Source organism: Streptomyces sp. BE303 (genome assembly GCF_036290945.1).
In the GTDB taxonomy this organism is placed as follows: Bacteria; Actinomycetota; Actinomycetes; order Streptomycetales; family Streptomycetaceae; genus Kitasatospora.
The window spans coordinates 227871-284875 of sequence record NZ_JAQYWZ010000880.1; the positions used below are offsets into that span (position 1 = coordinate 227871).

The 57005-nt window shown below is 74.0% G+C and carries 49 protein-coding genes and 1 tRNA gene (1 of these 50 only partly in view); 31 read left to right on the top strand and 19 right to left on the bottom strand.

What is annotated here, in order from left to right; all coding sequences use genetic code 11:
* Positions 1-67: 67 nt before the first annotated feature.
* The 4 genes from PUR56_RS32295 to PUR56_RS32310 all read left to right on the top strand — a co-directional run bounded on the left by PUR56_RS32295 (position 68) and on the right by PUR56_RS32310 (position 3499).
* Complete coding sequence (locus tag PUR56_RS32295; protein WP_329878964.1) at positions 68-526, top strand: peroxiredoxin; 459 nt, start codon at positions 68-70, stop codon at positions 524-526.
* Positions 527-840: 314 nt separating this feature from the next.
* Positions 841-1416: a TerD family protein gene (locus PUR56_RS32300; protein WP_329878963.1), complete on the top strand. Its 576-nt coding sequence runs from the start codon at positions 841-843 to the stop codon at positions 1414-1416.
* 297 nt (positions 1417-1713) lie between these two features.
* A complete protein-coding gene (locus tag PUR56_RS32305; protein ID WP_329878962.1) occupies positions 1714-2289 on the top strand; it encodes a TerD family protein in 576 nt (191 codons plus the stop codon).
* Between the two features lie 88 nt (positions 2290-2377).
* Complete coding sequence (locus tag PUR56_RS32310; RefSeq protein ID WP_329951549.1) at positions 2378-3499, top strand: DUF475 domain-containing protein; 1122 nt, start codon at positions 2378-2380, stop codon at positions 3497-3499.
* 114 nt (positions 3500-3613) lie between these two features.
* Here PUR56_RS32310 and PUR56_RS32315 read toward each other — a convergent pair whose 3' ends face one another.
* A complete protein-coding gene (locus PUR56_RS32315) occupies positions 3614-4753 on the bottom strand; it encodes a DUF2637 domain-containing protein (protein WP_329951550.1) in 1140 nt (379 codons plus the stop codon).
* 729 nt (positions 4754-5482) lie between these two features.
* Between PUR56_RS32315 and PUR56_RS32320 the strand changes: the two genes are divergently transcribed.
* Positions 5483-6223 carry a Tellurium resistance gene (locus PUR56_RS32320; RefSeq protein WP_329878959.1) on the top strand — a complete coding sequence of 247 codons (741 nt, stop codon included), beginning with the start codon at positions 5483-5485 and terminating at the stop codon, positions 6221-6223.
* 122 nt (positions 6224-6345) lie between these two features.
* On the opposite strand, the gene PUR56_RS32325 is transcribed toward PUR56_RS32320, so the two are convergent.
* The gene (locus PUR56_RS32325) at positions 6346-7482 is read right to left on the bottom strand and encodes a TerD family protein (RefSeq protein WP_329951551.1); all 1137 of its coding nucleotides are present in this window, start codon (positions 7480-7482) and stop codon (positions 6346-6348) included.
* A 343-nt stretch (positions 7483-7825) separates the two neighbouring features.
* Between PUR56_RS32325 and PUR56_RS32330 the strand changes: the two genes are divergently transcribed.
* The 3 genes from PUR56_RS32330 (at position 7826) to PUR56_RS32340 (ending at position 12781) form a co-directional block, all read left to right on the top strand.
* Entirely contained in the window at positions 7826-9037 is a 1212-nt protein-coding gene (locus tag PUR56_RS32330) for an HpcH/HpaI aldolase/citrate lyase family protein (protein WP_329951552.1), read from the top strand.
* Positions 9038-9270: 233 nt separating this feature from the next.
* A complete protein-coding gene (locus tag PUR56_RS32335) occupies positions 9271-11829 on the top strand; it encodes a phosphoribosyltransferase (protein WP_329951553.1) in 2559 nt (852 codons plus the stop codon).
* 4 nt (positions 11830-11833) lie between these two features.
* On the top strand, positions 11834-12781 hold the full coding sequence (locus tag PUR56_RS32340; protein WP_329951554.1) for an HAD family hydrolase: 948 nt from the start codon (positions 11834-11836) through the stop codon (positions 12779-12781).
* Between the two features lie 87 nt (positions 12782-12868).
* Here the strand turns inward: PUR56_RS32340 and PUR56_RS32345 are convergent, their stop codons facing one another.
* Both PUR56_RS32345 and PUR56_RS32350 read right to left on the bottom strand, forming a co-directional pair.
* Positions 12869-13087: an FmdB family zinc ribbon protein gene (locus tag PUR56_RS32345; RefSeq protein ID WP_329951555.1), complete on the bottom strand. Its 219-nt coding sequence runs from the start codon at positions 13085-13087 to the stop codon at positions 12869-12871.
* 118 nt (positions 13088-13205) lie between these two features.
* Complete coding sequence (locus PUR56_RS32350) at positions 13206-14525, bottom strand: hypothetical protein (protein ID WP_329878953.1); 1320 nt, start codon at positions 14523-14525, stop codon at positions 13206-13208.
* A gap of 214 nt (positions 14526-14739) precedes the next feature.
* Here PUR56_RS32350 and PUR56_RS32355 point away from each other — a divergent pair.
* Positions 14740-14811 (top strand) — tRNA-Val (locus tag PUR56_RS32355).
* Between the two features lie 370 nt (positions 14812-15181).
* Here PUR56_RS32355 and PUR56_RS32360 read toward each other — a convergent pair.
* The 7 genes from PUR56_RS32360 to PUR56_RS32390 all read right to left on the bottom strand — a co-directional run bounded on the left by PUR56_RS32360 (position 15182) and on the right by PUR56_RS32390 (position 24170).
* Positions 15182-16207: a methyltransferase gene (locus PUR56_RS32360; RefSeq protein WP_329878952.1), complete on the bottom strand. Its 1026-nt coding sequence runs from the start codon at positions 16205-16207 to the stop codon at positions 15182-15184.
* Positions 16208-16283: 76 nt separating this feature from the next.
* Positions 16284-17723, bottom strand: coding sequence for an FAD-binding oxidoreductase (locus PUR56_RS32365; protein WP_329878951.1), 1440 nt, complete (start codon positions 17721-17723; stop codon positions 16284-16286).
* Between the two features lie 118 nt (positions 17724-17841).
* Positions 17842-19173, bottom strand: a complete 1332-nt coding sequence (locus tag PUR56_RS32370; protein WP_329951556.1) for a sulfate adenylyltransferase subunit 1 — start codon at positions 19171-19173, stop codon at positions 17842-17844.
* 2 nt (positions 19174-19175) lie between these two features.
* The gene (cysD, locus tag PUR56_RS32375; RefSeq protein WP_329878949.1) at positions 19176-20063 is read right to left on the bottom strand and encodes a sulfate adenylyltransferase subunit CysD; all 888 of its coding nucleotides are present in this window, start codon (positions 20061-20063) and stop codon (positions 19176-19178) included.
* Positions 20060-20623 (bottom strand): adenylyl-sulfate kinase, encoded by a 564-nt coding sequence (gene cysC / locus PUR56_RS32380; RefSeq protein WP_329878948.1) that lies wholly within the window; start codon positions 20621-20623, stop codon positions 20060-20062. The genes cysD and cysC overlap by 4 nt, the downstream gene beginning before the upstream one ends.
* Entirely contained in the window at positions 20620-22452 is a 1833-nt protein-coding gene (locus tag PUR56_RS32385; RefSeq protein ID WP_329951557.1) for an FAD-dependent oxidoreductase, read from the bottom strand. The genes cysC and PUR56_RS32385 overlap by 4 nt, the downstream gene beginning before the upstream one ends.
* Before the next feature lie 77 nt (positions 22453-22529).
* Positions 22530-24170: a carbamoyltransferase family protein gene (locus PUR56_RS32390; protein ID WP_329878946.1), complete on the bottom strand. Its 1641-nt coding sequence runs from the start codon at positions 24168-24170 to the stop codon at positions 22530-22532.
* A 654-nt stretch (positions 24171-24824) separates the two neighbouring features.
* On the opposite strand from PUR56_RS32390, the gene PUR56_RS32395 reads away from it, so the two are divergent.
* The 8 genes from PUR56_RS32395 (at position 24825) to PUR56_RS32430 (ending at position 33265) form a co-directional block, all read left to right on the top strand.
* Positions 24825-26168 carry an alkaline phosphatase family protein gene (locus PUR56_RS32395; protein WP_329951558.1) on the top strand — a complete coding sequence of 448 codons (1344 nt, stop codon included), beginning with the start codon at positions 24825-24827 and terminating at the stop codon, positions 26166-26168.
* A gap of 165 nt (positions 26169-26333) precedes the next feature.
* Entirely contained in the window at positions 26334-26639 is a 306-nt protein-coding gene (locus tag PUR56_RS32400) for a hypothetical protein (RefSeq protein ID WP_329878944.1), read from the top strand.
* A complete protein-coding gene (locus tag PUR56_RS32405; protein WP_329951559.1) occupies positions 26636-28066 on the top strand; it encodes a hypothetical protein in 1431 nt (476 codons plus the stop codon). The genes PUR56_RS32400 and PUR56_RS32405 overlap by 4 nt, the downstream gene beginning before the upstream one ends.
* Positions 28063-29304: a cytochrome P450 gene (locus PUR56_RS32410; RefSeq protein WP_329951560.1), complete on the top strand. Its 1242-nt coding sequence runs from the start codon at positions 28063-28065 to the stop codon at positions 29302-29304. Before PUR56_RS32405 ends, PUR56_RS32410 begins: the two co-directional genes overlap by 4 nt.
* Before the next feature lie 76 nt (positions 29305-29380).
* Complete coding sequence (locus tag PUR56_RS32415; protein WP_329951561.1) at positions 29381-30898, top strand: aldehyde dehydrogenase family protein; 1518 nt, start codon at positions 29381-29383, stop codon at positions 30896-30898.
* Between the two features lie 33 nt (positions 30899-30931).
* A complete protein-coding gene (locus tag PUR56_RS32420) occupies positions 30932-31771 on the top strand; it encodes an LLM class flavin-dependent oxidoreductase (RefSeq protein WP_329951562.1) in 840 nt (279 codons plus the stop codon).
* Between the two features lie 112 nt (positions 31772-31883).
* The gene (locus PUR56_RS32425) at positions 31884-32648 is read left to right on the top strand and encodes a phytanoyl-CoA dioxygenase family protein (RefSeq protein ID WP_329878939.1); all 765 of its coding nucleotides are present in this window, start codon (positions 31884-31886) and stop codon (positions 32646-32648) included.
* Complete coding sequence (locus tag PUR56_RS32430; protein ID WP_329951563.1) at positions 32645-33265, top strand: hypothetical protein; 621 nt, start codon at positions 32645-32647, stop codon at positions 33263-33265. The genes PUR56_RS32425 and PUR56_RS32430 overlap by 4 nt, the downstream gene beginning before the upstream one ends.
* Positions 33266-33447: 182 nt before the next feature.
* Here the strand turns inward: PUR56_RS32430 and PUR56_RS32435 are convergent, their stop codons facing one another.
* Genes PUR56_RS32435 through PUR56_RS32450 form a run of 4 tightly spaced genes read right to left on the bottom strand, consistent with a single transcriptional unit; the run spans position 33448 to position 38285 of the window.
* Positions 33448-34569, bottom strand: a complete 1122-nt coding sequence (locus tag PUR56_RS32435) for a DUF4346 domain-containing protein (protein ID WP_329951564.1) — start codon at positions 34567-34569, stop codon at positions 33448-33450.
* Positions 34556-36403, bottom strand: a complete 1848-nt coding sequence (locus tag PUR56_RS32440; protein ID WP_329951565.1) for a B12-binding domain-containing radical SAM protein — start codon at positions 36401-36403, stop codon at positions 34556-34558. The genes PUR56_RS32435 and PUR56_RS32440 overlap by 14 nt, the downstream gene beginning before the upstream one ends.
* 13 nt (positions 36404-36416) lie before the next feature.
* Entirely contained in the window at positions 36417-36710 is a 294-nt protein-coding gene (locus tag PUR56_RS32445) for an acyl carrier protein (protein ID WP_329878935.1), read from the bottom strand.
* 33 nt (positions 36711-36743) lie between these two features.
* Complete coding sequence (locus PUR56_RS32450; protein WP_329951566.1) at positions 36744-38285, bottom strand: alkaline phosphatase family protein; 1542 nt, start codon at positions 38283-38285, stop codon at positions 36744-36746.
* 621 nt (positions 38286-38906) lie between these two features.
* On the opposite strand from PUR56_RS32450, the gene PUR56_RS32455 reads away from it, so the two are divergent.
* From PUR56_RS32455 to PUR56_RS32505, 11 genes are all read left to right on the top strand, one after another.
* A complete protein-coding gene (locus tag PUR56_RS32455; RefSeq protein ID WP_329951567.1) occupies positions 38907-39836 on the top strand; it encodes a glycosyltransferase family 2 protein in 930 nt (309 codons plus the stop codon).
* A complete protein-coding gene (locus PUR56_RS32460; RefSeq protein WP_329951568.1) occupies positions 39833-40663 on the top strand; it encodes a PIG-L deacetylase family protein in 831 nt (276 codons plus the stop codon). The genes PUR56_RS32455 and PUR56_RS32460 overlap by 4 nt, the downstream gene beginning before the upstream one ends.
* A 60-nt stretch (positions 40664-40723) precedes the next feature.
* Positions 40724-41836, top strand: coding sequence for a radical SAM protein (locus tag PUR56_RS32465; RefSeq protein WP_329951569.1), 1113 nt, complete (start codon positions 40724-40726; stop codon positions 41834-41836).
* The gene (locus PUR56_RS32470) at positions 41829-44195 is read left to right on the top strand and encodes an AMP-binding protein (RefSeq protein ID WP_329951570.1); all 2367 of its coding nucleotides are present in this window, start codon (positions 41829-41831) and stop codon (positions 44193-44195) included. The genes PUR56_RS32465 and PUR56_RS32470 overlap by 8 nt, the downstream gene beginning before the upstream one ends.
* The gene (locus tag PUR56_RS32475) at positions 44195-44968 is read left to right on the top strand and encodes an SDR family NAD(P)-dependent oxidoreductase (protein ID WP_329878929.1); all 774 of its coding nucleotides are present in this window, start codon (positions 44195-44197) and stop codon (positions 44966-44968) included. Before PUR56_RS32470 ends, PUR56_RS32475 begins: the two co-directional genes overlap by 1 nt.
* Complete coding sequence (locus PUR56_RS32480) at positions 44965-46230, top strand: Gfo/Idh/MocA family protein (protein WP_329951571.1); 1266 nt, start codon at positions 44965-44967, stop codon at positions 46228-46230. The genes PUR56_RS32475 and PUR56_RS32480 overlap by 4 nt, the downstream gene beginning before the upstream one ends.
* Entirely contained in the window at positions 46230-47465 is a 1236-nt protein-coding gene (locus tag PUR56_RS32485; RefSeq protein ID WP_329878927.1) for an LLM class flavin-dependent oxidoreductase, read from the top strand. Before PUR56_RS32480 ends, PUR56_RS32485 begins: the two co-directional genes overlap by 1 nt.
* A 43-nt stretch (positions 47466-47508) precedes the next feature.
* Positions 47509-48462, top strand: coding sequence for a transglutaminase domain-containing protein (locus PUR56_RS32490; RefSeq protein WP_329951572.1), 954 nt, complete (start codon positions 47509-47511; stop codon positions 48460-48462).
* A gap of 159 nt (positions 48463-48621) precedes the next feature.
* Positions 48622-48990 (top strand): MmcQ/YjbR family DNA-binding protein, encoded by a 369-nt coding sequence (locus PUR56_RS32495; RefSeq protein ID WP_329951573.1) that lies wholly within the window; start codon positions 48622-48624, stop codon positions 48988-48990.
* 68 nt (positions 48991-49058) lie between these two features.
* A complete protein-coding gene (locus PUR56_RS32500; RefSeq protein WP_329878924.1) occupies positions 49059-49454 on the top strand; it encodes a VOC family protein in 396 nt (131 codons plus the stop codon).
* A gap of 28 nt (positions 49455-49482) precedes the next feature.
* Positions 49483-50391: an ROK family protein gene (locus PUR56_RS32505; protein WP_329951574.1), complete on the top strand. Its 909-nt coding sequence runs from the start codon at positions 49483-49485 to the stop codon at positions 50389-50391.
* A 134-nt stretch (positions 50392-50525) separates the two neighbouring features.
* On the opposite strand, the gene PUR56_RS32510 is transcribed toward PUR56_RS32505, so the two are convergent.
* The 4 genes from PUR56_RS32510 to PUR56_RS32525 are packed head-to-tail and all read right to left on the bottom strand — an operon-like array spanning position 50526 to position 54176.
* Positions 50526-51896 (bottom strand): alkaline phosphatase family protein, encoded by a 1371-nt coding sequence (locus PUR56_RS32510; RefSeq protein ID WP_329878922.1) that lies wholly within the window; start codon positions 51894-51896, stop codon positions 50526-50528.
* Positions 51897-51907: 11 nt separating this feature from the next.
* Complete coding sequence (locus PUR56_RS32515) at positions 51908-52447, bottom strand: type II 3-dehydroquinate dehydratase (RefSeq protein WP_329951575.1); 540 nt, start codon at positions 52445-52447, stop codon at positions 51908-51910.
* A 40-nt stretch (positions 52448-52487) separates the two neighbouring features.
* Positions 52488-53873 carry an alkaline phosphatase family protein gene (locus PUR56_RS32520; protein WP_329878920.1) on the bottom strand — a complete coding sequence of 462 codons (1386 nt, stop codon included), beginning with the start codon at positions 53871-53873 and terminating at the stop codon, positions 52488-52490.
* 18 nt (positions 53874-53891) lie between these two features.
* On the bottom strand, positions 53892-54176 hold the full coding sequence (locus PUR56_RS32525; protein WP_329951576.1) for a phosphopantetheine-binding protein: 285 nt from the start codon (positions 54174-54176) through the stop codon (positions 53892-53894).
* Between the two features lie 685 nt (positions 54177-54861).
* On the opposite strand from PUR56_RS32525, the gene PUR56_RS32530 reads away from it, so the two are divergent.
* The 3 genes in view from PUR56_RS32530 to PUR56_RS32540 are tightly spaced (at most 60 nt apart) and all read left to right on the top strand, a layout consistent with a single transcriptional unit that may run on beyond the window.
* Positions 54862-56028: an aminotransferase class I/II-fold pyridoxal phosphate-dependent enzyme gene (locus PUR56_RS32530; RefSeq protein ID WP_329951577.1), complete on the top strand. Its 1167-nt coding sequence runs from the start codon at positions 54862-54864 to the stop codon at positions 56026-56028.
* Between the two features lie 60 nt (positions 56029-56088).
* The gene (locus tag PUR56_RS32535) at positions 56089-56742 is read left to right on the top strand and encodes an HAD-IA family hydrolase (protein ID WP_329951578.1); all 654 of its coding nucleotides are present in this window, start codon (positions 56089-56091) and stop codon (positions 56740-56742) included.
* Positions 56739-57005: the 5' end (the start) of an LLM class flavin-dependent oxidoreductase gene (locus PUR56_RS32540; protein ID WP_329951579.1), read on the top strand. The gene runs 840 nt beyond the window's last position; the window shows 267 of its 1107 coding nt (coding positions 1-267); it begins with the start codon at positions 56739-56741; its stop codon lies off the right edge, out of view. The genes PUR56_RS32535 and PUR56_RS32540 overlap by 4 nt, the downstream gene beginning before the upstream one ends.

Sequence of the window (57005 nt, forward strand, 5' to 3'; positions counted from 1 at the left end):
ACGAATGCGAGGATGGCGCTCGTCGCGCCCGCGGGGCGCGGCCCCTTCGCGTCAGAAAGGTCCCACCATGGCCATCGAGATCGGCACCGAGGCTCCGGACTTCGAGCTGAAGAACCAGCACGGCGAGCTGGTCCGGCTCTCCGACTTCCGGGGCGAGAAGAACGTCGTCCTGGTGTTCTACCCGTTCGCCTTCACCGGCGTCTGCACCGGCGAGGTCTGCGCGATCCAGAAGGAGCTGCCGCGCCTGCAGAACGACGAGGTGCAGGTCCTCGGCCTCTCCAACGACTCGCCGTTCAGCCAGCGGATCTTCGCCGACCAGGAGGGCCTGGACTTCCCGCTGCTCTCCGACTTCTGGCCGCACGGCGAGGTCTCGCGCGCCTACGGCGTCTTCGACGAGGAGAAGGGCTGCGCCGTCCGGGGCACCTTCGTGATCGACACGGCCGGCGTCGTCCGCTGGAGCGTCGTGAACGGCCTGCCGGACGCCCGTGACGAGCAGGAGTACCTGAAGGTCCTCGGCGCGCTCTGAGCCCCTCGGGCGGGGCCGGACGGGGCCACGGCGCGGGTGCGGTGCAGGTGCGGCGCGGTTCGGGGACGCGGTTCGGGCGGGGCCGGGGCGGTTCCGGTCCGGTTCGGGGCGCGGTTGCGGTCCGCTTCGCGTGCGATGCGGACAGGACTCGGATGCGGTTCGGTGGCCATGTCGGACCCGTTCGCTCACGCGGACGGGAACCCGGCACTACGATCGGTCCGTTGGCTGGTCAGAGGCCCGGCGGTGAATCGCCCCGGAGCCTTGAACCGCACCACGGGGGCACCAGGGCGTGCCTCCCGACTCTTGGAGGACAAGTGGGTGTCAGCCTGAGCAAGGGCGGCAATGTCTCGCTCACCAAGGAGGCCCCGGGCCTGACCGCCGTGATCGTCGGCCTTGGCTGGGACGTCCGCACCACCACGGGCACGGATTTCGACCTGGACGCCAGTGCGCTGCTCTGCAACGACCAGGGCAGGGTCGGCCTGGACGGCAACTTCGTCTTCTTCAACAACCTGAAGAGCCCCGACGGCTCCGTCGAGCACACCGGTGACAACCTCACCGGTGAGGGCGAGGGCGACGACGAGCAGATCAAGGTTAACCTGGCCACCGTGCCGGCCGACGTGGAGAAGATCGTCTTCCCGGTCTCGATCTACGACGCCGAGAACCGTACGCAGAACTTCGGCCAGGTCCGCAACGCCTTCATCCGCGTGGTGAACCAGGCGGACAACAAGGAGCTGGCCCGGTACGACCTCTCCGAGGACGCCTCCACCGAGACGGCGATGGTCTTCGGCGAGCTCTACCGCAACGGCGTCGAGTGGAAGTTCCGCGCCATCGGCCAGGGCTACGCCTCCGGCCTGCGCGGGATCGCCCAGGACTTCGGCGTCAACGTCTGAGCCGGGGCGGGGCCGGTGACGGCCCCCACGGGACAGCGCAGGCCGGGGCGGCCGCGGGTGCGAGGGCACCGGCGGCCGCCCCGGCCGTTCGCGTTCGGGGCGCCGTTCCGTGTCCGGAGCCGCGCGTTCCGTGTCCGGAGCCGCGCGGACTGCTTCGTGCGCCCCGGCTTCGAACCGGTCCGCCGCACTGGAAGGATGGGAGTTCAGGAAAGTTCAGCCGGCCGGAAGGGGCCGGCCGGGGTCGCGGGGGAATAGACCTGAGATGCGCCCCGGGAGGCAAGGGAGGAACGACAAGTCATGAGTGTCACGCTCGCCAAGGGTGGGAATGTCTCGCTCACGAAGGCCGCGCCGAATCTGACACAGGTGCAGATCGGTCTCGGCTGGGACGCCCGGTCCACGACCGGCGCGCCGTTCGACCTCGACGCGAGCGCGCTGCTCTGCTCGGGCGGTCGGGTGGTCGGTGACGAGTACTTCGTCTTCTACAACAACCTGAAGAGCCCCGAGGGCTCGGTCGAGCACACCGGTGACAACCTCACCGGTGACGGCGACGGCGACGACGAGGTCGTGCTGGTCAATCTGGACCTCGTGCCGCCGCAGATCGACAAGGTGGTCTTCCCGGTCTCGATCTACGACGCCGACTCGCGCCTGCAGAACTTCGGCCAGGTGCGCAACGCCTACATCCGGGTGGTCAACTCCCTGGACGGGCAGGAGATCGCCCGCTACGACCTCTCCGAGGACGCGTCCAGCGAGACCGCGATGATCTTCGGTGAGCTGTACCGGTACGCCGGCGAGTGGAAGTTCCGCGCGGTGGGTCAGGGCTACGCCTCGGGCCTGCGGGGCATTGCCCTCGATTTCGGCGTAAACGTACAGTAAAGGCCGCGATCGTCGCGTTCGACGCATTCGCCGTGTCGGACGTACCCGACGTCCTTGACGCCATGAACCCGAAAGGTAACCAAGTCCCGTGTTCCTCCGCACATTCGGCTGGTCATTCGCGATCACCATCGCAGGCCTGATCGCCGCCGGCCTGCTCTGGGGAGCCGAGGGATTCGGCATCGTGCTGATCCTCTCCATCCTGGAGATCTCCCTCTCGTTCGACAACGCGGTGGTCAACGCCACGGTGTTGAAGCGGATGAACCCGTACTGGCAGAAGATCTTCCTCACCATCGGCGTGCTGATCGCCGTCTTCGGTATGCGGCTGATCTTCCCGCTGCTGGTCGTCGGTCTCACCGCGCACCTCAACCCGGCGACGGTCATCGACCTCGCGCTGCACAGTGACAAGACCTACGAGGGCCACACCTACGCCCAGTACCTGGAAATGGCCAACCCGGCCATCGCGGCCTTCGGTGGCGTCTTCCTGCTGATGATCTTCCTCGACTTCATCTTCGAGGAGAAGGACTACAACTGGCTGGCCTGGATCGAGCGTCCGCTGGAGAAGGTCGGCAAGCTGGAGGCCTTCTCCACCGTCGTCGCCCTGGTCACCCTGCTGCTGGCGTCCAACTTCTTCGCCGGGGAGCACGCCGAGACGGTGCTGCTCGCCGGGGTGCTCGGCCTGGTCACCTACCTCTCCGTCAACGGGCTCTCCTCGGTCTTCGAGTCGGGGCTGGAGGAGGACGTCGAGAAGGAGGAGGCCGCCGAGAAGGGCGGCAAGTCCATCGTCCAGGTGGGCGGCAGGGCCGCGTTCTTCCTCTTCATGTACCTGGAGGTGCTCGACGCGTCGTTCTCCTTCGACGGCGTGGTCGGTGCGTTCGCCATCTCCAGCGACATCTTCCAGATCACCCTGGGCCTCGGTATCGGCGCGATGTACATCCGCTCGCTGACCGTCTTCCTGGTCCGCAAGGGCACCCTGGACGACTACGTCTACCTGGAGCACGGCGCGCACTACGCGATCGGCGCGCTGGCCGTGATCCTGATGGTCGGCATCGAGTACCACATCCCGGAGATCGTCACCGGCCTGATCGGTGTCGCCTTCATCGGCCTCGCCCTGGGGTCGTCCATCCTGCGCAACCGCCGCGAGTCCGCCGGAGGCGGGAGCGACGGGGGCGGGAGCGACGGAGAACGGGAACTCGTGAGTACGGGCAAGTAGCCCGCGAAACGCCGGAACGGCCGCCCCCCTGGAGTGGGGGGGCGGCCGTTCCGGCGTTTCGGGCTTCAGGCCCCGGGCCGGGGCTCGGGCCCTCAGGCCTTCGGGTGCGGTGTCTCAGCCGAGCTGCTGCTCGATGGCGCGCAGCTTGCGCTCCAGCGAGTCCAGCTTGGGCATCGACAGGGTGTCGTCGTCCGCCGTCAGGTCGATGGTCGAGCTGCGGTAGGAGGACGAGGAGGACGAGGAGGACAGCGAGGCGGAGGACGACGTCGACGTCGAGGCCGAGGAGCCGACGGCGGCGCGCGTCCGGCGGCCGGTGTCGAAGGAGCTCAGCGAGGCGGGCTCCAGCGCGGAGGAGGTGGACTTGGAGAGAGCGTCTGCCTCGGCGGCTAGGGCAGGCTCCGTAGTGCTCGGGCCGTCTCCGGCAGCGGCGAGCGCGGGAACCTGGCGGCCACTGCGGCCCCGGGAGAGCATCCCGCCCTGGCGGGAGATGGCCTTCAGCTCGGCGCGCTCGCGACGGTCGGCGCTGCGGGCACGCACCTTGGCGTCCAGCTTCGCCTGGCGCTCCTCGCGCACCTCCTCGACGGCCTCGTCCAGGCTGCGGACGTTCTCCAGCAGCATCAGCGACCAGGCGGCGTAGGTCTCGCGGGGCGCGCGCAGCCAGCGGACGATCCGGATCTGCGGCAGCGGGCGCGGCACCAGTCCCTGCTCGCGCAGCGCGGCCTTGCGGGTCTGCTTCAGCGCGCGGTCGAAGAGGATCGCGGCCGAGATCGACATGCCGGAGAAGAACTCCGGGGCGCCGTCGTGGGAGATGCCGCGCGGGGCGTGCACCCAGTTGAACCAGGCCGAGGCGATCGCGAACACCCAGACCAGCAGACGCGAGCCGAGCGCCGCGTCACCGTGGCTGGCCTCGCGGACGGCGAGCACCGAGCAGAACATCGCGGCACCGTCGAGGCCGAACGGGACGAGGTACTCCCACCCGTTCGACAGGCCGAGGTTCTCCTTGCCGAAGCCGACCAGGCCGTGGAAGGAGAGCGCGGCCGCGACGCCGGCGCAGCAGAACAGCAGGACGTAGGAGGAGATCCCGTAGATCATCTCCTTGCGCCGGCGGCGCTCCTCGCTGCGCTCCCAGGAGTCGCCCGAGTCCTGCTTCTTGGTGTTGTTCTTGAAGCGCAGCGTCGCCACCAGGATGGCTGTGAAGAGCAGGGCTGCGCCGCCGATGACGGTCCAGACCAGCTGTATGGAGGTCAGGTTCATTGCGGGTCGGGCCTCAGGTTTCCGCAGGGGACAGGTCACGGTGCGACACAGGCGGTCAGGGCTCGTCCCCGGGACCGGGCCTGACGGTGCGTCGTTGTCGACGGGCGTCCGCCGTGCCCGGGCAGGGACGGGCGGGACACCTGTGCGGCTAGACGATATCGCGTCCGAAGTGGCCGCATGGTACGGGAGGGTGGCTTCGCCCCGCCAATCGACCCGCCGGTGCCCGTCGGGTGGCCCTCCGGCGGCCGTCGGACGCCGTTCCGGCGGTGCCTCGGCGTGCCGTGGAGGGCCGGGTGACGGCCGGTCGTGCGCCCCGGTGGAGGCTACGGAGGTGGTTCGGAAGGCGTTGCGGAAGCTGGTCGGGGTGCGTCGGGAGGCGCCTCGGAAAGTGCGGCGGAACGTGCGTCGGAGGATGTTTCGGGAGGTGGCCCGGAAGTCGGTCGGGGGCCGGACCGGGGCCGGACCGGGGGCTGTCTCGATGGTGCACGAAGGGGCTTCGGGGTGGCCGTGGGGGCGGCTATAGGGGCGGCTGCGGGCCGCGGGAGGTGATGCGGCGGTGGTGGGCTGCCGGGTGCCGGGCCGGCGGGGTCCGGGTGGCGTCCGGCCGCTGTCCGGACGGTGTCCGGTAACCGGCGGTGGGTAGGGAGTTCAGGTACCCGGGGGCGGGCTGATGCCCGATCATGGAGCGGCGGCCCGTCAGATCGACTGACGGGGCTGGGGGAGGACGGCATGGCCTCGATTTGGGAGTACCTGCGCGGGGAGCGGAACAGCCTCGACACGAGCGGGCAGTACAAGATCACCCTCACCAAGTCGCAGCCGCACCACGCGATCACCGGTGCGGCTGCCACCACCGGCTACCTCTACGTCAACCTGCACTGGACCACCCGGATAGGAGCTTCGCGGGCGTCCGGCCGGGACGCCCTCCGGAGGCTCCTGAACCCGCGCATCCTCCGCCCGATGGAGCCGGACACGGCGCAGAACACGCAGGTCAACGTGGACCTCGACCTGGCCTGCATGTACGAGCTGACCGACGGCAGCCGGGGTGTGGTGCAGCCGCTGGGCGGCTACTTCGGGGACCTCCAGCACCCGCCGTTCGTCAAGCTCAGCGGCGACGACCAGTACGGGGCGCCGTCCGGCGAGACGATGTACGTCAACCTGGAGAAGAAGGACCAGTTCAAGCGGCTGCTGATCTTCGTCTACATCTACGACGGCACGCCGGCGTTCGAACAGGCCAACGCGGTGGTGACGATCGTGCCGCAGTCCGGGCCGCGGATCGAGATCCATTTGGAGGAGCGGGCCTCGGCGGCGCGGTCGTGCGCGGTGGTGCTGATCGAGAACACCGGGGACAACACGCTGACGGTCCGCCGCGAGGTGCGGTACGTCAACGGGTTCCAGGCCGACATCGACCGGCTGTACGGCTTCGGGATGCAGTGGCAGCGCGGGTACAAGGGGTCGGCGACGGCGGACTGAGGGGCGCGGGGGTCGGTAGGGCGGCGCCTGGCGAGCCCGTGCGCTCCCGGACGCCGCAGCCGGTGTGCTGCGGCGGTCGGGCGGGGTAGTGGCGCGGCGGGGTGCTCGTGCGGGGGAATGGGTCAGCGGGGCTGGAACTGCGGGCCCTGCGGCGGCAGCGCGAACTCCTCGGGGGCGGCCTGCGGCTGCACCGGCTGCTGGGCAGGCTGTTGCTGGGCCGGCTGCTGCTGGGACTGCGGAGCACCGGTGTTGGGCTGCGGGTAGCCGTAGCCGCCCTGCTGCGGGGGCTGGGCCTGCTGCGGGTAGCCGTACCCGGCGGCGGCCTGCTGCTGCGGGTAGGGCTGCTGCTGTGGATAGCCGTACCCCGGGCGCTGGGCGGGCTGGGGGTAGCCGTAGCCGCCCGCCTGCTGCGGATAGCCGTAACCGCCCGGCTGCTGCGCCGGGGGCGCCGTCGGGGCGGGCGGGGCCGTCGGCGGCACCGTGGGCGGGGCGACCGGCGGAGGGGGCGTGTTCGCCGGGACGCCGGTGGGCGCCGAAGCGGCTGCGGCCGACGGCTGCGGCACGGCGGGAGCCAGCGTGAACGTGCCCGGTTCGGGGCGCGGGGCAGGGCGGGGGTCGGGCAGCGCGGCGCGCGGGTCGACGGCGGGGGCGACCGGGGAGGGCGGCTGGGAGGCGGCGGCCGGCGCGCCGGCCGGGGCCTGGGTGTCGCCCTCGTCCTCGACGGTGATGCCGAAGTCGGTGGCCAGACCGATCAGCCCGGTGGAGTAGCCCTGCCCGACGGCGCGGAACTTCCAGACGCCGCCCCGGCGGTACAGCTCGCCCGCGACGAGTGCCGTGACCTCGTCGCCGTCGGCCATGGCGAACTCGGCGATGGCGGTCGCGCCCTCGCCGGCGCCCGCGTCGAAGAGCAGCAGGCGCAGCCCGCTCACCGAGCGGAACGACCCGCCCTCGGAGGAGCCGGCGAGCACCACCCGCTCGACCTCGGCGGGCAGTTTGCCGAGGTCGGCCTCGACGGTGTCCGCGATCTCGGTGCCGCCCGAGGTCTGCTGCTTGGGCAGGTGGCGCACCAGGCCGGACGGGTGGCGCGGCTGGTTGTAGAAGACGAAGTCGGCGTCCGAACGGACCTTGCCGTCGGTACCGAGCAGGAGTGCGGAGGCGTCCACGTCCGGCGCACCGGGCGTGGCGCTCCAGCGCAGCACGGCGCGGACCGCCGCCACCGGCAGTGCGATGTTGGCGCCCTTGGCCATCACGTGCGTCATAGCCGACCATCCTGCCTGTTCGCCACCCCTTCGGACAACGTGACCGGAGGTGGCGGATCGGTGGGACTTTGCCAACGCTTGCGCTTTGTGAAGCGGAAGGTAACCTTCCGAGAATTCGATGTTTCGGAAGTGCATTCGACCGGGCGGCGTCCGTACGATGGACGATCGAGGGGTCCGGAGGTCCGGTCAAGGGGGATCGGGCCGGTTCCCGTCCGGGAACCATCGCGGCTGCCGGGCCGGTTCATCCGGGTGTCGGCACCGCCTCGCCCACTGCTCCCGTGTCCCGTCCCGCGTTCTGTTCTCGCATCCGCCGGACCGGCGGCCGAACCCTGAGGAGAGCACCTTGCGCCACTTCGGCCACCTCGCGGACGACGTACGCGACCGGCTCTTTCTCGAATCGCCGCGGGTGTTCACCCCGGACAGTGACGCGGCCGTCCTGGCGACCGCACTCGGCGCCACGCTCTACAGTCCGGCGACCCGGCCGACGCTGCGGACCGACATCCGCAAGCAGGCCGCGCAGGGCGTCGTCTCGATGGTCCTCTGCCTGGAGGACGCGATCGCCGACCACGAGGTGCCGGCCGCCGAGGCGAACCTGGTGGCCCGGTTCGGGGAGCTCTTCGAGGAGGTGTCCGCGGCCGCTTCGGGCCGTGAAATCTCCACGGATTGCGCACATGATCTGCCCCTCCTCTTCATCAGGGTGCGGACACCCGCCCAGATCACCGACCTCGTCGGCCGACTCGGCCCGGCCGTCGGCCTGCTCACCGGATTCGTCCTGCCGAAGTTCACCGAGGAGAACGGCGGGGACTTCCTGGAGGCGCTCGCCGCCGCCGAGGCGACCACCGGCCGGCGGCTGTTCGCCATGCCGGTCCTGGAGTCGCCCGAACTGGCCCACCTGGAGACCCGCCGGGAGCAGCTGTTCGGCATAGCCCGGCTGCTCGACAAGTACCGCGAGCGCGTCCTCGCCGTCCGGCTCGGAGTCACCGACCTCTGCTCCGCGTACGGCCTGCGCCGCTCGCCCGACCTGACCGCGTACGACGTGGCCCTGGTCGCCGCCGTGATCGGGGACGTGGTCAACGTGCTCGGCCGGGCCGACGGCACCGGGTTCACCGTCACCGGCCCGGTCTGGGAGTACTTCCCCGTCCAGGAACGGATGTTCAAGCCGCAGTTGCGCCGCACCCCGTTCGTCGAGGCCGAGCCCTCCGGGGTGGCGGTGCGGCAGCGGATCATCGAGCACGACCTCGACGGGCTGATCCGCGAGATCGAGCTCGACCGCGCCAACGGCCTGCTCGGCAAGACCTGCATCCACCCCAGCCACGTGCCCGCCGTGCACGCCCTCTCGGTGGTCACGCACGAGGAGTACAGCGACGCCCGGGACATCCTCGACCAGGAGCGCGGCGGGGGCGGGGTGATGCGCTCGGCGTACACCAACAAGATGAACGAGGCCAAGCCCCACCGGGCCTGGGCCGAGCGGGTGCTGCTTCGGGCGGAGGTGTTCGGCGTGGCCCGGGAGGACGTCAGCTTCGCGGAGCTGCTCTCGGCCTGCCTCTGCCGGTGAGGACCGCCGCCCGGGGCCGGGGCCGTCTTCGGGCGGCCCGTCCGTCGTGCGCGCCCGTTCCGGCGGCGGGTCGCCCCCGGGGCGCGTCCCGGGTGTCCGTCGTTGCTCGTTCATGGAGCGTCGTAGAACGTCGTAGAACGTCTTAGATCGCTGTAGTCCGTCGTAGTCCGTCGCCGTTCGTCCAGATGTGAACCGCACCACCGAAAGCAGGACCCGTAGTGACAGGACGTCTCGTGGCAGCACCGCAGGAGTGGACCGGCCGATGGGTGGCCGAGCGGGCCGGTGTCGGCCTGACCGGCTCCGAGCGGCTCCCCGAACTGGTCGGCCTCGCCCTGCGGGAGAACCGCAAGCGGGCCCATCTGCTGGTCTCCACCGTGCTCGGCAAGCACGTCCCGCAGCTTCCCGCCGTGGTCCACGGCGCCGGGCTCGACCTCGGCCGCCGGGTCCGCGAGCTGCTCGGCGACGAGGCCGCGGCGCGCGCCGTCGTGCTCGGCTACGCCGAGACCGCCACGGGCCTCGGCCACAGCGTCGCCGACGGCCTGGACGCCCCCTACCTGCACTCCACCCGCCGCCCGGTGCCCGGCGTCGATCCGGTCGGCGGCTTCGAGGAGGAGCACTCGCACGCCACCTCCCACCTGCTGCTGCCCACCGACCCCCGGCTGCTCGCCGGGGACGGGCCGCTGGTGCTGGTGGACGACGAGTTCTCCACCGGCACCACCGCGCTCAACACCATCCGCGCGCTCCACGCCCACCACCAGCGGGACCACTACGTGGTGGTCGCGCTGGTCGACCTGCGGGGTGCCGCCGACCGGCAGCGGCTCGCCTCCGTCGCCGCCGAACTCGGTGCCCGGCTCGACCTGGTGGCCCTGGCCGGCGGCGGCGTCGAGCTCCCCGAGGACATCCTGGACCGCGCCGAGCGGCTGATCGCCGACGCCGGACCGGCGCCCGAGCCGCCGCCCGCCCCCGCGGCCCCGCTGGTCCGCGCCGAGCTCGCCTGGCCGGCCGGCCTGCCGGAGGGCGGCCGGCACGGCTTCACCCGCGAGCACCGGGCCCGTTTCGACGCCGCGCTCCCGGAGCTGGGCCGGCAGCTGGCGGCCGTCGTGGCCGGTGACGGCGGCGGCGCCTCCGACGGCGGTGCGTCCGGTGACGGTGACAGCGCCGGTGCGTCCGGTGACGGCGGCGGGCGGGTGCTGGTGCTCGGCTTCGAGGAGCTGATGTACACGCCGCTGCGGCTGGCCGGCGCCCTCGCCGAACGGCTCCCCGGCGGCGCCGAGCGGGTCCACTTCTCCACCACCACCCGCTCGCCCGTCCTCGCGGTCGACGACCCCGGCTACGCCATCCGCACCCGGCTCGCCTTCCCCGCCCACGACGACCCCGCCGACGACGCCTCGCGCGAGCGGTACGCCTACAACGTCGCCCCCGGCGCCGACCCGGCCCGCCGCTTCGCCACCGTCGTCCTGGTGGTCGACGACGTCGCCGACACCCCCGCACTGCACGAGGGCGAGCGCGCCCTGATCGGCCAGCTGCGACGGGTCACCGACCGGGTGGTGCTCGCCGTCCTGCCCACGCACCGGCCGGGCGGCACGGCGGCGGGCGGCGCGGCGGAGGGTGCTCTGGCGGGCGCCCCGGAGTCCCGGCTGCCGCGCCCGCTGTACGGTCCGGCGTTCTCCTCCTACCGCGCCGACGAGGTGGCCTGGCTGCTCAAGGACCTCTCCGGCGTCGCGCTGGAGGCGCCCACCGAGGAGCGGGAGGAGGCCGTGCAGAGCGGCGGCGCCCACTACGCGGAGTCACTGCCGGTCGAGTACCAGCCGAGCCCCGAGTACCAGGAGCTGTTCCACCAGGCGCTGCGGGTCTCCGCCCGGCGGATCGCCCTCGCCGTCGGCACCGTCGCCGAGACGCTGGTCGCCGAACGCGGCCGGGGTCTGGTGCTCGCCTCCCTGGCCCGCGCCGGGACGCCCGTCGGCGTCCTGATCCGCCGCTGGCTGGCCGCCGGACACGGCGTCGAAGCCCCCCACTACGCCGTCTCCATCGTCCGGGGCCGCGGCATCGACCCGGTCGCCCTGCGGTACCTGGCCGCCCACCACCGGGCCTCCGACGTGGTCTTCGTCGACGGCTGGACCGGCAAGGGCGCGATCACCCGCGAACTCGACGAGGCCTTGGCGGGCAGCGGCTTCGACTCCGGGCTGGCCGTCCTCGCCGACCCCGGCCGCTGCGTGCGCACCTTCGGCACCCGGGACGACTTCCTGATCCCCTCCGCCTGCCTCAACTCGACCGTCTCCGGCCTCGTCTCGCGCACCGTGCTGCGCACCGACCTGATCGGCCCGGACGACTTCCACGGCGCCAAGCACTACACCGACCTGGCCGGCGCCGACGTCTCCGGTGCCTTCCTGGACACCGTCGCCGACCACTTCGACGCCGTCCGGGCCGAGGCCGTCGCCGCGGCCGGCCGGTTCCTCGACACCGACCGCGCCGCGGACCGCACGCCCGACTGGGCCGGCTGGGCCGCCGTCGAACGGATCAGCGCCGAGTACGGCATCGACGACATCAACCTGGTCAAGCCCGGCGTCGGCGAGACCACCCGGGTCATGCTGCGCCGCGTCCCCTGGCGGGTCCTGGCCCGCCGCGGCGCAGGCGCGGACCTCGACCACGTCCGCCTGCTCGCCGCCCAGCGCGGCGTCCCCGTCGAGGAGGTCGACGATCTGCCGTACTCGTGCGTCGGCCTGATCCACCCCCGCTACAGCCGGGGAGCGACCGGCGCCTCCGGCACGGCCGTCCTGGTGAAGGAGTCCTGAACCGATGAGCAGCCCCCGTGGTTCGCTGCCCCGCGGCTTCCTGGTCGCGAGCGACCTCGACCGCACCCTGATCTACTCCAACCGCGCCCTCGCCCTGGACGTGCCCGACCGGCTCGCGCCACGCCTGCTCTCCGTCGAGGTGCACGACGGCAAGGCGCTCTCCTTCATGACCGAGCAGGCCGCCGCACTGCTGGTGGAGCTGACCCAGGAGGCCCTGTTCGTCCCCGCCACCACCCGCACCCGGGCCCAGTACGAGCGGGTCAACCTGCCCGGCCCGACGCCCGGTTGGGTCCCGTCGTACGCGATCTGCAGCAACGGCGGACGGCTGCTCGTCGACGGCGTGCCGGACGAGGACTGGGAGGCCGAGATGGCCGGCCGACTGGCCGCCGGGGCGGCGCCGCTGGCCGAGGTGGTCGAGCACCTGGCCCTCTGCGCAGACCCGGAGTGGACGCACAAGCGCCGGGTCGCCGACGAGCTCTTCGCGTACCTGGTGGTCGAGCGGGCCGAGCTGCCGGTCGGCTGGCTGGAGGAGCTCACCGGCTGGTGTGCCGAACGCGGCTGGAGCGTCTCGCTCCAGGGCCGCAAGGTGTACGCGGTGCCGGGGCCGCTGAGCAAGAGCGCCGCCCTGGCCGAGGTCCGGCGCCGGGCCGGTGTCGAGGCCGGTGACGAGGCCGGTGTCGACGGCGTGGACGGTGTTGACGGCGTGGACGGTGTTGACGGCGGGCCCGCCGTGCTCGCCGCCGGTGACTCCCTGCTGGACGCCGACCTGCTGCTCGCCGCCGACGCCGCCTGGCGCCCCGGGCACGGCGAGCTGGCCGACAGCGGTTGGACGGCCCCCGGTGTCACCGCCCTCGACGAGGTCGGGGTGGCCGCCGGCGAGGAGATCGTCCGACGGTTCCTGGCCCGCGTCCGAGGCGAGGCGGACGACCTCGTCCCGGTCGCCGTCCGCTAGCGGAAGCGCACCGGTGGCCCGGTGGCCCGGTGGCCCCTACGACCGTAGGGGCCACCGGGCCGCCGGGCGCGTCAGAAGCGGTGTTCCTCAGCTGCAGCATCCGCCGCCGCAGCAGCCGCCCCCGCCGGAGGCCTGCTGCGGCGCGCCACCGGACGACCCCGCGCCGGTCACGGCGACGGCCGACAGCAGCTTGACGGTGTCCTCGTGGCCCTGCGGGCAGACCGCGGGGTCGTTGGCCTGGGCCATCGTGCGGCGGAGTTCGAACGTGGCCCCGCAGGAGCGGCAGCGGAAGTCGTAGCGTGGCATACCCCGCAGCGTAGCCGGGGTCCGCGTCCGGGCGCCCGTGTCCGCGCATTCCGGCCTTCGGCTCCCGGCTTCCGGCGCTCGGCCCGGAGCTCCAGACTTCCGGCCTTCCCCCCGGCTACTACCGCTGTCCGCCCAGGTCGCCGCGGATCAGCTCCACCACGTTCGCCGCCTTCTCCCGCACCGCGGCCAGCTCGGTCAGGAACCGCCAGTAGTCCGGATGCCGCCCGGCCTCCTCCAACTCGACCGCCGCCCGGTCCAGCCGCGCCACCGCGGCATCCAGCGGAGCCGCGTGCCGCGGGTCAGGCGCCTGGCGCCCGGCCATCGCGAGCCGCTGCGCGTCCCGCAGCGCGAACCGGGTGCGCTCGATCTCCCGGCTCGGGTCGTGCTGCACCTCGTTCAGCTGCCGCAGCCGCTCGTTCACCGCGACCACCGAGCCGTCCGCCGTCTCCAGCAGGGCCCGCACCGTGCCGAGCGCGGCCGTCGCGTCCGGCCACCGCTGCTCGTCGCGCGCCCGTGCGGCCTCGGCCAGCTTCCCCTCGGCCGCCCGCCGGGCCTCCACCACCTGGTCCGGCACCCGCTGGAGGTCCTGCCAGCACGCGATGGTGAACCGCCGGCGCAACTCGCTCAGCGCAGGCTCCACCGTCTCCGCCTTGGTCTCCAGCGCCTGGATCCTGGTCCGCAGACTGGCCACCCGGCGGTCGATCTCCCGAGCCCGCTCCGGCAGCTGCTCCGCGTCCGCCGCGATCGACTCCGCGCGCTCCTTCACCCGCTCCGCGCGCTGCAGGGTCGCCTCCACGCCGTGCCGGCCCGCGCCCTCGTTCAGCCGCCCCAGCTCCGGCGCCAGCTCGGCCAGCCGCGCCGCCAGGTCGTCCGCCCGCAGCCCCGCGCCGCGCACCGCCTCCAGCGCGTTGCTCGCCGCCAGCAGCGCGTGCTTGGCCTGCTCCACCGCCGGCGCCACCCGCATCAACTGCGACTCGGCCCGGTCCAGCGACGGCTGCAGCTTCCGCAGGAAGTCGTTCAGCTCCGCCAGCGCCGAGCCGAGCTGCCCCTTCACGTCGTTCAACTGGTTCCTGGCCCGCGCCGCCGCGCCGGACTCCAGCTCCTCCGCGTCCAGGTCGTGCGCGTCCAGAGCCGCCAGGTAGTTGACGGTCACCTGGTCCACCCGGCCGGAGATCGCCTCGAAGTCCGACACCGCCCGCCGGGCCGTCGCACTGTCCCCGACCGCGCGCACCGTCTCCACCGCCAGCCGCACCTCGCGCTGGGCCGAGTCCACCTCGTAGAACGCCTGCTGCGCCGCGTCCCGGGCCGCCCGGGCGTCCGACCGCGCCCCGTCACCGCCGCGCCGCCCCCACCAGCCCCCGCCGGTCCCGAACGACGCCGCCCCGGCCGCCCCCAGCACGCCCGCGACCACCAGCGGCAGCACCAGCGCCTCGGCCATCACACCCCCCGGCCACCGCCGCCCCCGCCCGCCTCCGCCGGCCACCCTCACTGTGCGCTCCCTGCTCCGACAGCTGATCCACCGCCCATTGTTCCCGATCACCCCACCCGACCGGCACCCCACCCGTCCCACCCACCGAGCACCTGCACCACACCACCCCGCGGACCAGGTACTCTGGGCACTCGTCGTGCGCCCTCCACAGGCCCACGACCAGGGGCGCGTAGCTCAGTGGTAGAGCGCTGCTCTTACAAAGCAGATGTCGGCGGTTCGAAACCGTCCGCGCCCACAGCGGAGAAGGGCCAGTTCGGAGGAGTGAATCCTCACGAACTGGCCCTTGATCGTTTCCTCGCTCCCAGAGATCCCCCAGTGTCTCCGCGTGTTCGAAAGCCGCTCGCGCCCATCAGTGCAGATGCCCCGGACCGCGGGCGGTTCGGGGCATCCGGCATCTCGGACCGACATCGGTGACGAACCCGTACTGCGCCCCGTCCGGTCGAATCACCGGGGCACTCCCGGCCGGGTCGTGCAGTGGCGACGCGCGTTCGCAACCGGCCGCTTCTGAGTCCGGGACAGCCGGTGACGTTGAAGGCCGTGAAGTTCGGTGAGAGCTGCCCGTAGCGGTGTTCACCCGCGTGCGGGTGGGGGTGGGGTTCCGGGGGTCAGGGGAGGCGGGTTTCGAGGATGCGGAGGGTGTCGGTGATGCGGATGGTGCGGGTGACGAGGAGGCCGGCGCGGGTGGCGAGGGTGCGGTAGTCGGACTCCGGGCGGTCCTGGCCGCCGACCAGGACGGTGAGGAGGAGGCCGCGGAAGAGGGCCTCCTGGTCGGACTCCTCGTCGACCATGCCCTCGATGACGAGGAGGGTGGAGTCGGGGCGCATGGCCTCGCGGATGCGTTCCAGGATGCGGACGATGGTGTCGTCGTCCCAGTCGTGCAGGGCGCGCTTGATGGTGTAGACGTCCGCGCCGGGCGGGACGGAGTCGAAGAAGTCGCCGGCCACCACCTCGTAGCGGCCGTCGACGCCGGAGGCGGCGAGGAGGTCCTCGGCGAGGGGGACGGTCTCGGGGCGTTCGAGGATGGTGCCGCGGAGGGCGGGGTTCTCGGTGAGGATCGCGGCGAGGAGGCTGCCGAGGCCGCCGGCGACGTCGACGACGTGGTGGGCGGCGGTGAAGTCGTAGGCGCGCGCGGCGGCGGTGCTCTCGGCGACGGAGACGGCGCTCATGGCGGCGTTGAAGCGCTGCTTGGCGTCCGGGTCGGTCTTGGTGAGCTCCCAGAAGGAGACGCCGCCGTTGGCGACCTCGAAGGAGGACTCGCCGGTGCGCACCGAGTGCAGCAGGTCGCCCCAGGCGGCCCAGTGCCAGTTGGCGGCCATGAAGCGGGCGTCGGTGGACTCGGGGTTGCCGGGTTCGCTCACCAGGACGGCGGAGAGCGGGGACTGGGCGTACGTCCGGCCGTCCGGGAGGCGGTGGAACACCCCGTAGGTGGTGAGGGCGCGCAGCAGGCGGCCCAGGGTGGGGGCGTGGGTGCCGGTGAGTTCGGCGAGTTCGGTGACGGTGCGCTCGCCCGAGACCAGCAGGTCGGGTATGCCGAGTTCGGCGGCGACGTGGATGGCGCGGGCCCGCCACGCCCCTTGGAGCAGGGCGACCATGTCCTGGTGGGCGTCGAAGGTCTCGGGCTGCTGGGGCATCTGGGTCTCCGTGGGTCGCGAGGACGGGGGAGGTGCGAGGGGGCCGGCCCGCAGCTCGGGCCGGCCCCCTGCGGTGCTAGGCGGTGTGCGCCGGCGGGATGTTGTGGTTGTAGCGGAACGCGTTGGCCGGGTCCCAGGCCGTCTTGAGGGCGACCAGCCGCTCGTAGGCGTCGGCGGTGTAGGCCTCGCGGACGTACGCGGGGTCGGTGTGGGCGATGCCGGCCATGAAGTTGAGCATGCGGGTGCCGCTGTACCAGGGCTCGAAGGTCGCCACGACCTTGGCCTGGGCGGCGAGGACCTCGTCGTCGGCGCCGGTGCCGAGCACGCCGGCCGCGTACACCTGGAACGGTGCGGGTACGTGGGCGACGGCGTTGGGCGTCTTCGGCGGGCGGGCCAGGGCGCCGCCGAGCTGGCGCAGTTCCAGGCCGACCACGCTGTGGGTGCCCGGCCCGACGAGGGACAGCACGGCCTCCACGACGTCCTCGTCGAAGGTGCGGAGCTGGAACGTGTTGATGTGGTACGAGCCGGGCGTGGGCGGGTCGTTGTGGATGGTGCCGACCTCGGTGTACGGCATGTCGGTGACCGTGTCGAGCAGGGTGGGGGCGACCTCGCGCAGCGGCCGGATCAGCCGCTCGCCCTCCTCCGGCGTGCCCAGGTAGCAGAGCCGCAGGTGCAGGGCGAAGCGCCCGCGCAGTTCGGCGGGCACGCCGTCGACGTCCGGCCAGTCGAGCATGAAGAAGGAGGAGCTCATCTCGTCGGGCATCTCGGCCGCCCACGTGCGGTAGCGGTGCAGGGCCGCGCGGGTGGACTCGGCCGGGAACCAGAGGCCGCCGCCGTACACCCGGGTCAGTTCGACCAGGCCGACCTCGATCGCGGTCACCGCACCGAAGTTGCCCTTGCCGCCGCGCAGCGCCCAGTACAGGTCGGGGTTCTCGTCCTCGGTGGCCACCCGGGGCTCGCCGTCGGCGGTGACGACCTCGATCCGGTGGACGTGGTCGGCGGCGAAGCCGTGCTGCCGGGAGAGGACGCCGACGCCGCCGCCGAGCGTGTAGGAGACGGCGCCCACGAACGGGGCCGAACCGTTGAGCGGGGCGAGGCCGTGTTCGGCGGCGGCCGGGATGACGTCCTCCCACAGGACCCCGGCCTCCAGCCGTGCGGTGCGCTGCTCCGGGTCGATCCGCACGCCCGTCATCCGGCCGGTGGCGAGGTAGAGGGCGTCGCCGTCGGCGGGCACCGAGGCTCCGTGGCCGGTGTTCTGGACGGCGACGCCGAGCCCGAGCCCGGCGGCGAAGCGGACGGCGGTGGCGACGTCGTCGGCGTTCTCCGGGACGACGACGAGGGCGGGCCGGTGCACGACCGAGCGGTCGAAGCCCGCGGTGTGCTCGGCGTAGCCGGGTTCCCCGGGCAGGAAGACGTCGCCGGCGAGGCGCAGGGAGAGGGCCGCGGTCTCCTCGGGGGTGACGGTCGTGCCGCCGCTGGAGGGGGTGCCGTGGGTGGCGGTGTTCTTCTCGTTCACTTGGTGCCTTCTTCTCCATCGTTCCGTGGTCCGCGGCCGGCTGTCTGGTGCGGGCCGCGCGGGTGGTTCGGTCCGGGTGGTTCCGCGGGGCGGGTGCGGTGTCGAACGGGCATGCGTGTCAACGGGATTGGCCGTTCGCTTCGTGCGATTCGCCGGCGGTGCCGGGTGCCTGGCCCACCATTCCGGCCGTGAGCGTACTGCCGTCCGCCGGGTCGATGAGCAGGAACGAGCCGTTCCGGCGCGAGCGCGCGTACGGGTCCAGGGGGAGCGGTTCGGCGGTGCGCAGCGTGACCCGGCCGAGGTCGTTGACGGAGAGGCTGCCGTGTGCCGGGGAGGGGCGCAGGCCGTCCGGGTCGAGCCGGACGGGAATGGCGGTGACCAGTGCGGGGACGGTCCGGGTGGCGTGTTTGACGAGGACCCGGGCGCCCTCGCGCAGGGGCCGGTCGTGCAGGTGGCAGACGGTGGCCTCGACGGTGCGGGTCGGGCGCGGCGCGGCGTCGACGGGGGCGATGAGGTCGCCGCGCGCCACGTCGAGGTCGTCGGCGAGCCGGAGGCTGACGGACTGCGGGGCGCGGGCGGAGTCCACCGGGGTGCCGAGCGCGTCGATGGCGGTGACGGTGCTGGTCAGGCCGGCCGGCAGTACGGTGACGCGGTCGCCGACGCGCAGGGTGCCGGCGGTGATCCGGCCCGCGTAGCCGCGCTGTCCGGTGGCGCCGGGGCGGATGACGTACTGCACGGGGAAGCGGGCCGGCGTGTCGTCCGGTTCGGCGGTGGCGGGCACCGTCTCCAGGTGGTCGAGCAGGGTCGGCCCGCCGTACCAGTCCATCCGGGTGGAGGCGGTGACGACGTTGTCGCCGTCGCGGGCCGAGATGGGGATCGCGGTGACCTCGGACACGCCCAACGACCTTGCCAGGGCGGTGAATTCGTTGACCACGGCGGTGAACGGGGCGGCGCGGAAGTCGACCAGGTCCAGCTTGTTCACGGCGAGCAGCAGGTGCGGCACCCGTAAGAGGGCGGCGACGGCGGTGTGCCGCCGGGTCTGTTCGACGACGCCGTGCCGGACGTCGGTCAGGATCACCATGAGCTCGGCGGTCGAGGCGCCGGTCACCATGTTGCGAGTGTACTGGACGTGTCCGGGGGTGTCGGCGAGCACGAACCGCCTTCTGGGCGTGGCGAAGTAGCGGTAGGCGACGTCGATGGTGATGCCCTGTTCGCGTTCGGCGCGCAGCCCGTCGGTGAGCAGGGCGAGGTCCGGTACGGACAGGCCGCGGGCGCGCGAGGCGTGCTCGACGGCGGCCAGCTGGTCTGACAGGACGGACCGGGAGTCGTGCAGCAGTCGCCCGGCGAGAGTGGACTTGCCGTCGTCGACGGAGCCGGCGGTGGCGAAGCGCAGCAGCGAGGTCGCGGTGGTGGTGAGGGCCTCGGCGGGTTGCCCGGTGGCGGCGGTCATGGCTAGAAGTACCCCTCGCGCTTGCGGTCCTCCATGGCGGTGTCGGAGAGCCGGTCGTCGGCGCGGGTGGCGCCGCGTTCGGTCAGCCGGGACGCGGCGATCTCCGTGATGACCGCGCGCACCGTCATCGCGCTCGACTCGACGGCGCCGGTGCAGGCCATGTCGCCGACGGTGCGGTAGCGGACCGTCCGCTTCTCGGCGTGCTCGTCGGCGCGGGGGCCGCCCCAGTCGCCGGCGGTGAGCCACATGCCGTCGCGGCGGAAGACCTCCCGGTCGTGGGCGAAGTAGATGCCGGGCAGCTCGATGTGCTCGCGTTCGACGTACTGCCAGACGTCGAGCTCGGTCCAGTTGGAGAGCGGGAAGACCCGGAAGTGCTCGCCGGGGCCGTGCCGGCCGTTGTACAGCTGCCACAGTTCGGGGCGCTGGCGGCGAGGGTCCCAGCCGCCGAACTCGTCCCTCAGGCTGAACACCCGTTCCTTGGCCCGGGCCTTCTCCTCGTCGCGGCGCGCACCGCCGAACACGGCGTCGAAGCGGTGGAGTTCGACGGCCCGGCGCAGGCAGTGGGTCTGCAGCGGGTTGCGGCTGCCGTCCGGGCGCTCGGTCAGTTCGCCCCGGTCGATGGACTCCTGGACGAGGGCGACGTGCAGCCGCAGCCCGTACGCGGCGACGACGCGGTCCCGGTAGGCGAGGACCTCCGGGAAGTTGTGGCCGGTGTCGACGTGCAGCAGCGGGAAGGGCAGCGGCGCGGGGGCGAAGGCCTTCCGGGCCAGGTGCAGCATCACCACGGAGTCCTTGCCGCCGGAGAACAGCAGCACCGGGCGCTCGGCCTCGCCGACCGCCTCGCGGATGATGTGCACGGCCTCCGACTCGATCTCGGTCAGGTGGTTCACAGCAGCCCCCGTCCGGCGAGCAGGCCGAGCAGGGCGGTGACCGACTCCTCGACGCTCTGCCGGTCGGTGGGCAGGACGAGGTCGGGCCGGGCGGGTGGCTCGTACGGGTCGTCGACGCCGGTGAGCCCGGTGAGGTCGCCGGCCGCCTGCCGCGCGTACAGGCCCTTGACGTCGCGCCGCGCGCACTCCTCGACCGGGGTGGCGACGTGCACCTCCAGGTAGGTGGTCGCGGAGTGCTCGTGGCGCTTCCGGACGGCCTCCCGGGCGTCCGCGTACGGCGCGATCACCGGGGCGAGGACGAGGACCCCGTTGCGGGCCAGCACCTCGGCGACCAGGCCGATCCGCTGGACGTTGGCGAAGCGGTCCTCCCGGCTGAAGCCGAGGTCGGCGGTGAGCAGGGTGCGGCTGCGGTCGCCGTCCAGGATCTCGACCCGGCGGAAGCCGGGTTCGAGACGGCGGGCGGTCTCGGCCGCGATGGTCGACTTGCCGGAACTCGGCAGCCCGGTGAGCCAGACGGTGGCACCGGGCCAGCAGGTGCAGTACGGGCGGTGGGGGGTCATCGGCCACTCCGTAGCCTGGGTCGGTGGGTTTCGGCCCGGTCCGCGGGCAGGGCCAGCAGGGCGCGGACGGCCGCGGTCAGCCGGCGGCGGCGCTGCTCCGCGGACGGCGCGGTGTGGGTGGCGGAGCGCCAGGCGACGAAGCCGTCGGGGCGGACCAGCACGGCGCCGCCGCGGCCGGTGCCGCAGGACCGGGTGAAGGACAGGGCCGGGGGCAGGGACTCGCCGGCCGGCAGGACGTGCGCGCGCAGTGGGACGCCGAGGTCGCGGGCGACCTCGGCGGCGGTGGTGCGCCACCGTTCGTCGGCGGTGAGCAGGGTGAGCACGGGGCCGGTCCGGGTGGTGGGTGCGCAGAGGTCGAGGGTGGAGGCGGTGACGGTGCGGTCGCCGCGCCGCAGCCGGACGGGGACGTGCGGCAGGCGGGTGCCGGGGGCGCCGGTCAGGGCGAACGCGGCGGGGAAGGCGTCGGCGGCCGGGTCGGCGGGTCGGTCGCGGTCGGCGGGCCGGGCGGGCGGCCCGGCCGGGTCCGGGAGATCCGGGAGGTCGGCGAGGCCCGCGAGGTCGGCCGGGTCGGACAGGCCGTCGGGGACGGAGGCCGAGCGGTAGCGGTAGCCCATGATGATGGTGCGCGGGTCGGCGGGGAGCGTCCCGCCGAGGCGGTCGGAGGGGACGCCGTCGAGCAGCAGGGTCTGCCGGGCGGTGGCGATGCCGACCGGGCGCCGTTCGGCGTCGTAGCTGTCGAGCAGGGCGGGGCCGGCCCAGCCGCGCAGGACGGCGGCGAGCTTCCAGGCGAGGTTGTGCGCGTCCTGGATGCCCATGTTGGATCCGTAGCCGCCGGCCGGCGGGTGCAGGTGGGCGGCGTCCCCGACCAGCAGGACGGGGCCCTGCCGGTACCGGTCGGCCATCCGGTGCCGGGCCTGCCAGTGGAAGGTGGCGGCCAGGTCGATCCGGATGCCGGGCACGCCGATCGCGGCCCGCAGCAGTTCCAGGCACCGTTCGGGCGCGGGCGCGGGCGCGGCCTGCGGAGCGTCCGGGAGGTTCGGGGTGCCGGGGCCGGGGCCGGGGCCGGGGCCGAGGGCGGTGGCCTCCACGGCCGCCGCCCAGCCGTGCGCGTCGTTGAGCTGCATCAGCGCGCCGGAGAAACCGGGGTTGTCGATCATGCTCATGAAGAAGCGGCGGTGCCCGATCAGCCCGGCCAGATCGGCCCGGAACAGGATGCTGGTGCGGCGGGCCACCGTACCGAGGCCGGTCCGGACGACGCCGACGTGCTCGGGGATCCAGCCGTGCGCGCCGTCGGCGGCGACCAGGTAGCGGGCGGAGAGCCGTTCGAGGCCGCCGTCCGGGCGCCGGACCCGGGCGAGCACGCCGTCCTCCCCGACGTCCAGCCCGACCAGCTCGTGGCCGAACCGGACGTCCGCCCCGGCCCGGACGGCGCCCTCGCGGAGCAGTGGCTCCATGCGGTCCTGACCGCACCAGAACGGCGGGCACGGTCCTGGGACGGCGAGCTCCTCCTCGCCGGTCTCCAGGACCTCGGCGTCGTCCAGCCGGGCGAGCGAGGGGATGCCGATCACCGTGCGGGGGAGCACCCGGTCCGGCTCGGTGCGGGCCCGCGGATCGTCGCCGGGCACCACCTCGAAGCCGACCGCCGCGACCGCCGGCTCCAGACCGGCCTCGCGCAGCAGCTCCATGGTGCGGCGGGTGACATGGGTGGCCCGGGGCAGCGGCGAGGTGGCGGCCCGGCGTTCCAGCAGCCGGACCGCGACCCCGGCGCGGGCCAGGAACAGCGCCGTCGCCAGGCCCGTCGGTCCTCCTCCGACGACCAGTACGGTCATGGGCGCAGCTTCTCCTTGTCCGCTCTCTCCGCCGACTCCGCCGTCCGCGCGGCTCCCGTCGTGCCGGCCGTCCCCGCTCAGGACTTGCTGACCAGGTGGCCGCCGACGACGAGGTGGTCGAGGTTCATCGAGACGAAGGCGGCGACCGCCTCCTCCGGGGTCTCGACGATGGGCTCCCCGGCCGTGTTGAACGAGGTGTTGAGCAGCACCGGGCAGCCGGTCAGCCGTTCGAACTCGCCCAACAGCGCGTAGACGGTGGGGTTCTGGTGCTCGAACAGCGTCTGGTGCCGGGCCGTGCCGTCGACGTGCGCGGCGGCCGGGATGACGTCCGGCCTGGTCACCCGGGTGACGATCAGCATGTACGGCGAGGGCTGGCCGAGGTCGAAGAACTCGTCGCTGCGCTCGGCGCGGACGATCGGCGCGTACGGACGGAACCACTCGCGGAACTTGACCTGCTCGTTGAGGTGGTCCCGCACCGACGCCGGGTAGGGCGCCGCGAGGATGCTGCGGTGCCCGAGCGCCCGCGGCCCGAACTCGCTGCGGCCGTCCCACCAGCCGACGATCCGCCCGTCGGCCAGCAGCGCGGCCACCTCCCCGGGCAGGTCGTCGGGCCGCCGGGACGGCAGTCCGGAGGCGGCGACGGCCGCGTCCACCCGCGCCTGTGGGTACTCGGGCCCGAGGTAGGCGTCGGTGAGCGCGGGCAGCTCGTCCATCGGTACGCCCGCCAGCCGGTGCAGTCCGTAGTAGGCGCAGCCGAGGCTGATGCCGTTGTCGCCGGCGGCGGGCACCACGAAGATCCGCTCGAAGCCGGTCTCCCGGAGGATCCGGCCGTTGGCGACGCTGTTCAGGCCGACCCCGCCGGCCACGCAGAGGTCGGTCAGCCCGGTGCGCGCGTGCAGGGCGGCGGCGCAGTGCACCAGGGCGCGCTCCAGCACCTCCTGGGCGGCCCGGGCGATCGCCGCGCGGACGTCGAAGTCGGCGTCCCGGGCGAGGCGTTCGAGGACGTGCGAGACCTTGCTCGCGGAGATGCTGACCCCGCCGCCGGGCAGCAGGGCGACCAGCTCGGCGAGCTCGTCGACGAACCGCTCGTCCCCGTACGGGGCGAGGCCCATGGTCTTGCCGTCCTCGCTGACCGGGAAGCGGGTCTTCGGCCCGGTGTACGCGAGCCCGATCGCGATGCTGGCGCTGCGGTAGAAGTGGCCGAGCGAGTTGTCGGTCTCGCCGGGCTGGTAGTAGGCGCTCTCGGAGGCGGCGTCCACGACGTGCGCGCCGCTGACCCGGTCGAGCAGGCGGATGCCGTTCCGGTCCGCGGTGTACGAGCTGACGGTCTCCGCCTCGCGGCCGCCGGGCCCGGTCCGGTCGCCGGCCACCAGGCTGCCGGAGTTGTCGCAGACGAGCACGGCGGCGCGGTCCAGCCCGGAGGCCGCGAACGCGCTGTAGGCGTGCGCCAGATGGTGGTTGATCACCTGAACGCGGTTGCGGAACGAGTGGTAGAACGGGCGCGGCACCAGCTCGCAGGCGACGACGTGCTCCACCTCCGCCGCGCCGGTGCCGAGCTGTGCCAGGACGGCCTGCCGGCTGGCGCCCGCCAACAGGTCGGTGCCCAGGCCGTACTTGCTGCGCACCAGCCGTTCCTCGTCGACGGCGACGAGGCGGCTGCCGTCGGTCGCGCACGACGACCAGTCGTGCCCGGAGCCACCGAGGCCCAACACGGTCATAGGAGGTCCTTTCCAACGCGAGGGCACCGGTCGACGCGTACGGGGCTCCCCGCCGCAGGCCGGAGCGGCCGGGCGGGCGGAGGAAGAGGCGCACACCGGAGGGGGCTTGGGGGAACGCACACCGCAGAAGGGCTGGAGGAACGCGCACCGGAGGAGGACGGCCGGAAGCCGTCCTGGTGTCGGCGGAGCACAGGCACCCGGGAATCGGGGCGACATCGGCACTCTAGTCAGGCGGCGTCACAGACTGTCAAGAACGGGTGCCGGTCCGTGCCCCGAGTTGGCTCAAATCGCCTTTCGCGCCCGTACGTCCCCGGTGCGTCCAGTGGACACAAGGGATCTTCGGGTACGGAGCGGGAGCGGCGCGGACACGAACCCCAAGCGGAACGGCGTCGATCGTTCCGGACGCCGCCTTACCACCCGGCGGCCCCGTCGGCGGGCGCCTTTTCGGCCAACGTCAATCCGAGCGGGACACGACAAGCAGCGGAGCCGTTACCGTGATGCGGTGGCTGTCGGCCGCCGGCCGCCGCCCGTGTCTCCTTCGGGTGGCCCGCCTGTCCGTGGTGCCCCGACGCCCGTGACGCCCCGAGCTCGAACCCCGCCGGTGCCCCCATCCGGCAACCCGATCCCCTGTACGGCTGGACGAGGGAGTACTGGGTGACTGAGCAGCAACGCACCATCGTCATCATCACCGAGGGCGCCGCCCCCGCCCTGCTCGACCGCTGGTGTGCCCAGGGCCTCCTGCCGGGATTCGCCCGGCTCCGCTCCGAAGGGGCGAGCGGTCCGCTCGCGGCGGAGGGCACGCCCTACGAACCGCCCGGCCTGGTGAGCGTGCTCACCGGCCAACGCGCCGCCGACCACGGCTACTTCTCCTACTGGACCTGCCACGACCCGGAGTACTCGCCCCAGGTGCTCGGCTCCGGTGACCGCCGGCACCCGCTGCTCTGGCAGCACGAGGGCTTCGCCGGCCTGCGCTTCGCCTCGATCGGGCTGTTCGGGACCCACCCGATCGAGCCGATGGACGGGTCGCTGATCAGCTACCCCATGCAGGCGACCCTGCACGCCTGCCACCCGCGCGACCTCCAGCGCCGGCTCGCCAAGGAGGGCATCCGGCCGGTGCACGACGTCTCCATCTTCTGGACCGGCCAGCCGCGCGAGCAGCTGCTGCCCCGACTGCTGGAGGCCGATCGCCAGCGGGGGAGGGCCGCCCTCGCGCTGCTGCCGGAGCACGACGTGGTGATCGTCAACCTCACCAGTATCGACCGGACTTCGCACATCTACTGGCAGGAACTGGAGCACGGTCCCGACCGTGAGCAGGAGAGCGCGGTGTTCGCCGCGTACCGCACCTGCGACCAGGTCGTCCAGGACGCCCTGGCGGCGGCCGGGGACCGGGCCGACGTGCTGGCCTTCTCCGAGATCGGCTTCGGCCCGCTGCGCACCTACTGCTCCGTCAACGACGACCTGGAACGCGCCGGTCTGCTCGCCAGGACTCCGGACGGCCGGATCGACTGGGCGAACACCACCGCGTTCGAGGCCGTCCAGGGCACCCACGGCATCAACGTCAACGTGCGGGACCGCTACAAGGCCGGCCGGATCGCGGAGCACGAGTACGAGCGGGTCCGCGCCGAGGTGCGCACCGCGCTCCTGGAGACCGTCAACCCCCGCACCGGACGGGAGTTCCTCGCCGAGGTGCTCACCCGTGAGGAGGTCTACCCCGGCGCGGCGACGGCCGGCGCGCCCGACCTCCTCATGGAGCCCGCAGACTGGCGCTACCTGCCGATGGGCGATCCGCAGTGGGCCGCGCACGTCCACCGGACGTGGCAGAGCGGCTGGCACCGGCGGGAGTCCTACTGGGCCGGCCTCGGCCCCGGTTTCGCGTCCCGGTACACCGACGACACGGTGGCCGCCCCGATCGACGTGCCGGCCACCCTGGCCCGGCTGCACGGGCGACCGGTCCCCGAGGGGTGGCGCGGCCGCCCGCTCGGCCCGGCCGTCCCCTGAGACCAGGCTCCGTCCGACCCCCGAGTGCGGGCTCCGCCCGACCCCGAGTGCGGGCTCCGCCCGGCTCGTGCCCGACGCCCACGTTCCGCCCCGATCTGCAGCGGAGGTCCACTGTTCATGTCCGACATACGCGTACCTGAACGCGGGCGCCCGAGGCGCCGGACGGTGTCCGGGCCACCCGGGGGAACGGACCGTGCCGCCCTCGCCCCGAAGGCCTCGTTCACCCCGTGGGACCCGCCCTCACCGGACGTGCCCCACTGGACGGGCGCCGCCGACCGCACCCCGGTCGAGCTGCTGCGCGCCGCCCTTGCCGAGGGCCTGCTCGGAGGGCCGTGGCACGACGGCTTCCCCGCGTACACCTGGCACCGGGACGGCGACGACGTCCACGAGTTCCGGCTGACCGGCCGGCTGACCGGTCAGTACACCGGGTACCCCCTGCACCCCAGCGAATGGCCGGAGGGCCTCGGATGAGCACGCTCCCCGACGTCACGCTCGCCTGGAAGTGGCACGAGCCGTCGACCGTTCCCGCCGACGAGTTCACCGCGACCTGGGCCGACCTGGAGATGACGGTCGGTTCGGAGACGCCGCTGACCACCGTCGAGGACCGGGCCGCCGGCACCGTCCGCCCCCACACCACCGGCTCGCTCTACCCGCTCGCCGAGTGGATCGCCTTCAACTGGTGGTCGCTGCTGGCGGACGCCCGGCCCGGCACCCAGATCTCCCAGCTGCGCTTCTGCTACCGCAACGGCGTCGGCGACCAGCGCGGCGCCTGGTGGGTCCGCTCGCGGCGGCACGTCCTGCGTGCGGCCGGCGGCGGCTTCCACTGGCCGGACGTGCTGTTCGTGCCCGAGGGCCGGCAGACCCGGATCGTCTGGATCCCCGACGGAGGTCCGACGCCCCGGCCCGGTCCGCGCCACGTGGCGCGCGGCAACCTCGTGGTCGGCTCCGAGGCCCTCGCCGAGACGTTCCGCGGCTTCGTCGACGCCGTCGTCGCCCGGCTCGCCGACTGGGGCATCACCGGCACCCCGCTGCAGCGCGAGTGGGCCGCGCTCGCCGACACCGACGAGGCCGAGGCGGCGTTCTGCCGGGCCGCGGCGCGGCTCGGCCTGGATCCCTACACCGAGGCCGGACCGTACGCGGCGGAGATCGTCCGGGTCGTCCGGGAGCTGCCCGATCCGCTGTCCTTCGACTTCCTCAACGGGGTCGCCCCGGGCCGGATCGCGGACCAGCTCCGGTGGGTCGGGCGGGCCCGGGAGGTCGCCGGCCAGGGCGGCCAGGCCGACCCGGCCGTCACCGAGCTGCGCGAGCTGTGCGCGGACGTCCGGACGGCCTTCCACGCCCCGGGCCGGCTCGACAACGCCTGGCACCTGGGCTACGAACTGGCCCGCCGGGTCCGCGCCTGGGCCGGGGTGGCACCCACCGAGCGGTTCGAGACGGACACCCTGCTCACCCACCACACCGAGCCGGTCCCCTACGTCGACCGCGGCCTGGTCGCCTACGGGACGCGCACCGGCGCCGGGGGCCCCGCCCTGGTGTCCAGCCGGTCCTACACCGAGCGGCCGCGGCGCTTCCTGGAGGCCCGCGCCCTCTGCCACTTCCTGTTCGAGAACGGACCGGAGTTCCTGATCGCCGCCGCGCACACCCACCGCCAGCACGTGGCCCGCGGCTTCGCCCTCGAACTGCTGGCCCCCGCCCGGGGCGTGGCCGAGCGTCTCGGCGATCCGAGCGGGCTGGTCACCGCCGAGGACGTCGAGCAGATCGCCGAGGACTACGGGGCCGGCACCATCGTGGTGGAGCACCAGCTGGACAACCAGGTGCTGGCCCAGGACTTCCCGTGGGAGCCGACCGCACCGACCGTGTTCCGGGCCCCGCGCTACCCGCGGGAGGCGGCCCGGTGAGCGCCGACGACACACTCGGCACCGGCACCGGCACCGGCACCGGCACCGGCACCTTCCCGTACCCGGCCGGGCCCGGCGGCACCGTGCCGCCCCGGTACGCACGGCTGCTCGCCGAGGACCCGGTCTCCCGGGTGCGGCTCGCCGACGGCGCCGAGATCTGGCTGGTCACCCGGGACGCCGACGTGCGGACCGTACTGGCCGACCCGGCGTTCAGCCGGTACCGGGCCGCCGTGCTGCCCGGCAGCGGCTTCGGTCGCGGCCAGGGCACCGGCATCGTCGACCTCGACGCACCCCGGCACACCGGGCTGCGCGCACCGGTGGTGGCCGGTTTCGCCCCCGAGCGGGTGGCCCGCTGGCGCCCGCGCATCGAGGCCGTCGCCGACGAGTTGCTGGCCGGTCTCGCCGGCGCGCCCGGGCCGGTCGACCTGGTCGCCGCGTACACGGCGCCGTACGCCGGCCGGATCATCTGCGAGCTGCTCGGCTTCGACGGCGACCGGTGGTCCGTGATCACCGGCGACATCGAGACCCTGCTGCTGTCCGGCGGGTCGGACGGCCCCGGCACCGCGGCCGTCCGTGACCGCCTCCAGGGGGCCTTCGCCGGTCTGCTCGCCGAACGCCGCGCGCGGCCCGCCGACGACGTCGCGACCGTCCTGCTCGGGCTGGACGAACCGGCCTCGGGCGGGCAGCACCTCACCGACGGGGACCGCACCACCCTGCTGCACGGCCTGGTGATCTCCGGCTTCATCGGCGTCCGGGACCTGCTGGCCCGGCACCTCTACGCGGTGCTGGCCGAGCCCGACCGCCGGGAGCGGCTGGCGGCCAAGCCCGACCTGGTCCCCGGCGCGGTCGCCGAACTGCTGCGCTACTACCCGTCGAGCAACGACGGGCTGCTGCGGGTGGCCACCCGGGACGTCGAACTCTCCGGAGTCCGTGTCCCGGCCGGGGCCGCGGTGCTGCCGCTGATCTCGGCGGCCTGCCGCGACCCCCGGATCGTCGACCGGCCCGACACCCTGGAGCTCGACCGCACCCCGGTGCCCGTCGCCGCCTTCGGCGCGGGCCCGCACCGCTGCCCTGCACTGGACCTCGCGGTGGTCCAACTGACCGTCGGGCTGGGCAGGTTGGTCGCCACCTATCCGCAGGTCGCGCTCGCCGTGGCCGCCGAGGAGGTGCGGCACACCTCCGACCTGCTGCCGCTCGGCGTCGCGGCGCTGCCGGTCCGGCTGGGCGCCGCGGCCTGACCGCGTCGCCCGCCCGCCGGGCGCCGCGGACCCGGGCGGTCCGCCGGACCCGCCCCAGTCGCAGAGAGGAGGACGGATGGGAGAGCACTTCCCCCGGTACGTCGACGGCCGGCCCGCCCCGGCCCGGGACGGGGCGACCTTCCGGTCGTTCGAACCGGCCACCCGGCGGCACCTGGCCGACGTGCCGCGCTGCGGACCCGAGGACGTGACCGAGGCCGTGGCCGCGGCCCGCCGGGCCTTCGACCACGGGCCCTGGCCGCGTACCGCGCCGGAGGAACGGGCCGCCGTGCTGCGGCGGTTCGCCGACCGGCTCACCGCCGAGACCGCCCGGTTCGCCGAACTGGAGGTCCGCGACAACGGCACCACCCTGCGCAAGGCGCTCGGCGCCGACGTGCCCGGCGCGGTCGCGGCGTTCCGCTGGAGCGCCTGGTGGGCGGAGCAACTGCCCGAACGGCTGCACCGCGGACCGGCGGTGCCGGGAGGCCCTGCCGCGCGTCACCTGCGCTGGCACCCGCTCGGGGTGGTCGCGGTCGTCGTGCCGTGGAACCTGCCGCTGCTGCTCGCCGCCTGGCGGATCGCCCCGGCGATCGCGGCGGGCAACACCTGCGTCGTCAAACCGGCGTCCTTCACCTCGCTGACCACCCTCGGGCTGGTCCGGCTGCTGCACGAGTGCGGGCTGCCGCCCGGGGTGGTCAACGTGGTCACCGGGCCCGGAGGCACCACCGGGGAGAGCCTGGTCCGCGCGCCCGGCGTCGACCTGCTGTCCTTCACCGGCTCGGACGCGGTCGGCGAGAGTGTCCGGCGCGGGGCCGCTGCGGCCGTCCGGCTGGACCTCGGCGGCAAGTCGCCGAACGTGGTGCTCGCGGACGCCGACCTCGACCGGGCGGCCGACGGGGTCGTCTGGGGCGCCTTCCTGCACAACGGCCAGGTCTGCATGGCCGGTTCGCGCGCCGTGGTGCACGCGGCCGTGCACGACGAGTTCGTCGAGCGGGTCCGGGAGAAGGCGCTCGCCCTGCGGCTCGGCGATCCGCTGGACGTGGCGACCGACCTCGGTCCGCTGGTCTCGCGCAACCAGGTCCGCACCGCCCTGCGGTTCACCGAACTCGGGGTCGCCGAGGGCGCCCGACTGCTGTGCGGGGGCAGGGTGCCCGGCCCCGGCGAGCCGGCCGAGGGGCTGGACCCGCAGGCGTACTTCCCGCCCACCGTGCTGACCGGCGTCGAACCGGGCGCCACCGTGGCCCAGGAGGAGGTCTTCGGTCCCGTGCTCTCGGTGATCCGGGCGGCCGACGACGCCGACGCGGTGCGGATCGCCAACGGGTCGCGGTACGGGCTGAGCGCCGGGGTCTGGTCGGGCGACCGCGACCGGGCCCGTGCGGTCGCCGAGTCGCTGCACGCCGAACAGGTCTGGATCAACGACTACCGGCTGGTCGACCTCGACCTGCCGTCCGGGCCCGAGGTGACCGGTGACCTCGTCTGGGAGCGGCTGACCAACGAACTCGACGGCTACCGCCGCCGGCAGAGCATCACCGACGGCACCGGCCCGGCGGACCCGTCCGGGCCCGCACCCACCCCGTACCACCTCCTGGGGCTCTGAGCGCCCCGCCCTCCGGCCTCCCGTGGAGCCCCGATGAAGATCGGCATCGCGTTCCCCAACACCATCCCCGGCGCCTCCGGCCGGCTCCAGACGGAGTGGGCCGTCCGGGCCGAGGAGCGCGGCTTCTCGACCGTCTCCGCGACCCACCGGCTCCGCTACCCCGGGCACGAGCCGCTGCCGGTGCTCGCCGCGGCGGCGGCCGTCACCTCGCGGATCGGGCTGTCCACCAACATCCTGGTCGCCCCGCTGACCACGGCCGAGGTGCTCGCCAAGGAGGCGGCGACGGTCGCCTCGCTCGCGGAGGGGCGGCTCGTCCTCGGCCTCGGGCCGGGAGTGCGGGCCGACGACTTCGAGGCGGCGGACCGGGACTTCGGCCGCCGCGCGCAGGTCTTCGACGGGCAGCTCGCCGAACTCGCCCGGCTGCGCGGCAAGGAGGGCGCCGGGATCCTGCCCGGGCCGGTGCCGCCCGTCCTGGTGGGCGGGCTGAGCGCGAACGCCGTCCGGCGGGCGGCCCGTTGGGCGGACGGCTGGACGGCGCCCGGGCTGGAACCGGAGCTCGTCGCCCCGACCGTCCGGCAGGTGGAGGAGGAATGGGCGGCGGTGGGCCGGGAGGGGATGCCGAGGCTGGTGGCGCTGTCCCGGTACTGGCTCGGCGCGGACGTCGCCGAGGAGGCGGCCGGATTCGTCCGGGACTACTTCGGGGTGCTCGGGGACGAGGCGGAGTCCTTCGTCGAGAAGACCCCGCGCTCGCCCGGCCGGATCCGCGAGCAGATCGCCGAACTGGCCGCCGCCGGATTCGACGAGATCGTCTTCCACCCCACGGCGGCCCGCCTTTCCCAGGTCGACCGGCTGGCCGACGCCGTCCTTTCCTGAAAGAGCGCTCCCGAAAGACGGCTCCTGAAAGACGGCTCCTGAAAGACCGCAGACGCGCCCGTACGAAAGTGTTCCGAAGTGTTCCGATGTGTTCCGAGGTGAAATCGAGACCATGAACGCGACCCTGACGGGAAATAGGACCGAGGCCGTGGAGGACCTTCGGGAATTCGGCTACTGCCTCCTGGAGTCCCCGCTTCCGTCCGCCGAGTTCGAACGACTCCGGGACCGCCTGCTGGAGGTCGCGGAGGAGGAGCGCAAGGACGGCACCGCCTTTCTGTACGACGGCGGCAACCAGCGTGTCTTCAGCCTCCTCAACAAGGGCGAGGAGTTCGAGCGCAGCGTCTGCGACCCGCTGGTGCTGGAACTCATGGAGGAGGTCCTGGGCTTCAACTTCCTGCTGTCCAGCACGCACGCCAACATCGCCGGCCCCGGCGGGGTCGCGATGAACGTGCACGCGGACCAGACCTTCGCGCGACCGCCCTGGCCGCCGTACGCCCTGGTCGCCAACAGCATGTGGATGCTGGACGACTTCACGGAGTCCAACGGCGCGACCCGTCTCGTCCCCGGCACCCACCGGCTCGGCCGGCAGCCGGACTACGCGCGCGGCGAGGGCGACGTCGAGACGGTGCCGGTCTGCGCGCCGGCCGGCAGCGTGATGATCTTCGACGGCCGGCTCTGGCACCAGACCGGGGCCAACACGACCGACCGGCCCCGGCACGGCATCCTCAACTACTACTGCCGGGGCTACGTCCGGCAGCAGCAGAACTTCTTCTCCGGGCTCAGGCCGGAGGTCGCCGAGCGCAGCACACCCGCCATGCGGCGGTTGCTCGGTTTCGAGAACTACTTCTCGCTCGGCCTCGCGGACGGTCTGGAGTGAGCGCCGGACCGGGCGGCGCCGCGCCCGACCCGGGCCGGTTCCTCCAGGCCCCGGCGGCGCGGCCGGTGCTGCGGCTGGTGCTGGCGGACCCGGCGGGTGCGGCCGGCGGGGTGCTGCCGGCCGCGATGGGGCCGGAGCTGGCGGTGGAGCCGCTCGCCGGACCGCTCGACGGCGCGGAGCCCTGGTCGGTCGGCGCCGGTCGGTGGCCGCTGCTGCCCTGGGCGCTGCTCGCGGTGGCGGGTGCGGGGCCGGGCGGCGCGACCGTGCTGGCGGACGCCGTCCGGGCGGTTCGGGCCGCCGGGGCCGCGGGCCGGCCGCCGGCCGGACTGCTGCTCTGCCCGTCGCCGGACGCCGCGGCGCCGCCGCTGGAGGCCGGTGCCGAGGCCGACGGTCCGTTGCCCTGCCCGGTGGTGGTGCTCGCCCGCGACGGTGACGGCAGCGGCCCCGCCGGTACCGGTACCGGCGGGGCCGCGGACGGTGCGGTGGCGGCCTGGCGCCGTCTCGCGCCGGAGGCCTTCACCGTCCGGCTGCTGGGTCCGGCGGGCTGGTCCGACCCGGCCGCCGCCGCCGAGACGGCCCGGACGGTCAAGGAGGAACTGCACATCTGGCCCGCCTGACCGGTGGCGGCCCGGTCCCCGCAGGGCGGGCCGGGCCGCTCCGGGGCGCGGTGCGCGCCCGGCGGCGGTGCGCGGAGGCCCGGCCGGAGGGATCCGGCCAGGCCCTTCCGGTGGCGCGTGGTGTGTGGCGCGTGGCGTTCGGCACGTGGCGTGTGGTGCGTGGTGCGTGGTGTGTGGTGCGGTCAGCCGGTGAGGGCGCCGTACAGCTCCAGCGGACTGGCGCGCCGCAGGTCGACGTCGGCCGGCAGGTCCAGCCCCAGCTCCTCCTCCAGCAGGATGGCCAGCTCGATCATGCGGGCGGAGTCCACCAGCAGCTGGATGCCCAGCGGGACCTCCGGATCCAGCTCGACCCCCTCCACCCCGAGTCCGGCCACCAGGGCGGAGAGGAACTCCGCGAGGCTGTACGGACTCGACGTAGCTTCACCCATGGTCGGGGTGTCCTCTCGGTCGGGACCCGGTCGCCGCGCGCCCGCGGGCCGGCCCGGGGCACGCAGCGGAAGGTCCTGGACGTAGGGCAGGCCGAGCCGCAGGGCGGTCTCGGCCTTGGCCAGCTCGCCGCCGAGGTAGCCGGCGTGGGCCGGTTCGGCGACCACTCCGGCGCTCAGCAGCCCCAGCAGCATCGACTCGGCGCGGACGCCGGTCATCTCGTGCCGGGGGGTCAGGTCGTTGTCGTAGTGCCGCAGGACGATCCGCCGGGCGAGCAGGTCGAGGCCGATCACCACGAATCCGTCCAGCGCCCGGCTGATGCCCACCCGCCGGCCGCCGGGCCGCAGCCGCCGGAAGGCCGGCCGGGTGCTCGCGGGGCCGCCGTCGGCGCCCTCCCCGGGGCCCGCCGTGTCGTCGTCCGCGTCCGGGACGGCGGGGGCGGGCGCGGAGGCGGTGCGCGCCGACAGGTCGGCGATCACCCGGCGCAGCACCGCCGGGTCGCACTCGCCCCGGGCGTCCACCAGCTCGATCTGGGCGCGCACCTGCGCGACCTCGCGCAGCGCGACGCCGCGCAGCACCGGCAGGTAGCCCGCCGCCCCGCGGATCAGGCGCTGCTCGGCGTCGACCCCCTCGCGGAAGAGCGCGACGAGGCTCTGCCCGGCCAGGAAGCGCGGTGAGTCCCGTCCGCAGACGACCAGGCCGCGGATCGAGGGCCGGTGCGCGATGGTGCGCACCAGCTGCTCGATCCCGAGGTTGGCGGTCATCAGCGTCCCGACGATGGCCACGTCCGGCAGCCCGGAGAGCGGTTCGAGGAGCTCCCGGCTGCTGAGGCTGCACACCGCGATCCGGCCGGCCGCGGCGGGCTCACCAGGTGGCACCGCTGCCCTCGCCGCTGTAGCTGCGCGGCAGGCCGCCGGGCCCGAAGCTGGGCAGGGTGGAACTGATCTCCATGACGCGGGCGCCCAGCCGGGTGAGCCGCTTGCCGACCCGCAGCTGTTCGGAGCGGAGCCGGTCGAGCCGGTCGCGGAAGTACTCCTCGACGTCCACGACCTGGACCTCCTGCTTGTCCCGGTCGAGGGAGTCGTTCATCACGGCCTCCAGGTTGGACATGAAGAAGCCGTAGTTGAACTGGCCCATCTCCTGGCGGATCTCGTGCACCGTGGCCTTGAAGTCCTCCATCACCTCGTCGACGCCGGGCAGTCCGCCGAAGCGCCGGTGCAGCCGGGAGATGAAGGTCTGCATCACCACGTTGTAGGTCTCGAACTCGAAGACCGCGGACTGGTCGGTGATGACCCCGCGCTGGTGGTAGTCGTCGTTGTTGTAGAGCCTGGCGAAGTGCTTGGCCAGCAGGCCGACCCGCTCGTCGGCGAAGTCGTAGCCGTACGGGTCGAGGTTCTTCTGGTAGCTGTCCCAGAGCAGGCCCTCGCCCTCGATCCGGCGGACGATCGCGGTGCCCGGGTAGATCTCCAGCCGCTCGGTCATCCGGCGCAGGTTGTGGCCGGAGTTGTCGCGCAGGAAGCGGGCGTTGGCGATCAGGGTGTCGAGGGTGGCGTAGGGGTGGAAGGGGATGAAGCCCATCGCCAGGTAGATGCCGTGCTCGCGCAGCATCCGGATGATGGTGACGTTGTCCTCGACGGTGGCCCGCTTCTCCCAGAGCAGCAGCTCCTCGGCGGTCCCGGCCTCGATGCCGACGTTGACCTTCTCCAGCCCGGAGGCGGTGAGCAGGTCGAGCAGGGCGTGGTCCTCGGGGGTGTCGCTCCAGTTCTCGGCCCGCATGCAGACGTTGTAGTAGATGTCGAGGCCCCGGTCGAGCATGCCCTGGGCGATGGCGGCGGCCCGCTTCTTGCCGACCCGCCCGCCGTCCGGGTCCTCGAAGGTCGAGTCGACGAAGTCGAACGTGCGGAACTGGTGGCGCTCGACGATCTGCGCCACCTCCTCGACGATCTGCTCCGGGCCGCGCCCGCGCCAGGCCTTGCCGGCCTGCACGCGGTTCTTCAGGTGCGGGGCCGAGCAGAAGGCGCAGTTGGCGACGCAGCCGCGGCTGGTGCTGACCCGGACGTACTCCAGCTTGTCGCCGTGCTGGCTGAGCTGGTCGCGGGCCGGGAAGGGCAGCACCTCCAGGTCGTGGATGAGCGGCCGGGCGGGGTTCTGGCGCAGGGCGCCGTCGGCGTCCCGGTAGCAGATGCCGGGGCAGTCGGTGAGCGCCTCGTCGAGGTACAGGCGCTGGACCAGGTCGAGGATGGTGGGCTCGCCCTCGCCGACGGCGACGAGGTCCGTGTAGGGGTTGTTGCGCAGCACGTCGAGCCCGGCGAACGTGCCGGCCGGGCCGCCGCAGGCGATCGGGGTGTCGGGCAGGGCCTCCTTGAGCTGCCGGCAGAGGCTGACGCAGCTGGTGAGGTTGAGGCTCATGAGGGTGAAGCAGACGAGGTCGGGACGGTACGCGCGCAGGTGCTCGACGGTGGCGGCGTGCGCGTCCTCGTCGTGGTCGACCTCGCGGATCTCGGCGGTGAAGCCGACGCTCCGCAGGACGCTGGTCATGTAGGCGACCCCGAGGTGCTCGGGGGACATCACGAGGTCGCCGTCGAGCAGGATCAGGAAGCTGACCTTGAAGCGTCCGGGGTCGGTGATGCGCGGGTCGAGGGCGATGGCGAACTCGCCGGGCTTCTTCCGCGGGGGTGCGGGGCTGAGGTCGATGTCGATGGGCTGTCGCATCGGATGCTCCCGGTCAGGCGCTGGTGCCGGCGGCGGTCCGGTCGCCCCGGAGCCGGTTGTCGACGTACTCGGCGAGCAGGTCGAGGTCGTCGATGAGCTTGATCGACAGGTCCTCGTCGGCGATCTCGACGCCGAACTCGCTCTCCACCCAGATGAGGAACTCGATGGTGTTGATGGAGTCGAGTCCCAGGGCCTCCACGAGTCCGCGGTCCGGGATGTCCGCGGGGGAGAGGGACAGCTCCAGCGAGTCGACGAGCACCTTGCGCAGCCGGGCCTTGGTGTCCTGTGTGTCCTGCGTGTCCTGCATGACGCTCATTCCTCCGTGGGTGTGGCCGGTCGCTCAGAGGTAACCCATCTCGCGGAGCCGGCTGCTGGTGTAGTCGTCCTCCTCCTCGGCGGCACGGTCGGCCGCTTCGGAGGGCGGTGCCGTGGCGCTGCGGGCCGCCACCCGGGGGTCGGGCCCGGGGACGGGCACGCCCTCGGTGAAGATCTCGGTGCGGGCGCGGCCGTCGACGTCGTCGGGCCAGGCGGCGCCCAGGTCGGCGAGCAGCGTGGGCAGGGTGTCGGCGAGCGGGACGCTGCGGTCCAGCCGGCCGGGGCGGGTGCGCGGCGAGCGGTGCGCCCAGATGCCCTGGTGCCGGTGGAGGCCGGTCTGGGCGCTGGGCTGCCAGAGCTCGCCGGTGAGGTCGGTGACGGGCAGGACGGATTCGTCGGCGGGCAGCAGGAGCAGGTCGGGGGCGCGTCCGCGCAGCGGGCCCGGGTAGGCCTCGGCACTGGGCAGGACGCTGCGGAAGACCCGGTCCCCGGTGGGGCCCTTGAGGTCCTCGAACAGCTCGACGACCTCGGCGGTCACCCGGTCCCGGTCGCGGGGTGCGACGGTGCCCCGGGCCTGCCGCGCCCGCAGGTTGAGGTTGAGGCCGTAGCTGCCGGGGACGGGCATGTAGACGGCGGTGCGGGCGAAGTCGATCCGCCGGCCGCCGGCGGCGAACCAGCTCGCGGAGCCGTCGGCGGGCGCGTCGCCCGGCTCGGTGGCGAGCAGGCCCGCGTCTTCGAGGATCCGGTGCACGGCGAGCCCGTACCGGCCCTGGCCGAGGCCGTGGTCGGAGACCAGTGTCACCACGGTGTCCTCGTCGACCAGGTCGAGCAGCTCGCCGACGGCGGTGTCCAGGGCGCGGTGGATGCGGGTGTTGGCGAGCTCCCAGCCGGTGCCGGACGGGGCCGGCTCGTGCCGGGGGTGGGTGGTGTCCTCGTAGTGCCAGTAGTGGTGGCCGACCCGGTCGGCCTCGGTCAGGACGACCATCACCACGTCGGTGGGCCGGGTGGTCATCAGGTGCCGCACCGACCGCACCCGGGCCTCGACGTTGCGCTCCGCCTGCTCCAGGTAGCCGAGGTCGCCCCGGAACATGGTGGCCAGGTCGGACTGGAAGTGGGCTTTGGCGGCGGCGAGTTCACGCAGCAGGGAGTCCGGACGGCAGTGCCGCAGGGTCCGTTCGAGCGGCCAGGTGATCTGGTAGCCGGGCAGGTCGGCGGGCGGGTGCGACATCGGGATGTTGATCAGCCCGAGGGTGTACTCCTGGGCGGCCAGCCAGTCCCAGGCGGAGGAGCGGCCGAGGTCGCCGGCCTGGGTCACCCGGGCCCGGTAGTCCGGCTCCTGGGTGTCGTAGAACTGGTAGATGCCGTGCTTGCCGGGCTGACCCGCCGTCACGAAGGTGCTCCACCCGGGTGCGGTGTGGGCGGGCCAGGTGCAGGTGGTCCGGCCGACGGCGGAGGTGCGGAGCAGTCCCGCGATGTTCGGGAGCAGGCCCCGCTCGATCAGCGGGTCGATGACGTCGAAGGTTCCCCCGTCGATTCCGATGACGAGGGCACGGGGCGTGGGTGGCACGGGGGTTCGCCTCCAGCTGTGGGCAGCACCTGCGTTCCGGGTCCGGAGCTTCGCGCTGCCTGGGGATCCGCCCGGAGGGGGGAGTGCGGGGGTGGGGGCCGGTCTCCGCCGACGCACGGGTGCGCCGGCCACCGGCGGTCCGGGGCCGACCGCAACACTACGCATTTCTCCGGGATATTGGTACACGGCAGGACGGCCGAATTCCGGTGATCTCCCATTCGCCCCAGCCACCACAATTGACCACGGGTCACCGGGTGTTCCCGCCGGAAGCGGAATTTCGATCAACGGGGCGGGGCGGCGGGACCCGGCCGCGGGGCGGCCGGAACGGATCGGTCGGCCCCGGATGATCCTTACCGCGGGCCGTCGGCGGGGCCCGCGAGTATGTGAGGATTCCGTTCCGCCGGTTGACTTCGCCGGGCATCCCGGTAGAGCCTCTCAGGGCGGGCCGTTCGCTGAGGAATGAAGTGCCGACGGCTGTTCCCACGTATCTTCACGTATCTTCACGCACTGATCCCACCCGTATTCCGGCAGTGCGTCCCGTCCGGGTTCCCGGCGTTCCGTACCGGTGACCGGGGTGTGACGGGCCATGCCGATCGCCTCGCACGCGGAAGGGCCGACCCGATGCACTTACGCACGCGCTCCGCACCGGCCGGACCGGCCGTGGTCGTCCCCACCCGGGGCGACCACGAGCGGCTGCGGGTGACACTCGCCTGCCTGGCCGTGCAGAGCGCAGCACCCGGCCACGAGGTGATCGTGGTCGACGACAACGACGCGGGCGGGGCCGCCGCCGAGGGTCTCGCCGGTGTGCTCGGACAGGCGCGTGACTGGCTGCCGCTGCGGGTGGTGCCGGGCCCCGGCCGGGGTCGGGCCGCCGCCCGCAACGCCGGTGCGGCGGCGGCCGACGGGGCCGGCTGGCTGGTCTTCCTGGACGCCGACGTGATCGTCGGCCCGCACTTCCTCGCGGCGTACGCCGGGGCGGCCGAACCCGGCTGCTTCCTGCACGGCAGGATGCGTGAACTTCCGACCGCGGCGCGGTTGTTGGCGGAGGTGGCGGATGCCCCGCCGGCCGTCGTCCGGGAACTCGTGGCCGGTCTCGCCGACCCCGGCGCACCGCCCGACCGCAACCCCCGGCGCCGGACCGTGGCCAACGCGCTGGAGCGCGCGGTCGAGGCGATGGAGGCCGGGGTGGTGCCCGACGTCGCCCCGTGGCTCGGCCTGGTCGGCGCCAACTCCGCCGTGGAGCGCGAACTCTGGCGGCGGGCGGGCGGATTCGACGAGGAGTTCGGCCGGCTCTGGGGCTGCGAGGACCTCGAACTCGGGCTCCGGCTGTATGACCTGGGGGCGCGCCGGAGGCTGGTGCCCGAGGCCGGCGGCGTCCACCTCAGCCACGCCCGGCCGGACCGCTGGGACCAGCACGACCGCAACCTCGCCCGCTTCTCCGACCTGCACCCCCGGCCCTCGGTCCGCGCCCTGGCCGCCCTGCTCGGCCCGGAGGGCAGCCCGGAGCGGTACGCCGCGGCCGTCCTCGCCGCGACGGCGGACGCGCCGTGACCGGGACGGACACGGCACTCCGGCACGTCGTCGTCTCACCGCACCCCGACGACGCGGTCTGGTCGCTCGGCGGCCGGCTCGCCCGCTGGACGGCGCTGGGCGCCGAGGTCACCGTCGTCACCGTCTTCGACACCGCGGACGGCGCCGCGGGCCACACCGCGGGCCACACCGCGGACACCTCCCCGGGCCACCGCGCGGCCCACCGCCCGGACGACTGGCGGCGGATCGCCGAACCCGCCACCCGCCGCCGCGAGGACCGCGCCGCGCTCGCCGCGCTCGGCGTCACCCGGGTGTCCCTGGGCCTCACCGACGCCGCCCTGCGCACCTCCGCCGGCCGGCCCCGCTACACCGCCGCCCCCCGGGTCCTCGGCCGGCCCCACCCCGACGACGGCCCGCTGCCCGACACCATCGCCGAGGCGCTGCGCCCCTGGTGCCCGCCCGGCACCCGGCTGCACGCCCCGCTCGCCGCCGGACGCCACGTGGACCACGCCCTGGTCCGCGCCGCCGCCGAACGACTGGCCGTCCCCGGCACCGCCTGGTACGAGGACTTCCCCTACCCGCTGCGCCGTCGCGACCACGACGGACTGGTGGCCCGCTGCGAACCGCTCACCCCCGCCGACCTCGAACGCTGGCTGGCGGGCGCGGAGCACTACACCAGCCAGGCCCTGGCCCTCTTCGGGGGGCCGGGCCGCCTGCGCGAGGCGCTCGGCGCCCGGGCCCGCGGCCACGGCGCCGCCGCCGGACACCCGTACGCCGACCGCTACTGGCAGCGGCCCGGGCCGACGGAGGCGGGCGGCGCGCGGCAGACCCCTCGGCCACCCGCCTGACCCGCTCGTCCGGACCACCGCGCCCGCCCAGCCAGCCGACCGCGAAAGGACCGAGACCCCATGCCGTCCACCACGCCACTTCCCCTGATCGGCAACGACCTCGTCATCAACGAGGACTCCTGCAACCTGAGTTGCACCTACTGCCTGACCGGGCAGAGCAACCTCAAGGAGGGCCACTCCCTCAAGCTCATCTTCGACCCGCCCAAGCGCGACGACTACTCGCCGACCACCGACCTCGGGCGGCGCATCAACACCGTGGCCGGCCGGCTGCACGGCCGCTTCGACCTGCCGCTGCTCAAGGTGACCGGCGGTGAGATCTTCCTGGTCCGCGGCATCATGGACTTCCTGGAGGAGCAGTCCGCCCACTACGAGGTCCTGGTCATCCAGACCAACGGCGTCCTGGTCAACGAGGAGCAGCTGGCACGGCTGCGCTCCTTCGGCAACGTCGTCCTCCAGATCTCGCTGGACAGCCACCTGTACACCGGCAACAGCTACCGGGTGCAGTCCGAGTCCCTGCACGCCAAGGTGCTCCGCACGATCGGCCGGATCCTGGAATCCGGCCTGCCGGTGGAGATCTACGGCGTCCTCAACGACCGCAGCATCACCGAGCTGTGCGAGTTCGCGGGCTGGCTCGGAGGCTTCGACAACCCGCCCACCTTCTTCCCGTTCCCGGTGCGCGGCCCGGACTCCGAGACCTTCAAGGTCCGGCCGGACCAGATCGGCCACATCGAGGAACTCGTCCGGCGCTACGACGAGTTCGCCGACATCCTGCCGCCGCGTCCGTACTTCGACCGGCTGCTCAGCTTCTACCGCGAGGGCAAGCGGACCTTCCGCTGCCACCTGCCCCGGCTGGTCGTCTCCACCTTCAGCGACGGGGTGGTCACCCCCTGCCCCAACATCTGGTTCTCCGACATGGGCAACGTGCTGTCCGACGAGGCCGAGGGCGTCCTCGACAAGCTCGGCTCCAGCGGCCTCTACCAGGCGCTGCTCGCCCCCCGGCCGCGGCTGAGCGCCTGCCACGGCTGCTTCACCCCGTGGGACACCCTGTCGATGTACTTCGAGAGCGAGATCACCCTCGACGAACTGTGCGCCGCCCCCACCTACGCCCCGCCCCGGATCCGCGGCATGATCGAGCAGGCCAAGGCCGACTACCTGGCGGGCGCCGATGTCTGACGCCGCAGGGTCCGGCCCGCAGACGCTGCTCGGCGCCGTCGGCCGGCTCGACCCCGACCGGGAGGTGCTGCCGGGCCTGACCGCCGGCGCCCTCCTGGCCGCGGCCGGGGCCGCCGCGGACGCGCTCGCCGCCGAGGGCGTCGAGGGCGAGGCGGTGGTCCTGCGGCAGCCCAACGAACCCGCCTGGGTGACCGCCTTCCTGGCCCTGCTGGCGGCCGGCGCCCACCCGCTCCCGGTCGCCCCCGACACGCCGGACGCCGAGGTCGCCCGGCTGCTCGCCGCCGCCGGCGGCGGCCGGGTCCTGGACGCGGCCGGCCTGCGGCCGACCGGTACGCCCGGCCGGAAGTCCGGGGACGCCCCCGCGGTGCTGCTGCCCACCTCGGGGTCGACCGGTGCGCCCAAGCTGGTGCGGCGCTCCGAGGCGAGCTGGCTCTCCGAGGCCCGCCGCTACCGTGACGGGGTCGGCCTCACCGCGCGGGACACCCTGCTGCTGCCGGTCCCGCTCTCCCACGCGTACGCACTCGGCTGGCTCTGCGGCGGCCTGCTCACCGGGGCGGCCCTGCGGCCCGTCCCGCCCACCGCGCTCGGCCGGGTGGGCCGTGAACTCGCGGACGGCGCCACCGTGGTGGCCCTGGTACCCGCCACCGCCCGGCTGCTCGCCACCCGCCGCCGGCTGAAGGCCCGGCGGGCCGCCCCGGAGGACCCGCCGCCCGCCCCGGCGCTGCGGATCGCCATGGTCGGCGCGGGCCCGGTCGACGCCGCGCTCGACGCCCTGTTCCGCGAGGCCTACGGGATCGGACTGGCCCGCAACTACGGTTCCACCGAGCTCGGTGCCGTCCTCGCCGGGCCGGCCGGGCTCGCCCCGCTCGACAGCGGCTCCCCGCTGCCCGGCGTCACCGTCCGGCTCGTCGACCGCGCCACCGGCGCCGAGACGCCGGACGGTCCGGGGCTGCTCCGGATCCGCACCGACGCGCTCGCCGACTGGCACGACACCGGTGACCTGGCCCGGCGCCAGGGGAACACCCTGCGCGTCCTCGGCCGCGAGGGCACCGCCGTGCGGCGCGGCGGACGCTGGGTGGCCCCGTTGGAGATCGAGGCGGTGCTCCGCGGCCACGACGGCGTACGGGAGGTCCGGGTCGGAGCGCGGCGCCGCGCCCACGAGGGCGAGGACGGCATCGTCGCCGAGATCGTGGTCGCCACCGGCGGGCCGGACGAGAAGGAGCTGCGCGCGTACGCCGAGCAGCGCCTCGCCCCGTACAAGGTCCCCGACACCTTCCTCCTGCGGGCCGCGCTGCCGCGGACCGCCGCCGGGAAGGCCGCCGCCGCGCCCCGCTACCGGCTCACCCCGCGCGCGCTCGCCGCCGCCCGGGCCTACAAGGCCTCCGAACTGCTCTTCGCCCTGCACCGGTTGGGGCTGCTCGACGCGCTCTCCGACGGGACCGGGCTCGCCGAACTCAGTGCCGGGTCGGGCTGCGACCCGCGCGCCCTGGAACTGCTGCTGGACACCGCGACCGCGCTCGGCCTGCTCGACGCCGGGCCCGCGACGGCGCCCGCCACCGGGCCCGCCGCGAACCCCGCCACCGGGCCGGACCCGGCCGGGCCGCGCGTCCGGGCCGCCGAGCTGATCGCCTTCGTGGAGCTGGAGGAACGCCTCTCCCGCGACCTCGTCACCCGCGAGACCCTGGCGGCCGTCGCCCGCGCCGGCCTCGCCGGGCGCGACTTCGACCGCCGCTCCGCCGCCGACCCGGCGCACACCGCGCTGGTCCGGGCCTACCAGGGCGCCATGGGCGGGCCGGCGGCCCACGCCCGCACCGCCCTCGGACTCCGGCTGCTCCGCCCGCGCCCCGGCGCGCGGCTGGTGGAGGTCACCGCCGGCGCGGGCCGCTACCTGGAGCGCCTGCTCGCCGCCGACCCCACCGCCACCGGCCACCTCTGGCAGGCGGGCCGGCTCGCAGGACCGCCCGCGCCGGCGGTCGTCGAGGCCGTCGAGGCGGGGCGGGTCACCGTCGGGCCGCATCCGCCGCGCGGCGGGGCGGACCTCTGCGTCGTCGCCAACGCCGTGCACGACCCCGCCTCGGGCGCGCGGCTCACCGAACTGCTGGAGACCCTGCGGCCCGGCGGGAGGCTGCTCGTCGACGACGTGTTCCTGCCGTCCGCCGGCGATCCCGCGACCGCCGCCGCGCCCGACCTGGCCGGCGGCGCCGAACTCGCCCTCGACTGGCTGACCCACGGCGGCACCGACTGGCCCACCCTCGACGCGCTCGCCGCCGGGCTGGCCGAAGCGGGCGCCGACGTCGTCCGCAGGCTGCCGTTCGAGGGCTCCCCCTGTCATCTCGTCATCGTGAAGGAGGCCGACTGATGGGCGAATCCTCCGCCCGCATCGCGGACAGCATGGGACAGCACGGCCGGGTGGTCGTGGTCTCCGGAGCCTCCGGGGACATCGGCCGGGTCGTGGCCCGCCACCTCGCCGACCTGGGGGCCACCGTGGTCGCCGGCTACCACCACGGCGAGGAGCGGGTGCAGAAGCTCGCCGCCGAGATCGCCGAGACCGGCGGCACGTTCGTCCCCGTCCAGGCCGACCTGGCCACCCCGGACGGCCCCGCCCGGCTGGCCGGCACCGCCCTCGACCGGTTCGGCCGGATCGACGGCCTGGTGGCCGCCGCCGGGCTGCGCACCCGCCGTCTCGCGATGGCCACCGACGCCGCCGCGCTGGAGACCCTGCTCCAGGTCAACCTGGCCGGTTCGATCAACCTCGCCAAGGCGTGCCTGCGGCCGATGATGCGGGCCCGGTACGGACGCATCGTGCTGTTCGGCTCCCGGGCCGGCACCAGCGGCCTGCCCGGCCACAGCGCCTACGCCGCCACCAAGGGGGCCCTCCAGCCGTGGGCCGCCTCGCTGGCCGGTGAGGTCGGCAAGCACGGCATCACCGTCAACGTGGTGGCACCGGGGGCGATCCGGGCCGAGGTCATGGACTTCTCGCCGGAGGAGCGCGACCTCGTCCTCAAGTTCATCGGCGCCGGCCGGCTCGGCGAGCCCGAGGAGGTCGCCGCCGCGGTGGCGTTCCTGCTCTCCCCGGGGGCCTCCTACGTCAGCGGCAACACCCTCGTGGTGGACGGCGGTGCGCGCTTTTGAGCACCGCCCCGGGCGCCGGCACCACTCCCGGCACCGGCGCCGCACCGCTGCGCACCGCCGTCCTGGGTGCCGGCTGGGTGGCCCGCGAGGTCTGGGTGCCGCTGCTGGAGGCGCACCCGGTGTTCGAGGTGGCCGCCGTGGTGGACGCCGACCCGGAGGCGGCCCGCGCGGTCGCCCCGGCCGGCCGCGCCGTGCCGGTCGCCGCACGGCCGGAGGAGCTGGCGGACGTCCCGCTGGACGCCGCCGTCGTGGCGCTGCCCAACCACCTTCACGTCCCGGCGGCCCGGGTGCTGCTGCGGCGCGGGGTCCCGGTGTTCGTGGAGAAACCGGTCTGCCGGACGGGCGAGGAGGCCCGGGCGCTGCGCGCCGCGACCGCGCCCGGCGCGGGGGTGCACGCGTGGAGCGCGGCCCGCCACCGCGGCGACGTCCGGGCGCTGGCGGCCCTGCTGCCGGACCTCGGCGAGATCCGCGCTCTCGGCCTCAACTGGACCAGGGCGGCGGGGATCCCGCAGCGCGACGGCTGGTTCACCGACCGCCGGCTGGCCGGCGGGGGTGCGCTGCTCGACCTCGGCTGGCACCTGCTGGACGTCGGGTTCGACCTGCTCGGCTGGCCCGACGTCGCGCGGGCCCTGGGCAGCCTCTCCGGCGACTGGCTGGGGCGGGCCGAGGGAGCGGCCGACTGGAGCGCCCGCCCGGTCGCGCCCGGTGCCCCGTCCGGCCGGCCACCGGGAGCCCCCGCCGAGCGGGTCGAGGACACCGCCCGCGGCTTCCTGCTCACCACGACCGGCGTGGCGGTCACCGTGGAGTCCCGGTGGGCCTCGCACCAGCCGCTGGACAGCACCGTGATCACCGTGGAGGGCTCCGAGGGCGTCGCCGTGCTGCGCGGCACCTTCGGCTTCAGCCCGCACCGCCTCGGCCGCTCCTCGCTCACCGTGCTGCGGCGCGGCCGGGAGGAGAGCGTCCCGCTGCCCGAGGAGCCGGTCGGCGCCGAGTACGGGCGCCAGGTCGACGAACTCGCCCGGCGGCTCGTCCGGGCCCGCTCCGACGGCCCGGGACCGGGACCGGGCCCCGGCCCCGGGTCGGTGGCGGGAACGGGGCGAGCCCCCGACTCGCTCGCCGAGATCGCCGTCCTCGCGTCCTGCGTCGACCGGCTGTACGCGTCGGCCGGCCGCCCCGCCCCCGACCGGGGACCCGCCACCGACCCGGGACCCGCCACCGCACCCCACCCCCGAACCGCCGACCTCCCGCACCGGAGCCGCTGATGAAAACCGCCTACTTCACCCACGTCTGGGGCCGTGAGAACCTCACCGTCCGGGACCGCTACGACGAGCTGTGGCGGGAGGTCGAGGCCGCCGACCGGCTGGGCTTCGACTACGCCTTCTCGGTGGAGCACCACTGCACCCCCCGGGAGAGCTGGATGTCCTCCCCGGTGGCGTTCGCCACCGGCGCCGCCCTGCGCACGGAGCGCATCCGGGTCGGGCCGATGGGCTGGGTGCCGCCGCTGCGCCACCCGCTGCACGTGGTCGAGGAGGTCGCCACCCTCGACCAACTCCTCGGGGGCCGGCTGGAGGTGGGGCTCGCCTCGGGCGTCAGCGACGAGCCGTTCCTGCCGTTCGGCGCCGACTTCGCCAGGCGCAAGGTGCTCAACCGCGAGTGCGCGGACCTGCTGCGCACCGCGTTCGCGGCCGAGGGGCCCTTCGACTTCGACGGTCCGGTGCACCGGATGCGCGACATCGAGCTGTCCTTCGGCGCCGTGCAGCGACCGCACCCGCCGATCTGGATCCCCACCGGCGACCGCGCGACGCTCCGCTACCTGGCGACGATCGGGGGCCACACCGCCTCGACGATGATCGTGCCGCGCGCGGCGACGGCCACGGTCTACCGCCACTTCGTCGACTGGTGGCGGGCGGGCGGCCGGACGGGGGAGCCGAACATCGGCTACTGGAGCCTGGTGCACGTGGCCGAGACCGACGCCGAGGCGGAGTCCCGGGCCGCGGACCAGGTCGTCGACGCCTTCGTCAACACCCTGCGCTACGGCTCGGTGAAGCGCTCCGGCACGCCGGCCGCGCCGGCCAGCAGGCTCAGCACCGCCGACATCCTGGCGGGCTGCCACGACTTCAAGTTCCTGCTGGACCAGAACCTCGTGTTCGTCGGCTCCCCGGAGACCGTGGCCGAGCGGATCCGGGCGGCGGCCCTGGAGGGCTGCTTCAACACGCTGTTCGGCGAGTTCGTGTTCGGTGACATCGCGGGCGCCGAGGCGATCCGGTCGATGGAGCTGTACGCGGAGGGCGTGCTGCCCCGGCTGGCGGACTTCTCCCCGTTCGCCGCGCAGGAGGCGGAGGCCGACGGGCCCGACGCGCCCGCCGGTGACCGGGCGGACGGCGGACCGCGGGAGCAGGGGCGGACGGCGGTCCCCGCCGCCGTCCCGGGCCCGTACAGCGCGGACGAACAGGACGAGGTCGCCGCGCGCCTCGAAGCCCTCGGCTACATCGACTGAACCCGAGCGACCCGACGATCCGAGCGACCCGGAGGAACCCCCGATGGCGACACCCGTCGGCAGCACGGCACGCGAACAGCACGTGCCGGAGCCCGCCGCCCTCGACGAGCTCGTCCGGCGGCTGCGGCAGGTGCCGGACCGGCAGCGGCGCTTCGCCGTCACCGCGACGGGCGCCCGCCGGCTGCACCGGATCCGGCCCGAGCTGCTCGCCGCCCTCACCACCGCCGGCGTCCCGTACGTCGGCGGGGGCGGCGACCGGCTCTACGACGGGTACGACCTCGGCAACACCGCCCTGCACCTCGGTCTGGTCTCGGTGCAGAGCCGCTCCATGCGGTCCTGGGCCAAGGCCCTGGAGACCGCGGCCCCGGCCGGCCCGGAAGGGAGCGGCCGGGGCTACCGGGTGGAGGTGGTCGCCGGGTGCCCGGCCCCCGGGCACCCGGGGCGGTGCGGGTACGGGGTGCTGACCGCCGCCGGGCGGCGGCGGGCCGAGGGCGGGCCGGTGGACGCCCGGCTGGCCGGGCTGCTCGTCCGGCCGGTCGCCTCCTGGCCCGAACTTCCATCGAACATCAGGGAGTTGCTTGCCGAGGTGGAGGGCATCGGGTTCTTCCTGCTGCCCGAGGCGGTGCGCTGGGACCAGGAGTTCATGTGGCACACCCGGATGGCGGACTGCGGGGGTGCCGCCGCCTGGCTGGTCTCCGAGGGTGAACGGCGCGGGATGAGGACGCGGTTCTCCTTCGGGCTGCTGGTCGCCCAGCCCTACTCCACGCCGCACTGCTGGGCGGAGTTCCTGGTCGACGGCGTGTGGGTGCCGGTGGATCCGCTGCTCGTCCGGGCGCTGAACGACTGGGGCGGGCTGGACGCCCGGTCGTTCCCGCCCGACGGCCGGCCCGGCGCGCTCTTCCACCGGCTCTCCGACCGCTTCACCAAGGTGGTCAGCCACGCCGGCGTGTGGGCCCAGGTGTCGCTCCCCACCGAGCGGATCGAGGAGGGCGGTTGAACCGCCCGACCGGCCCTTGCAGGGGCGACAGTCGGTTTTCGGACATCTCCCCGCTACGGCCTGTGTCGTGGCCGTGACCACTCCGCGCACGGCCTAGGCTGGGCACTGACCCTGGAGCCGTGGGGCCCCAACTCTCTTTGGACGACGGAAGGATGGGGCATGACTCCGCAAGAGCTGTCCGACTTCGCGCTGGAACTCCCGGGCACCACCGACGACGAGGCGTTCGGCCCCGGCGCGACGGTGTTCAAGGTGGAGGGCAAGGTTTTCGCCATCCTCCAGGACGAGACGTCGGACCAGACGGCCCAGGTCACCCTCAAGTGCGAGCCGGACCTCGCGCTCCATCTGCGCGACCAGTACCCGGCCGTGGGACCCGGGTACCACGTCAACAAGCGCCACTGGAACACGGTCGTCCTCGACTCCACCGTCCCGGTCCCCGAAGTACGGGAGATGGTGGAGCACTCCTGGGACCGCGTCGTCGCGGGCATGCCCAAGGCGGCCCGCGACCGGCTCCGGCTGCAGCGCGGCTGAGGCCGGCCGGCGGTCCCGTTCCCGACCCGCACTGACCTGCACGAACCGAGCGAGAGAGAGCACTGCTCATGGCAGTCCCGAAGCTGACCCTGTTCGCGATCGTCGCTGACGACCTGGCCAAGTCCCTGGCGTTCTACCGCCGCCTCGGGCTCGACATCCCCGCCGAGGCGGACTCCGCGCCGCACGTCGAGGTGGTCCTCGACGGCGGTCTGAAGCTCGCCTGGGACTCGGTCGAGACCGTCCGCAGCTACGACGCGGAGTGGCAGGCGCCGACCGCCGGCAGCCACCGCTTCGCCGTCGCGTTCGAGTTCCCGGACGCGGCGTCCGTCGACGCCAAGTACAAGGAGCTGGTGGGCGCCGGTTACGTCGGCCACATCGAGCCCTGGGACGCGGTCTGGGGCCAGCACTACGCGATCGTCCTCGACCCGGACGGCAACGCCGTCGACCTGTACTCCGCGCTGTAGGACCGATCTCCCCACGGAGGCCCGGGTCGTGACACTGCTGGGGATCGACGTCGGCGGGACCAAGGTCGCCCTCGTGCTGGAACGCCCGGGCCTGCGCCGACCGGTGCACGCCCGCTTCGACTGGCCGCGCCCGGCCGACCTCAGGGTCGGCCGGGAGGCCGATCTGGCGGCGCTCGCCGCGGCGGTCGTCCGGATCACCGGCGCGGCCGGTCCGGGCGCCGTCCGGTCGGCCGGGCTCGCCCTGCCGGCCACCGTCCGGGACGGCCGGCTCACCTCCTGGCCCTCCCGGCCCTCCTGGGCCGGGCTGCGGCTGGACACGGTGCTGGAGCGGGTCCTGCCGGGCGTCCCGGTCCGGTACGAGGACGACGGCAACCTCGCCGCGCTCGCCGAGGCCGCCCGCGGCGGCGTCCGTGACCTGGCCTACCTGGGGCTGGGGACGGGCGTCGGCGGCGGGATCGTGCTCGGCGGCCGGCTGCACACCGGCCCGTACGGCGGCGCCGCCGAGGTCGGCCACCTGGTGGTCGACCCCGGCGGCGCCGGCTGCGTCTGCGGGCGGACCGGATGCCTCCAGGCCGTGGCCTCCGGCCCGGCGACGCTGGCCCGGGCCGCCGCGGCCCGGGGTGCGCCGGTCGGCCCGGCGGAGTTCCGGGCCGGGCTCGCCGAGGGCCGGGCCTGGGCGCTCGGACCGCTGCGGGAGACGGCGGCGGCGCTGGCCGTCGCGGTGGTCAACCTCGGGGAGCTGCTCCAGTGCGCCGAGGTGCGGCTGGGCGGCGGGTTCGGACACGGGGTCCCGGGGCTGGTCGGAGCGGTGCGGCGGGAGGTCCGCCGGCTGGCCCGGCCCGGGGTCGCCCCGCCGGCCGTCCGCCGGGCGCGCTGCGGGGCCCGGGCCTCGCTGCACGGGGCGCTGCTGCTGGCCCGCGGGGCGGCGGACGGCTGACCGGCGCCCCGGCCTCCCGAACCCCCGGGCACCCCGTCCGGTGCCGTCCCGCGGCCTTCCCGGACCCGCCCCGAACACCCGAACACCCGAACGCCCCTCCCGGGAACGTCGGAGGGGCGTTCGGGTGTCCGCCGTCAGTGCGGCAGCCGCCCGCCGGGCAGCCCGAGCAGCTCCCGCAGCGCGGGCGCGACGTCGTAGATCGAGAGGCCGTCGGCCCGGCCCGGCGTGACACCGGGGGAGTCGAGCAGGAAGACCCCGGTGTCCCCGTGGTTGGCGTGGTCCGGGCCGGTGTCGTTCTCCGTGGTGTACAGCCCCTGGCCCATGCCGAGCGTGGCGAGTGCGCGCCACCGCAGGTTGCCCACGTAGACGAGGAGGTCGGGGGCGATGCCGTTGACCTCGGGGTAGAGCTGGTCGGGGCGCAGGGCCCGGGTGCCCATCGGCTGTCCGGCGTCGTCGGGCAGGAGCTCCAGGGCGGTCGCGATCCGGTCGAGGGTGTCCTGGTACTCGCCGGCGGGCACGGTGCCGTGCGGTTCGCGGCCCTCGACGTTGAGGAAGATCCGGCCGTAGTACCCGCCCTCCGCCCAGGCGGTGGTGCGTTTCCAGTCGACGTCCGCCTTGGCCATCGGGGTGGGCCCGGCAGGCTCCGTGGCGAGGACGAGCAGACCCTCCTTGCGCAGCCACTCGTTGATGAAGAGTCCGCCGACCATCGGCTGGGCGCCGTGGTCGGACACCACCAGGACGGTGGTGTTCTCGGGCAGGCAGGCCAGGAACTCTCCGATGTGCCGGTCCAGCGCCCGGTAGTAGTCGCGGAAGAGGTCGATGTAGGGGTTGCCGGGCTCGTGCCGGGGGTGCTCGGGGTCGCAGTACTTCCAGAAGCCGTGGTGGAGCCGGTCCGGTCCCATGTCGACGAAGGAGAGGAACTCCCAGTCCTGGGTGGTGGCGAGGTGCCGGGCGACCTGGAAGCGCTGCTCGCTCAGGTCGAAGATCTGCTGGGAGACCCGGGCGAGTTCGGGCGAGCGGAAGTTCTCGACGTCGAGCGCGTACCCGCCGGTGAGCTTCTCGATCTCGTCGCGCAGTCCGGGCGGGGAGGTGTACTGGGCCCGCGTGGAGGGGGCGAGGAAGCAGGAGACCATGGCGCCCCGGATCGGGGTGGTCGGGTAGGTGCCGGGGACGCCCAGGACGACGCTGTCGCGGCCGGCGGCGGTCATCTCGTCCCAGATCCGGGGCGCCCGGATGCTGTGGGAGGTGGCGAAGGCGAGCGGGCCGTAGTCGTGGGCGGCGCGGTCGCGGAAGCCGTAGACGCCGAGTTCCCCCGGGGTGCGGCCGGACATCATGCAGGACCAGGCGGGCATGGTGATGGGCGGGTCGACGCTGCGCATGGGGCCCCACAGGGAGCGCCGGCGCAGCGCGGTCAGGACGGGCATGTCGTCGGCGAACCGGTCGAACAGCAACTGCGGGGTCGCCGAGTCGAGTCCGATCACGGCCACCCGGCCGGGGTGGGGCATCTGGTTCTCCCTCAGGGAGTCGGTCCGAGGACGGCCTGGGCCTTGTCGTCGGGGCGGTCGCAGGGGCGGTCGGAGGGGCTGTCGGCGGGGCTGTTGTCGGGGTGACCGTAGGGGCGGTCGGCGGGCACCAGCAGGGTGAGCGAGCGGGCGGCGACGCGGTAGCCGAGCGCCCCCATGCCCATCACCACGCCGGCGGCCAGCGGCGCCGTCACCGAGGTGTGGCGGAAGCTCTCGCGGGCCCAGACGTTGGACAGGTGCACTTCGATCCAGGGCGGGCCGAAGTCGGCGAGCGCGTCGCGCAGGCCCCAGCCCGCGATCATCAGGGCGCCCGGGTTGACCACCGCGCCCGCCACGTCGCCGTGCCGTTGCAGGGCGTCGATCAGCTCGCCCTCCCCGTTGTGCTGCGCGGAGACGACCTTCCAGCCGCGGACGGCGGCCTCCTCGGCGACGGCGGCCTCGATCTCGGCGAGGGTGGTGGTGCCGTAGATCTCGGGTTGCCGGGTGCCGAGGGTGCCGAGGTTGGGGCCGTTGAGCAGCAGGATCCGGCTCACGGGCGCCCGCACCTCCCCCTCGTCCGGCGGCTTCGCCGGGTCACGTCGCCCGCGCCGTTCCGCCGGCGCCGAGGACGACGGCGCCGTCCAGCCCGAGCGGGTGGACCCCGACGGCGGCGAGCAGGGTCGGCGCGACGTCGAGCATGTCCAGCGAGGCGGGTCCGGTGCCGCCCGGGGCGGCGGGCGGCGGGGCGGCGCCGCGCCGGTAGAACAGGGCGTTGTCGCGGGTGTGGGTGCCGGTCAGGGTGTCGGTGCGCAGCGGCGCCCTGCCGCCCCAGGCGCCGCGCAGCTGCACGCCCCCGGCGGGCAGGGCGAGCAGGTCGGCGGCGTGGTCGAGCAGTGGGCCGTGGTAGAGCTCGGCGGGGCGGTGGACCGCGGCGACCAGGAGCGGGCCGTCCACGTCGGTGCCGACGCGGACGCCGTCGCCGCGCAGCCGCAGCAGCTCGTCGGCGATCTCGTCGGCGAGCGCGTCGGCCTCGGTGTCGGTCAGGCCGCCGCGCGGGAAGCGGTGCTTGCGGTGGAGGTAGATCCGGGCCGGGTCGAGGGCGAAGGCGTGGCTGCGGGTGTCGAGGTCGGCGAGCTTCGCGGTGGTGTCGAGGTCGGCGAGGTGGCCGGCCTCCCGCAGCCAGGCGTTGAGGTAGAACTGCCGGTCGACGGGGCCGAATCCGTGGTCGCTGACCAGGAAGAGCTCCTCGTCGGGGCGGCAGACGTCGGCCAGCCGGCCGGCGCAGTCGTCGACCAGGCGGTAGAAGTCGCGGACCGCGCCGTGCAGCGGGTCGGCGGGGTCGGCGACGGCGCGCCAGAGGAAGTGGTGGACCCGGTCGGTCTCGGTGAGGACCGCGATGCCGAGGTCCCACGGCTCCTGGGTGAGGACGTGCACCATGGCGTCGGTACGGGCCCTGAGGGCGCGTCCGGCGCGGGCCAGGAAGCCTGCCGGGTCGTCCGCGACGTCGCCCACCTCGACGTCCAGCTCGTAGGCGAAGCGCTTGAGCTCCGGGAGGAGGCGGCCGGGGGTGACGGCGTTCTCGATGCGCGGTGCGACGAAGCCGGAGACCACCACGCCGTCGACGGCGGGCGCCGGGTAGGTGCCCGGCACGTTGAGGCAGACGGTGCGGCGGCCGGCTGCGGAGGCGAGTGCCCAGAGGGCGGGTTCGCGCAGGTGCAGCAGGTTGGGGAAGCAGATCCGGTAGCCCTCGTCGGGGACGAGGTCGGTGAAGCCGAAGATGCCGTGCCGTGCCGGGTTGGTGCCGGTGAGGAAGGTGGCCCAGGAGGTGGAGCTGATCTCCGGGACGGGGGCCCGCAGCGGGGCGCAGTACCCCTCGGCGAGCAGGGCGCCGAGGCGGGGCATGACCCCGTCGGCGGCGAGCTCGGCGAGCAGGGTGCGGGGCATGCCGTCGAGCCCGATGACGAGGGCGCGCTCTGCCATGGCTGCCGTCTCCCCGGTTCAGGCGGCCGGGGTGCCGGTGCCGGCGCCGGTTCCGATGCCGGACGTCCGGCCGTGGACGTATTCCGCCAGGAGGTCGAGATCGTCGATCAGTCTGATCGAAAGGTCCTCGTCGGCGATCTCCACGCCGAACTCGCTTTCCACCCAGATGAGGAACTCGATGGTATTGATCGAATCGAGTCCGAGGGCCTCGACGAGTCCGCGGTCCGGTATCTCGGAGGGCGCGACGGACAGTTCGAGCGAGTCCACGAGAACCTTGCGCAGTCGGGCCTTGATCTCTTCCACGGCGGGGGTCCTTTCGGCGAAGGCGAGGAGGACGGCGGGAATGATCGCCGACGATCGTCGGCGTTTCCGATCGATCTTCGTGAACGACCGGGAGTGATCGGAATGTGCGCGGCCGGCCCCGGGGGCGGTCGGGTGGAGCAGGCCGGAGCGGCCTGCGGGCCGTGCGGGGCGAGGCTCCCGAGCATGGTTCATTTCCCGGCGGCGTACCACCTTACGGGAACGTATTTTTCGCGTCAGGCATGTGCTTCTGGCCATTTCCTGCTGTCCGGACGGCCTGAACGATCGGTCGCGAACGGAGCCCGGGGCGTTTCTGCGCAGCGACGTCCCGGTCGTCCGACACCGTGTCGGCGGGTGGCGGGAAAACGCCGGTGCCGATGGGCGTCGAACCCGGTCGGACGCTTGGTGTTGACGTGTTCGGGATGACCTGGCCATGATTTGCGTGGCTGAGCGAACGGTTGTCCACCCCCCTCCCTGCCGGCCATTTCTCACGGAGCAGTACGCCCGAGGCCGGCCGGTCCGAGGTTTTCGATCGGTGGCCCCGCCCACGTCCGAGCGGCAGTCCGGCGGGTCGCGTCACACCCGGTGTCCGGCGGCTCCGCCCGACGGACGGACCGGTTTGCAGCAGGGTCGCCCCCCGTGTGCGGCGGCCTGCCCCCATGCCGCACACGACCGAGAGGCCCGACCCATGTCATCCATTCCGGTCCAGTCGCCCCTGACGTTTCCCGCTTGGCCGCAGCACGGTGCCGAGGAGCGTGAGGGCCTTCTGCGCGTCCTGGAGCAGGAGGGCTGGTGGCGCAACGGGGGCAGTGAAGTCGACAGCTTCGAAAGGGAGTTCGCCGATCTGCACGGAGCCCACCGCGCCATCGCGACCACCAACGGCACGCACGCGCTGGAGCTGGCCCTGTCGGTGCTCGGCGTCGGGCCGGGCGACGAGGTGATCGTCCCGGCCTTCACGTTCATCGCCACCTCGCTGGCCGTCCAGCGGGTCGGCGCCGTGCCCGTCCCGTGCGACGTCCGGCCGGACACCTACAACCTGGACGTCGAGGCCGCCGCCCGGCTCGTCACCCCGCGGACCAAGGTGGTCATGCCGGTCCACATGGCCGGGCAACTGGCCGACATGGACGCACTGGCGGAACTCGCCGCCGCCACCGGCGTGGCGGTCCTCCAGGACGCGGCGCACGCGCACTCGGCCCGCTGGCGCGGCAGCCGGGTGGGCGAGCTCGGCTCGATCGCCGCGTTCAGCTTCCAGAACGGCAAGCTCATGACGGCCGGCGAGGGCGGCGCCGTGCTGCTGCCGGACGACGAGACCCACCGGGAGGCGTACCTGCGGCACGGCTGCGGGCGCCCCCCGGGCGACCGGCTCTACGCCCACCTCACCCAGGGCTCCAACTTCCGCATGAACGAGTTCTCCGCCACCGTGCTGCGCGGCCAGCTGTCGCGCCTGGAGGCGCAGGTGACCCTTCGGGAGGAGCGCTCGCGGCACCTGGCCGCCCTGCTTGGCGCAATCCCCGGGGTGGTGCCGCAGGACCGCGACGAGCGCTGCGACCGCATGGCGCACTACATGGCGATGGTCCGGCTCCCCGGCATCACGCGCGATCGCCGGCTCGCCGTGGTGGACGCGCTGCTCGAACACGGCGTGCCCGCGTTCGTGGCCTTCCCACCGGTCTACCGCACCGCCGGCTACTTCCAGGGGCCGGCCGTCGGCGACGTCGACGAGATCGCCAAGCGCTGCCCGGTGTCCGAGGAGATCGGCTCCGACTGCCTCTGGCTGCACCACCGGGTGCTGCTCGCCGACACCCCCGTCCTCGACCGGCTCGCCGAGGTGTTCGCGGACGTCGTCGCCGCGAACTGATCCCGCCGCCGAGCCCACCGTCCGGACAGATCGGACCAACTCTCAAGGAAGCGGCAGTAGATGACGGTGCATCAGGCATTTTCCACCGTGGTGTTCGATCTGGACGGCGTGCTCATCGACAGTTTCGGCGTGATGCGCCAGGCGTTCGCCGCGGCCTACCGCGAGGTCGTGGGCGACGGGGAGCCGCCGTTCGACGAGTACTGCACCCACCAGGGGCGCTACTTCCCGGACATCATGCGGCTGATGGGACTGCCCGGAGGGATGGAGCGGCCCTTCGTCGAGGCCAGCCACCGGCTGATCCACGAGGTGGAGGTGTACCCGGACGTGCCGCTGGTGCTCAAGCGGCTCCGGGAGTCGGAGGTCCGGACCGCGATCGCCACCGGCAAGTCCGGCGACCGGGCGCGGACCGTCCTGGAGGTGGTCGGACTGCTGCCGCTGCTGGACACCGTCGTCGGCAGTGACGAGGTGGACCGGCCCAAGCCGGCCCCGGACATCGTCCGGGAGGCACTGCGCCGGCTCGCGAGCGAGCCCGGCGACGCCGTCATGGTGGGCGACGCGGTGATCGACATCCAGAGCGGGAGGTCCGCCGGGACCGCCACCGCGGCAGCCCTCTGGGGCGAGACCGCCACCGATCAACTCATCGACGAGAAGCCAGACTTCGTGCTCGCCAGACCGACGGACCTGCTCGCCCTGGTGCAGGGGGGTGCCCGGTGAGCGCCGGGGTGGCGCAGGCGCCGCGCTGGAGCGTCGCGGCCCCGCAGGGCGCCGGTCTCGAACTGGCCGGCCTGGGCGGGTCCGCAGCCTGGCGGACCGTCGTCGAGACCGCCGCGCTGGCCCGGGACTGCGGCTACCACGCCCTCTGGCTGGAGGACCGCACCGACACCCTGCCGCGCCGCGAGGCACAGCCGGTGGTCGAGGCCTGGACCGCCCTCGGCGCGCTCGCCGCGACCCTGCCCGGCATCCGGCTCGGCCTGCTG

Coding starts and splice junctions, on each gene's coding strand:
- PUR56_RS32295 (WP_329878964.1), top strand. CDS start 68: ATGGCCATCGAGATCGGCACCGAGGCTCCGGACTTCGAGCTGAAGAAC.
- PUR56_RS32305 (WP_329878962.1), top strand. CDS start 1,714: ATGAGTGTCACGCTCGCCAAGGGTGGGAATGTCTCGCTCACGAAGGCC.
- PUR56_RS32315 (WP_329951550.1), bottom strand. CDS start 4,753: ATGAACCTGACCTCCATACAGCTGGTCTGGACCGTCATCGGCGGCGCA.
- PUR56_RS32320 (WP_329878959.1), top strand. CDS start 5,483: ATGGCCTCGATTTGGGAGTACCTGCGCGGGGAGCGGAACAGCCTCGAC.
- PUR56_RS32325 (WP_329951551.1), bottom strand. CDS start 7,482: ATGACGCACGTGATGGCCAAGGGCGCCAACATCGCACTGCCGGTGGCG.
- PUR56_RS32340 (WP_329951554.1), top strand. CDS start 11,834: ATGAGCAGCCCCCGTGGTTCGCTGCCCCGCGGCTTCCTGGTCGCGAGC.
- PUR56_RS32345 (WP_329951555.1), bottom strand. CDS start 13,087: ATGCCACGCTACGACTTCCGCTGCCGCTCCTGCGGGGCCACGTTCGAA.
- PUR56_RS32350 (WP_329878953.1), bottom strand. CDS start 14,525: ATGGCCGAGGCGCTGGTGCTGCCGCTGGTGGTCGCGGGCGTGCTGGGG.
- PUR56_RS32360 (WP_329878952.1), bottom strand. CDS start 16,207: ATGCCCCAGCAGCCCGAGACCTTCGACGCCCACCAGGACATGGTCGCC.
- PUR56_RS32370 (WP_329951556.1), bottom strand. CDS start 19,173: ATGACCGCCGCCACCGGGCAACCCGCCGAGGCCCTCACCACCACCGCG.
- cysC (WP_329878948.1), bottom strand. CDS start 20,623: ATGACCCCCCACCGCCCGTACTGCACCTGCTGGCCCGGTGCCACCGTC.
- PUR56_RS32385 (WP_329951557.1), bottom strand. CDS start 22,452: ATGACCGTACTGGTCGTCGGAGGAGGACCGACGGGCCTGGCGACGGCG.
- PUR56_RS32390 (WP_329878946.1), bottom strand. CDS start 24,170: ATGACCGTGTTGGGCCTCGGTGGCTCCGGGCACGACTGGTCGTCGTGC.
- PUR56_RS32405 (WP_329951559.1), top strand. CDS start 26,636: ATGAGCACGCTCCCCGACGTCACGCTCGCCTGGAAGTGGCACGAGCCG.
- PUR56_RS32415 (WP_329951561.1), top strand. CDS start 29,381: ATGGGAGAGCACTTCCCCCGGTACGTCGACGGCCGGCCCGCCCCGGCC.
- PUR56_RS32420 (WP_329951562.1), top strand. CDS start 30,932: ATGAAGATCGGCATCGCGTTCCCCAACACCATCCCCGGCGCCTCCGGC.
- PUR56_RS32425 (WP_329878939.1), top strand. CDS start 31,884: ATGAACGCGACCCTGACGGGAAATAGGACCGAGGCCGTGGAGGACCTT.
- PUR56_RS32440 (WP_329951565.1), bottom strand. CDS start 36,403: ATGCGACAGCCCATCGACATCGACCTCAGCCCCGCACCCCCGCGGAAG.
- PUR56_RS32445 (WP_329878935.1), bottom strand. CDS start 36,710: ATGCAGGACACGCAGGACACACAGGACACCAAGGCCCGGCTGCGCAAG.
- PUR56_RS32455 (WP_329951567.1), top strand. CDS start 38,907: ATGCACTTACGCACGCGCTCCGCACCGGCCGGACCGGCCGTGGTCGTC.
- PUR56_RS32465 (WP_329951569.1), top strand. CDS start 40,724: ATGCCGTCCACCACGCCACTTCCCCTGATCGGCAACGACCTCGTCATC.
- PUR56_RS32470 (WP_329951570.1), top strand. CDS start 41,829: ATGTCTGACGCCGCAGGGTCCGGCCCGCAGACGCTGCTCGGCGCCGTC.
- PUR56_RS32475 (WP_329878929.1), top strand. CDS start 44,195: ATGGGCGAATCCTCCGCCCGCATCGCGGACAGCATGGGACAGCACGGC.
- PUR56_RS32485 (WP_329878927.1), top strand. CDS start 46,230: ATGAAAACCGCCTACTTCACCCACGTCTGGGGCCGTGAGAACCTCACC.
- PUR56_RS32490 (WP_329951572.1), top strand. CDS start 47,509: ATGGCGACACCCGTCGGCAGCACGGCACGCGAACAGCACGTGCCGGAG.
- PUR56_RS32495 (WP_329951573.1), top strand. CDS start 48,622: ATGACTCCGCAAGAGCTGTCCGACTTCGCGCTGGAACTCCCGGGCACC.
- PUR56_RS32500 (WP_329878924.1), top strand. CDS start 49,059: ATGGCAGTCCCGAAGCTGACCCTGTTCGCGATCGTCGCTGACGACCTG.
- PUR56_RS32510 (WP_329878922.1), bottom strand. CDS start 51,896: ATGCCCCACCCCGGCCGGGTGGCCGTGATCGGACTCGACTCGGCGACC.
- PUR56_RS32520 (WP_329878920.1), bottom strand. CDS start 53,873: ATGGCAGAGCGCGCCCTCGTCATCGGGCTCGACGGCATGCCCCGCACC.
- PUR56_RS32530 (WP_329951577.1), top strand. CDS start 54,862: ATGTCATCCATTCCGGTCCAGTCGCCCCTGACGTTTCCCGCTTGGCCG.
- PUR56_RS32535 (WP_329951578.1), top strand. CDS start 56,089: ATGACGGTGCATCAGGCATTTTCCACCGTGGTGTTCGATCTGGACGGC.